This is a genomic window from Micromonospora sp. NBS 11-29 (genome assembly GCF_002140155.1).
Taxonomy (GTDB): Bacteria; Actinomycetota; Actinomycetes; order Mycobacteriales; family Micromonosporaceae; genus Micromonospora.
Map to the genome: position 1 here is coordinate 255 of NZ_NAPR01000021.1, position 57,671 is coordinate 57,925.

A 57,671-nucleotide genomic window follows, 5' to 3' on the forward strand; every position below is an offset into this window, starting at 1 on the left:
GTTCGGGGAAACGGCGTGATCAGCGGCGCTGGATGCGCCCACATCGGCGAACCGGCAAACCGACCCACCGCGTCGCGGAACGGGTGCCCGCCGACGAGAAGGGCGGGCAGGGTGAAGGAGGCTGAACCGCCCGGAATCACCACGGCCGACCCGCCCCGTCTCGTACCGTCGAGCCGGGACCGCCCCGCGCGTCCCCCGCCGTGGGGCGGACTCGGAAACGTGACGTGGCGTACGCCCGGTCCACGATCGGGACGGACCGGACGGGGTACAGGAGTGGGCATGGAGATCGGAATCATCGGGTCGGGGCACATCGGGGGCACCCTCACCCGTCGTCTGAGTTCACTCGGCCACGGCGTCGCGGTGACGAACTCCCGCGGCGCGGAGAGCCTGACCGACCTCGCCACCGAGGCGGGGGCGCGGGCGGCCGACCTGGAGGAGGCGGTCCAGGGCGCCGAGCTGGTGGTCATCGCGATCCCGCTCAAGGCGGTGCCGGAGCTGCCCGCGGCGCTCTTCGACGGCAAGCTGGTCGTCGACGCGAACAACTACTATCCGGAGCGCGACGGCGACATCCCGGAGCTGACGGATCGCAGCCTCAGCTCCAGCCGGTGGACCGCCGACCATCTCAAGGGTGCCCGGGTGGTAAAGGTGTTCAACACCATCCAGGCGGCGCATCTAATGGACGAGGGGAAGCCGGCCGGTACGCCGGGTCGGATCGGCCTGCCGGTGGCTGGCGACGACGAGGAGGCCAAGCGGATCGTCATGGGGCTGGTGGACGAACTGGGATTCGACCCGGTCGATGCCGGCACGCTGGACGAGAGCTGGCGGCAACAGCCGGACACCCCGGTGTACGGCACCGACCGCGACGCGGACGGCGTGCGGGAGGGGTTGGCCACGGCTCGGCCGTGACGAGGACGTGTGCGAAGGCAGCAAGAGGCCCCGCTGGTGGTGAGCCGGCGGGGCCTCTCCGTGTCCGGGGGATCAGGCGTCGGGATCCGGGGCGCAGATGAAGCGCGGCTCGGGGTCGTAGCGCCAACTGAACTTCTCCCGCTTGACCACCTTGCCGTCCTTCTTCATGACGCGGTAGGCGTCCTGCGCGAACCCCACGCTGCCGACCGCGGCGATGCAGTCGGGGCCGGGCTTGAGGTAGACGGTCTTCGGCTGGGTGATGTTGCGGCGCGGTCCGTACTCGGTCTTCACGCTGTCGTAGATCTTGGTGCTCCAGATCGACACGGTGATCGTGCTGCTCGTGTACGAGGTGTCGATGAGGACGCCGTACGGCGTGTTGTTGCGGAACTTGAAGTCGAGCTGCGGCCAGTAGATGGTCGACTCGATCACCGCCGGGTAGCGGCTGAAGTAGAACGAGTGTGGCTTGTGCTCGACGTCCTGAAGGCCGGCGTAGTAGGTGGCGTTGAACATCGTGGTGGTGAACTGCGAGACGCCGCCGCCCACACCCGGCACCAACTTGCCGCCCACGATCGTCGGCGCGTCCTGGTAGCCCTGGTCGTAGCCGCGCTCGCCGGTGTGGGCGTTCAGCGAGAACGTCTCTCCCGGCTTCACGAGCGTGCCGTCGACCTCCTTCGCCGCCTGGACGATGTTCTGGCTGCGCGGGGAGGAGAGGCCGCCGGTGAACTGGGTGGTGAAACTGGAGACCCGCTCCTTGATGCCCAGGCCGGCGAGCGCGGCCTCGGTCAGTTCCGGTGCGGCCGGCTTGAGTTCGGCGGTCACGGTGCGGCCGGTGGCGTTCGGCAGCACTGCGAGCAGGGCCGGGCCGAGCGCGGCGGCGTCGACCTGGCGGCCGGCCCGGCTGGGCACCACCTTCGGCTTGCCGCCGCTGATGGTGAGCCCAGCGTCGCGCGGTGCCACTTCGAGTTTCGTCAGCTTGTCGCCGAGCGCGGCACGCAGTCGCTTGACGTCGACGCGGGGGGTGACGGTGCCGGCGTCGTCGGTGGAGAAGCGCAGCGACCGGGCGATGGCGGCGGGCGGGATGGTGACGGAGCCACCGTCGGTGGTGAGCGTGACGGGCGCGGCGACGGCCGGTCGGGCCAGCTCGGCGACGAGTCGGTCCACCTCCGCACGGGTGGTCGCCGGCCACTTCTCGACCAGCGGCACGGTGATCGGGCGGGCGGCGAGCCAGCCTGCGGTGATCTCCTCCGTCGCGGCGGTGGTGTCCACGGTCAGCGCTGGCTTCGGGTAGACCGGCTTCGGGGTGGTGCCGGTCCAGATGATGGCCGGCATGGTCATCTCGCGGCCCTGGTCGCCCATCGCCGTGCGGAGCGCGGCTTCCAGTCGCGCCGGGTCGACCGTCACCACCGGATCGACGGTGCGGGAGCCGACCAGGCGGCTCACCGCGTGCGCGTCGGCGGCGGCCGCGGCTGCGACCGTGGCGTCGACGTCGATCGCCAACCCGAGGTCGGCCGGCTTCAGCTCGGCCTTCCGGGTGCCCACGGTCAGTGCGATCGGGGCGTTGAGCGTGGCGGCGCGGCGTTCGAGTTCGGCGCGGAGTGCCCGGGCCGCGTCGGCCTTGCTCCGCCCGCCGAGTTCGGTGCCGAGCACGGTGGTGCCGCGGGGCACGTCGCCGGCGTACGCGTAGGCGCCGACGCCGATCCCGGCGGCGAGCACGGCGGCGGTGATCCCGCCGGCCAGCAGCAGCCGGGTGCGCCGGGTTCGCGCCGGCTTCTCCGGACCCGTGGGCGGTGTGGCGACCGGCTCCAGCTCGACCCCGGGCCAGCTCACCGCGGCCACCTTGATGGTGGGTCGGTCGTCGGCGTCCGGCATCTTCTCGCCGTTCATCGTCACTGCAACCTCGATCGGAAGGACACGCACGGGGACCGCTTCCCCCGCGGGAGACACCTACGGTAACCAACGCTCGGGCCGGTCGGGAGCCTCCGGCCGGGCTGCGGCTCCGAGGGCGGAACCGGTGCCGGCGTACGGCGGTGGCTGGCTGGACCGGCGGCCCGGCCTGACCGGTCGGATGATCGGTGGTCCACCCTCAGCGGCCTGCCAGCTCCCCGTTATCGAACTGTGATGTTTGCCGGCTTTGGCTACCACAGGTGAAACCTCCCGGTGATCCTGTCGTAATGGCGCTGGTTTGCCCCGACCTCCTTGCCGTCGGGAAGTTAACCGTTGGTAACCACGACCGATCTTGATATCACCCGCCGTGTTACCCGTCAGTAGCAAGGGGGTTGTGAGGTGCGTCGCTTCGCGAGAGCATCCAATCCGCGACCGCGCGGACCGTCCGGCACGACGACACCCGCGCCGCACCGCAGCTTCCCGTCCCGCGTCGCGTCCCGCGTCCGGCGACGCACCCCCCGTCGAGGAGGACCTTGTGAGTGAATCGGAGAACCACCAGCCCGGTGGCGGCACCCGCTGGCGGCGCTTCGCCGCGATGATGGTGCCGGCGACGGTCGTGGCCGGCGGCATCGTGCTGGGCATGGCCAACGGCGCCATCGCGGCCTCGTTCGCCGTGTCGGGCCAGACCTTCAAGGTCGGCGCCACCAAGCTGGAGGGCACCGGTTTCAAGCAGTACGGCGGCCTCGCCGAGGAGAAGAACGGCACCCAGCACCCGGTGGCCGTCTCCGAGATCGCCGACGCCAAGCTCTACGACCTCTGCCAGTCGGTCAACGCCAGCATCCCGGGCGTACCGATCGTGCTCACCATCAACGCCGGTGGCGGCGGCAAGCCGGCGACCGCGACCAACCTGCTGATCGACATGGACTCGCTCGAGGGCGACGCCACGTTCGAGAACATCCAGATCGGCCGCGACGCCAACGAGCTCAACCCGAAGAAGGGCCAGCCGGGTTCCTTCGGGCAGAGCGCCGACACGGTGACCATCACGAAGCTCCAGCAGGTGGCCCGCTCCACCAGCGCCGGCGTCTTCACCCTCAACGGCCTGAAGCTGAAGGTCAACGTGGGCAAGGACGCCAAGGAATGCTTCTGATCTGACGTCGAGGCCCGCGGAGGGCGCCCTCCGCGNCAGGAGGAGTACGTGACAACCGCCGAAACGCAGCAGGCCCGGCCCGGTCGGCTCGGCCAGGCGTGGCGTGGCTTCCGCCGGTGGCGCCGGGCACGGCCGTTCTGGGGCGGTCTCCTCACCGCCCTGGCCGGCCTGGAGATCTTCGCCACCACGCAGATGAGCCTGAACGGCCTGACCTTCCAGATGGGGCCGACCGGCTTCCTGTCCTGGCTCATCCCGACCATCCTCGTGGCCTGCGGCATGCTGCTCTGGTTCAGCCCGGCCCAGCGCCTGTTCTACGCGGTGGTCGCCTCCATCACGGCGCTGTACTCGCTGATCGGCGTCAACCTCGGCGGCTTCTTCATCGGCCTGCTGCTGGGCATGGTCGGCGGCGCGCTCGGCTTCGCCTGGGTGCCCCGTACGCGACCGGACGCCCGCGCGACCACGGCGGACCCGGTCGTCGAGCCGGTACCGGAGCCGGTCGGTGAGCCGGAGCCGGCGCTGGTCGACGAGCTGCTGCCCCGGCAGCGGGAGGAGGACATCACGGGCGTCCTCACCGACACGCTGCCGGAACCGCGCAATCCGCTGCGGGAGTCGGCACCCACCGAGCCGGACGCGCCGCGCGGCCCGGGGCACCCGCCCCGGGCGTACACGATCCTGCTGGTCCTCGCGGTCTCCGCGGCCGGGCTGGTGGCGGTCCGGGACCAGCGGCCGGCGGTCGCCGCCCCGGCGGCCTGCCCGACCGCCTCGGCGCCGGCCCCGCGCCCGTCCACCTCGAAGACCGCCTCGGCGTCCCCGTCGGCCAGCCCGAGCACCACCGCCCCGGCCGAGCCGACCGAACCGACCCAGGACGCGGACGGCAACCTGCTGACCGACCTCGTCGACGGCATCACCGACCTGTTCACCGGCGGCGACGACGAGGAGAAGAAGGCGGAACCGTCGCCGTCGCCCTCGTCGGAGGCGCCCGCCCCCGCCCGTAGCGGGACCGCCACACCGGCGCCCAGCGGCAGCGCGAAGCCGTCCCCCACGGCGAAGCCGGACGCCGACTGCGGCGACGACGGCCCGGCCCCGACCAAGCCGAAGCCGGTCGAGGAGGGCAAGCCGCTGCCCAGGCTGGCCGCCGACCCCGACCAGCCGCTCGTCGCCGATCCGCCCTCCCGACTCACCGGCTCCAAGGTCACCATGACCGGGCTGCGCTTCGAGGGCGTCGTCGACCTGCCCACCCACAAGGGCACGCTGAAGTGCCTGAAGTTCACCATGAAGAGGGCGGTCACGGACGACTTCACGCTGCTGGCCAGCGGCCCGGCGGGTAAGAAGCAGCGGTACGTCACCAACCAGCTCACGGTCGAGGGCGACGTCGCGTTCTACGCCACCCGGTTCGTCGGGCACCTGCTCGGCATCAAGATCACGTTGACGCCGGACCTGCCCTTCCCGGACGGCATCCCGATCACGTCGCCGCTCCCGATCACCTTCGACGACCCGGTGATGGAGCTGGCGTACGAGAACTCGAAGTCGCTCACCGCGAAGCCGGTGCTCCGGGTCGACCTGGCCTGACCACGGCGCCGAGACGGCCGGGAGTCGGAGGTCCCTCCGGCTCCCGGCCGTCGCCGTCCTCAGATCCGCGCCAGCGCCCGGCGCAGCGGGTCGAGGCCCAGCGCGCCCAGGTCGAGCGCCTGGCGGTGGAACTCCTTCAGGTCGAAGTCGGCGCCCTTGCGGGCCTTCGCCTCCTCGCGTGCCTGCAACCAGATCCGCTCGCCCACCTTGTAGGAGGGGGCCTGCCCGGGCCAGCCCAGGTAGCGGTTCAGCTCGAAGCGCAGGGTCTCGTCCGGCACCCGGCAGTGCGCCCGCATGAACTCCCAGCCCAGCTCCGGCGTCCACCGCTCGCCCGGGTGGAAGCCGAATGGATTGTCCGCCGGGATCTCCAGCTCCAGGTGCATGCCGATGTCGACGATCACCCGGGCGGCCCGCAGTGCCTGACCGTCGAGCATGCCGAGCCGGTCACCCGGGTCGGCCAGGTAGCCCAGCTCGTCCATCAACCGCTCGGAGTAGAGCGCCCACCCCTCACCGTGCCCGGACACCCAGCAGAGCAACCGCTGCCACCGGTTGAGCAGGTCGGTCCGGACGGCGGTCTGCGCGACCTGGAGGTGGTGGCCCGGCACGCCCTCGTGGTAGACGGTGGTCACCTCGCGCCAGGTGGAGAACTCGGTGATGCCCGGCGGCACCGCCCACCACATCCGCCCCGGTCGGGAGAAGTCCTCGCTCGGGCCGGTGTAGTAGATGGCGCCGTCGCTGGTCGGCGCGAGGCGGCACTCGATCCGACGGACCTGCTCCGGGATGTCGAAGTGGGTGCCGTGCAACTCGCTGATCGCCCGGTCGGCGAGCGCCTGCATCCAGTCGCGGAACGCCTCCTTGCCCCGGACGGTCCGCGCGGGGTCGGCGTCGAGCGCGCGGACGGCCTCGTCGACGGTGGCACCCGGGCCGGCGATCTGCCCGGCGACGGTCCGCATCTCGGCCTCCAGGCGGGCCAACTCCGCGAAACCCCAGGCGTACGTCTCGTCCAGGTCGACCTTCGCGCCGAGGAAGTACTGGGAGGCCAGTTCGTACCGCTCCCGGCCGGCGGCCTGCTTCGGCCGCCCCACCGGCGCCAGCTCGGTGCGGAGGAACTGCCCGAACTCGGCGGTCGCCGCGGTCGCGGCGGCGGCGCCCCGACGCAGCTCGGCGCCGAGCGTGCCGTCCGCGTCCAGGCGCTCGACCAGGCCGTGGAAGAAGTTGTCGCCGTTCGGGTCGACCCAGCCGTCGCACTGCTTGGCCACCTCGACGAGCTGCGCCCGGGAACTCACCCGGCCGGCGGCGGCGGACTCGCGCAACGTGCGCTTGTAGCCCTCCAACGTCGACGCGAAGCGGTTGAGCCGGGCGGCCACATCGGCCTGCGCCTGCTCGCCGTCGGTCGGCATCAGGTCGAAGACCATCCGGACCTCGTGCAGCCCGCTCTCGATGACGCTGACCTCGCTGGTGGTCTCGCCGGTTTCGTAGCGGGCGAGTTCCAGACCGAGGCGTTCCTGCATCGCCTCCTTGGCGGTCCGCTCCGCCTCGGTCTCCGGCTCGGTCACGTCCAGCTCGCCGAGCGTGCGCCGGGTCAGGTCGGCGCGGGCCGCGTAGCCGTCGGGCGAGAGGTCGTCGAGCTGGTCGTCGTAGCCGGCGATGCCGACGTAGGTGGCACCGGTCGGGGTCAGCGGGGCCCATTCGGCCACGTAGCGGTTCGCGAGGTCATCGATTCGTCCCACGGGGCGACCCTACGTGACCGGGTGGCCCCGGTGTCGACCGTGTTTGTCGTGTTCAGGGCAGCAACTGGGCCGGATCGACGTCGATCGGGAACGGCAGGTCCAGCGTGAGCCGCTGGCCACCGACCACCTCCGCCGTGCGCACGTAGCCGCCGTCATGAAGGGTGAGGAACTCGATCCCGACGTGCCGGATCTGGCGGGCGATCTGGACCCGCATGAAGTACGGCACCCCGGCTTCGGCGCAGCGCCGAGGCTTGTCCACGAAGTCCTGACGGCGGCTGCCCGGCGACACGAACTCGACCGCCATGGTGCACAGCCGCACCGGGATCCAGCGGTCCTCCTGGTCGGTCTCGGGCAGCGTGTGCAGGACGGTGATGTCGGGCTGGATCCACCGGTCGGGGGTGAAGGTCAGGTTCACCTGCCCGAAGATGTAGTAGCCGGCCTCCTTCGCCGCGGGCTTGAGCAGATGGATCAGCTCACCTTCGGCGTAGCTGTTGGTGCCGGTCTCGGCGGGGGTCATGACCAGCCTTCCGTCGATGCACTCGTAGCGCGCATTCGGCAGCTCGCGCAACGGGAGGTAACGATCGGCGAGTCGGGTGGTCCACATGCCGTCGAAATCGACGAGCGGATCGAAACGCAGCGGTGCGGCCATCGACTTGTCACCTCCTCGACGGGTCAACGGCTCCACTGTAAGGCGGTTGCTGTGGTGGTCGACACGGCTGACCGGATCTCAGCCCCGGGCGCCCGTCCACTTCAGCAGGCGGTCGGCCGTCCAGGTGTTGACCACCCGGTTCGCCGGTACGCCGCAGAGGGCGGCCCGCTCGCAGCCGAAACGCTGCCAGTCGAGTTGCCCGGGGGCGTGCGCGTCGGTGTCGATCGCGAACCGGCAGCCGGCCTCCAGGGCCCGGCGGATCAGCCGCTTCGGCGGGTCCTGCCGCTCCGGCCGGGAGTTGATCTCGACAGCCACGTCGTGCTCCGCGCAGGCGGCGAAGACGGCGTCCGGGTCGAAGTCGCTCTCCTTGCGGGTACGCGCCCGGTGCCCCCGGTCACCCGGCCCGGTCACGCCCGCCGGGCGGGACGAGACCATCCGGCCGGTGCAGTGACCGAGGATGTCCAGGTGCGGGTTGGCGATCGCGGTCACCATTCGGCGGGTCATCTTCGCCCGGTCGTCGTTCAGGCCGCTGTGCACCGAGCCGACCACCACGTCCAGCCGGGCCAGCAGCTCGTCGGTCTGGTCGAGCGAGCCGTCGGCGAGGATGTCGACCTCGATGCCGGTGAGGATGCGGAAGCCCGTCGGCAGCGCCTCGTTGACGGCGGCGACGTGGTCGAGCTGGCGCCGCAGCCGGTCCGCGGTGAGGCCCCGGGCCACCTTGAGCCGCGGCGAGTGGTCGGTGAGCACCAGGTACTCGTGGCCCAGCTCGACCGCCGCCAGCGCCATCTCCTCGATCGGCGAGCCGCCGTCGGACCAGTCCGAGTGGGTGTGGCAGTCGCCGCGCAGCGCGTCCCGCAGCTTCGCCGCCTCCTCGCCCAGGTCGGTGCCCTCGGTGGCCAGCAGGCGACGCAGGTAGACCGGCTCCTCGCCGGCCAGCGACTCGGCCACGCAGCGGGCGGTCACGTCGCCGACACCGGCCAACTCGGTCAGCTTGCCGGTGCGCGCCCGCTCGGTCACCTCACCGGCCGGCAGCGCGCCCAGCGCGTCGGCCGCCGACCGGAACGCCCGGACCCGGTAGGTGGCCTCGTTCGCCCGTTCCAGCAGGAACGCGATCCGGCGCAGGTCGGCGATGGGATCCCGGGCAGTCATGCCCTGGAACCTACGCGCTCCCGACGCCCGTCGTGCGCCCCCGTGTCGCGAGTCGGTCAGCCGGCCGCGCCGGAACGACCCGGCGACGTCGGGCAGCCGTGCCGGCGCTGCCAGGTGGTGACCTCGGCGGCCGGGGACCGGTTGCCGCCCTTGCGCCACGAGTTCAGGTAGGGCGCCGGCCAGACCACGCCCCGGCGGATCCACCAGTCGTCCCTGCCGGTGCACTTCGGGGAGAGCCCGAAGTGCAGGTGGCACACGTTGTTCGCGTTGCCGGTGCGGCCCACCTCGCCGAGCTGCTGGCCGGCGCGGACGCGGACGCCGGCGTCGACACCGGCGGTGATCGCGCGCAGGTGGGAGCCGTAGTACCGCACGCCGTCGTCGCCGAGCAGCGAGACGGAGAGCCCGCCGTTGTACGGTCCGAGCGGCCCGCGCTTGTCGAACCGGTCCACCCGGCTCACCTCCAGGACCACGCCGTCGGTGACGGCCACCACCGGCTCTCCGCAGTTCGCGAACAGGTCGGTGCCCGGGTAACCACCGTGCGTCGGGTGGTAGTCGACGTTGCCGGCCCGGACCGGGAAGACGCGCCGTACCTCGGTGTGGGTGGGCGCCGGGGCGGATGCCGACGGCGTCGGGTCGGCCGGTTCGGTGGGCTGGGCCGCGGTCACCATCGGGCTCGGGTCCCGCCAGGCGTCGGCGGGGGGCGCGGCCGGCCGGCCGCACCCGGCGGCCAGCGCCGCGACGAGCAGCAGGACCGGGTACGCCGCACGCGCGCGGCGGCCGATCGATGGCGAGCGCATCCGGTCATCCTGGCAGACCACTACGGTAGGGACGAACGCCGAGACCGGGTCACACCATCCGGTGACTGTGCGTGATGTCGGGTGGTGGTCCGAGGGAAGGGGCCGGTAGTGGCGAACGGGTGGCAGGGTGGCCCCGACGGGCCCGGGCCGGGGGCGTTGCGTCCGCCGCCGCGTACCCCCTCCGGGCTCTTCCCGTCCGGCGGCCCGTTGCGGCCCAGCTACCGCGAGCCGCACCCGGTCGGCGGCGCCGGCGTCGCGCTCGGCGCGGTGGCCACGTTCGCCTGGCTGCTGCTGTTCGGGCTGGTCGGCCGCGATGTGCCCGGCTACGCCTGGTGGACGGTGCTCGCCGGTGGGGTGGCCTGGGCGGTCGCCGCGGTGCTGGTCCGGCTCGGCGACCGCGGCGTGGCGACCGGGGTGGCGATCGTCACCTCGGGCGGCTGGAGCATCGCCGCGGCGGTGGTCGCGGTGCGTTGGGCGCAGACCGGCGACTGGCCGCTCTGGTGACCTCAGGTGCCGGTTTCGCTGCGTAGCGAAGAGCATCTTGACGTACGCGCGGTGACGGGTCACGCTCGCGGTATGGCCTGGACCACACCGCCTCGGCTCGACCCCGAGCGGAGCCGACGTCGCCTGCAACTCCTCGCCGAGTTGGCCGGCGCCCGTGCGGTTCAACTGCGGGAACGCCCCCGACGGGCGCGCAGTGAACGCCTGCGCGAGCTGATCGCCACCCGCCGCCGCGTCGCCGGCTGACCGAACTTTCTCCAGGAACGGCCGGCCCCTTACGGGGCGTTGACCGGTCGCCCGCCGACCCGACCGGTTAACGTGCTTCGCGTGACGTGTCGGCGTGCTGCCGAGGCCAATTTGGGGGGACCGTGTCGTACTTCGCTGCTGCCGTGGCGCGCGTCGAGGGCGGCTGGACCGCCGACGAGGTGAGCCTGCGGGGCGTCACCGACATCGAGGAGGTCGCCGACCGGCTGCGCGACGTCGAGCCGGACGCCGACCTCTCCCTGCTCTTCGTCGAGGCGGACGACACGTACCTGGTGATCCTGCGCTTGGACGAGGGGGAGGACCTGCGGGTCTTCGGCTCCGACTCGGCGTACGCGGAGGAGTCCCGGCTGGGTGCGTTGCTGGTGGGCGACCTGAAGACCTCGGTCACCGGGCTGGAGGAGGTCGACGAGCCGCGCCCGTCCGGCGGCGACGACGAGACCGAGCAGCCGGCCGTGGACCCGGAGGCCGACCCGGTGGGCGACGCCGACCTCCTCGCCGACCTGGGCATTCCGGCGCAGAAGCTGCTCGCGCTCTGCGCCCACGAGGGCAACATGCCGGCCGACGTCACCGCCGAGATCTGCCAGGTGCTCGGCTGCGTGGACGAGGTCGAGGAGTTGCGTGAGGTCTGAGCCCGGCGAGGCCGTGACACCCGGCGCCGCCGAGCCGGCCGACGCCACCGACCCGGCGCTGGAGACGGTGGGACCGCCGCGACCCGGCCCCGGGGTCAACGCCGGACTGGCCGACCCGGGCCCGGTCGGTCGCCGGCAGCGGCACGAGCTGTGGATGCGGCGGGCGCTGGAGGTCGCGGTGACCGGCCCGGACGAGGCGTCGACCGACGCCGACGACGTGCCGGTCGGCGCGGTGCTCTACGGCCCCGACGGCGCCGAGTTGGCGATCGGGCGCAACGAGCGGGAGCTGACCGGCGACCCGACCGCGCACGCCGAGGTGCTGGCGCTGCGCCGGGCCGCGCAGCGGCTGGGCCGGTGGCGGCTGGACGGCTGCACGCTGGTGGTGACGTTGGAGCCGTGCGTCATGTGCGCCGGGGCGATCGCGCTGGCCCGGGTGCCGACCGTGGTGTTCGGGGCCTGGGAGCCGAAGACCGGCGCGGTCGGGTCGCTCTGGGACGTGCTGCGCGACCGCCGCCTCCCGCACCGCCCCGAAGTCTACGGCGGCGTCCTCGAACTGGAGAGCGCAACGTTGCTCCGCGCGTTCTTCCGGTAAGGAGGGGCCCCCTCTTAACGCATCCGGTAGAGGAGGGGCCCCTTGTTAACACGCCGCCGCCCCCGGCACCGGGCGGTGGCGGGGGCGGACGGTGCAGACGCGTCAGTCAGGCGGTGATGGTGTCGAGGGCGATCTCGACCATCTGCCCGAAGGTCTGCTCACGCTCCTGCGACGTGGTCTTCTCACCGGTCTTGATGTGGTCGCTGACGGTCAGGATGGTCAGCGCACGGGCCTTGAACCGGGCCGCGATCGTGTAGAGCGCCGCCGACTCCATCTCCACCGCCAGCACGCCGTAGTCGGCGAGCGTGTCGTACAGGTCCGGCCGGTCGGTGTAGAAGGCGTCCGCGGCCAGGATCGGGCCGACCCGCATGCTGATGCCGCGCCGCTCGGCCACCTCGACCGAGGTACGCAGCAGCCCGAAGTCGGCGACCGGGGCGTAGTCGATCAGCCCGTCGAAGCGCATCCGGTTCATGTTCGAGTCGGTGGACGAGCCGATCGCCGCCACCACGTCCCGCAGTCGCAGGTCCTCGGTGAGGGCGCCGCAGGAACCGACCCGGATCAGCGACTTCACGCCGTACTCATTGATCAGTTCGTGGGCGTAGATGGAGGCCGACGGCATGCCCATGCCGGAGCCCTGGACGGAGACGTCCACGCCGTTCCACCGGCCGGTGAAGCCCAACATGCCGCGCACCGTCGTGTAGCAGCGGGCCTCCTCCAGGTAGGTCTCCGCGATCCACTTGGCCCGCAGCGGGTCGCCCGGCATCAGGACCCGCTCGGCGATCTCTCCCGGCTCAGCGCCGATGTGCGTACTCATGGCAAAGATCCTGCCAGGCCGGCCGGCGGGATACCGGTTCGGCGTCCGGACGGCCGGTCCTGTACCCTCGTCGGCGGTGGCGTGTCCGAGTGGCCTAAGGAGCACGCCTCGAAAGCGTGTGAGGGTTTACGCCCTCCGCGGGTTCAAATCCCGCCGCCACCGCTCGTGAACAGCGAGAACGCCCGGTCGATCCGCGAGGATCGCACCGGGCGTTCTCCGTTTCAGGAGTCGGCGCAGCGGCCGAACTCGGTCACCTCGAAACAGTCCGGAATCAAGAGGTTGTGGGCCCACTGGACGGCTCCCAGCAGCGTTCCGTAGCCGAACACCACGAGCGTGGCGGTCACCGGCAACAACGCGTAGACGCCGGTCGGAGCGGTGTCCGGGCCCACCGTCAAGATGACCAGCACCACCCAGAACGCCAGGGGCATCACCGATACGACGATGCCGAGGACGCCCATCCGGTGCAGTTGGCGTCGTCGCGTCCGATCGTTCATCAGGCTGCCGAGGAGCCGGACGTCTCGCGTGACGACAGCTGGCGAGAGCACTATCGAGACGAAGAGAAGTGTCGAGACCCAGGCCCGGCGGTGCGGCCCCCGGCCGGCCCGCCGCACCTGCTCGATCCGCCTGGTGGTGCTGCTGAGCCGGTGCCAGGACCCGGCAACCAGCCAGGGCGTCAGCGCGGGGACCAGGATGAGCGCCACGGTGAACAGCTCGTCCTCGAAGGTCGGGATCCACTGGTTCGGCACGACGTTGTCGAGGAACGGCACGAGGAGCGCCGCGAGCAACGGCAGCGCCGCCACCCCCGGGACGATCCGGCCTTCGACCGGCCGGCCCCGGTCGCCGCGGGCGACGTACGGCGGAATGCGCTGGAAGTGTTCTGCGGGATGCGGCGCGTTACGTTGCCGATCGCAGGTGTACAGCCACCAGGTCCGCAGGAGGAAGGCGGCGAAGAACCAGACGGACAGGGCGATCAGGTACGCGTCGCCGTCCGCGAAGCGGACGTACCCGAAGGCGATGCCCAGCAGGAGCAGGGGTGGCCCGGCCAGGATGAGCAGATCGATCGGCCACTCCCTCGGTGGGCGGGCCCGCAGGCTGCCGAACACGGCCCGTTCCCGCGTGTAGGCCCCCACCGACTTGTCGACGAACCAGCCTGCGGCCGTGTCCCGTACGCCCCACTCGGTCTGGTCGGCGAGGCACAGGAGTTGCCGCTTCAGGCGGAAGGCCGGCACGAGCATCCGGGTGACCAGGTAGGCGACGAGGATCACCGTGGCCAGGAGGAAGATCCCCGTCGGGATCTTCATCTCCATGGTCTTCTCGGCGACGTCGACGGACGTGGCGGGGCTGCCGCTGAGGGTCTTCGCGATCAGGTGAAGGGCCTCGCGCGTCAGGCGTTCCTCCTCCGGCTTCACCGGGTCGACGTCCGGCAACCACACGATCTTGGCGAACAGTTCCTCGAAGACGTTCGACTTCACCACGAGGATCTGCGCGCACACGAGCGCGAGCACCACGTAGACGAGCGCGGCGACCAGGTGGCGGGGGAGGCGGAGCGACCGGCGGTAGAGGCCGCACAGGTCACGATCCCGGCGCATGGCGTCGTCGAGGGTGCCCAGGGCTTCCCGGGCGTTGAAACGACGTTCCAACGCGCCGAGGCTGCGGTCGATGTGCCGGCTGAGGTAGAAGCGGGTCAGCAGCGTCGGCCGGGGAAGCGGCAGGGACCACCACACGCACGGCCGGCTCCGGGTCAACACCGCCGGCCGCAGCGTCGCCGCGCCGACGCGGGCGCGGTCGTAACTGCGCAGCAGACCGGCGATCGAGGCGGGGTCGTCGGCCGTCTCGTCCGGAGCCACGGCGGCCTCCCTCAACACGATCGACGACCGGCGACGCGGTGGCCGCATGACCGGCGGGCGAGTACCCGGCCTGCCCGCCGGCAAACCGGTGCGGGAGTCCGCCGTCAGCAGGGGCCGTAGCCCTCGTCGAAGAGGCGGCGGGCCCAGTCCGCGTACCCGGCGATGATCTTCCGGACGGTGACGCCGTCGTGCAGGAACAGGTACGCGCGGTCGCCGTCGCGGGCGAGCAGCCCGGCGAAGCGGTGGCTGCCGGGCGGCGCCGGCAGCGGGCTGACCCCGGGGTACGCGGCGCGTACCGCGGTGACCGGGGTGCCGGCGCTGATCCCCTCCGGTGTGCTCATCGGGTCGTCGAGCCAGAGCAGGACGAGCCGGTCGTCGACGAAGATCGGGCTGACCGAGCCGTGGCCGGCCAGCGTCGGCCCGCAGGCCTCCTCGTCGGTACGCAGCAGGCCGCGCCGGGTCAGGTCCTCCTCGGTCGCGCCGAACTCCGCGTTGCGCAGGCCGCTCAGGCTGACCACCTCGGCGGCGCCGACCGGCCGGGCCGGTATGTCCGGCCCCTGTGGACGGACGCCGCTCCCGGCGACGGAAGCGGCAGTGAGCAGTGCGGCGATAAAGCCGAATTGTCGTAATTTCATGCGATCCCCCAGTCCCCAACGGGACCGGGGCGAAGAGGTTGCTGGTGCGGGCCGGATTGGCGCGATTCCCATTCCTCGGCCAACTCGTCCCAGTAGTCGGCGGACAGCCCGCGCCGGCCGTGCGCCAGCCAACCGGCCGTGTCGCGCTCCAGGTGCAGGCCCAGCTCGGCGAACGGGTCGAGCCACGCACCCGGCTCGACACCCAGCCGGGCCAACGCGGTGTTGATCGGCCATTCGGTGCGAGGCCGGTCCAGCGCGCCGTCGTAGCGCGGCCCCCAGCTCACCTCGCCGCCCAACCAGACCACCGCCGCCTGATGGCCCAGCCCGCCCGCGAACTCCGCCTCCAGGTACGCCACCGGACCGCCCCTCGACCAGCGGGCCAGCAGCTCCGCCAGCGGCGGCGAGAGGACCAGCTCGAACGGACGCTCGGCGCACGGCTCGTCGGCGGCGAAGTCCGGCAGGCCGCCGGTCAGCTCCTCGACGAGCTGCGGGGTGACCGGCAGCAGCGCGAAGTCCTGGCGGAGCGCGGCGAGCACCGCGTGGTCCAGGTCGGCGGTCTGCTCGCGCAGCAGCTCGACGTCGGCGACCACGGCGCTGAGCTGGTAACTCATCCGGTCCTCTCGGCATCCACCGGCTGTGGCGGGAACATCACACCACAGCCGGTGGATGAGGGCGTGGCGAAGCACGCGCATCACCGAGGATCAGGGGGCCGGACCGCGACGGCCGGCCCCCTGCCGGTCAGGTCGTCACCACGCGGACATGTCGGGGAGCTGGTCGATCGAGATGGTCCTCGGGTTGGCCATCGCGGTACGCCACAGCCCGGCCACGTCCTTGCCGCTGCCGTTCCAGTCCCGCGACGCCCAGACCACGTAGTACGGCCACGCCGGGTCGGAGTTGGGGTTGAGCGGGCTGAACGTCTCCGCCACGCCGGTGGTCTTGGCTCCGCTGACCGCCTTCGTGGTGGCGAAGTCGCTGCTGCTCTGGAAGTAGTCCGAGGTGACCAGGTCGACGTAGCCGTCACCCGGGTACCAGGACGCCAGCGAGGTGCCCTGGCCGCTGGCCATCCCGTTGAACACCCAGACGATGTTGTGCGCGCCGGCGAGCTGCGCCCGCTGGTAGATCAGCCGCCAGAGCTGCTTGTACGCGTCCTGGCCCTTCTTCGCCCACCACATGTAGTTGTTGTTCGCCTCGTGCAACGGGCGGAACAGCACCGGCACGCCGGCGTCGCCCATCTTCTTCAACTCCCGCACCACCAGGTCGATGTCCTGGTAGAGCTTCGACGACGGGTTGGACAGGTCGGGCTGGAAGTCGCACGGCGCGGAGTAGTTGCCGCCGCGCGGGCAGTACCAGTGCCACTGGAACGCCACGATGCCCTTGCGCGCCTTCGCCCAGTCGATGACCTGCTGGGTCTGGATGCTGCCCCGGGTGTACTCCATGAAGTCGAACGCCACGATCGCCGGGTAGCGGCCGGTCAACTGCTGCACCTTGTCCGCGTCCGGCAGGTCGGTCTGGCCGCTGACGTAGGTGTGCGTGCGCAGGTAGCAGATCAGGTTGCGGGCCTTCGAGTTCGCCTGCGGGTCGGCCGGGGCCTGGCCGCAGTCCGGGCCCGGCGGGGTGGGCGGCTTCACCGCGTACACCTCGAACTCGTAGAGCGAGTAACCCCAGGCGGTGCCGCGCGCGGTGCCGGACATCCGCACGTACCGGCCGCTCGCGCCGGCCGGCGTCACGTCGTCGGTGCCGCCGTCGCCCGTCGTGGTGCTGAACACCGGGGTCCAGGTGGTGCCGTCCGTCGAGGTCTGGATCTGGTACGCCTTGCCGTAGGCGGCCTCCCAGCGCAGCCGCACCGTGTTGATCGGGTACGTGGCGCCCAGGTCGACCTGGAACCACTGCGGGTCGGCGTAGAGGCTGGACCAGCGGGTGCCGCCGTTGCCGTCAACCGCCTGGGCGGCGGCGTTCGGGCTCTCCGTCGACGAGGCGGTGACCGGCCGGTTCAACGCCAGGTTGCCGGTGGGGGTGGTGGTCGGGTTCGGGTCCACCGTAGGGCTCGGGCTCGGGCTTGCGGTCGGGCTCGGCGTCGGGCTCCCGGTCGGGCTGGGCGGCGTGGTGTCGCCGCAGCTCGCGCCGTTGAGCGTGAACGCGGTGGGAGTCGGGTTCGACCCGGTGTAGGTGACGTTGAAGCCGAAGCCGACCGTGCCGCCGGCCGGGATGCTCGCGTTGTAGGAGACATTGGTGGCGGTGGCGTTCGCGCCGGACTGCGTCTTCGTCGCGTTCCAGATGTCGCCGATCACCTGGTTGCCGGAGAACGTCCAGCCCAGCGTCCAGCCGGTGACGGCGGCGCCGGTGTTGGTGATCGTGACGTTGGTGGTGGCACCGCCGCCCCAGACGTTGGTGACCTGCCAGGTGACCGAGCAGGCGCCGGCGGCGGCCTGGGCGGGTGGTGTGGTGACGACGAGGGCGGTGGCCAGGGCGGTGACGGCTGCCGCCGCCCCGGCCAGGCACGCCCGCGTGCGGGTGCGTTGGATCATGAGGAACTCCCGTACGGGTGGTGGTTGCGGGGAGCCCTCGCCGCCCGGACGGGTCGGACCACGGCTGCCCTTCCGGCGGCCGACCCGGCGAGGTTGTTTCAGAATGGTCCACTTAACCGGTTAACTATGTCAAGCCATGGATCCTCCTTGATGTGCAGACAGACTCAATGAACCGGTCAAGAACCCGTCCTTGGTCGACAACGACAACATGCGAGATCAGGCGACCGCAGAGACGAGGAAGGGCCGGCCCACTGGGCCGGCCCTGTCGTTCGTGCTGCTCGAGCGAGCGGAGGATACGAGATTCGAACTCGTGAGGGTGTAAACCCAACACGCTTTCCAAGCGTGCGCCCTAGGCCTCTAGGCGAATCCTCCGCGAGCCAGGATACAGGTCCCACGGCGACGGGCCACCCCACCCTCCCGGAAGATCCACACGGCTTCGGGTAGGCTTGGCGGCACCTCCCGTGCGGCGGTACCTCGTGAACCTCCCCAGGGCCGGAAGGCAGCAAGGATAAGCGAGCTCTGCCGGGTGCACGGGAGGCCTTTCTTTTCTCCCCTGCCGCCGGTTCGGCGAGGTGGAGGTGTCCCGGCCCCTCCGATGCCGCAACGTCGGCGAGCTGGAGTGGATCAAGGCACCTGGATCAAGGCGCGATGCGGGCCGAGTCACGGGGTGGTGGGTGGTCACCGGGGGCCGACCGGCGCAGAATGGCTCGGTCGAGAGGAGGCGGGACGGGTGGCACTGGCCCTTTACCGCAAGTACCGGCCCCGTACGTTCGCCGAGGTCATCGGCCAGGAACACGTCACCGAGCCGTTGTCGCAGGCGCTGCGCAGCGGCCGGCTGAACCACGCGTACCTCTTCTCCGGCCCCCGTGGCTGCGGCAAGACGTCCAGCGCCCGGATCCTGGCCCGCTCGCTCAACTGCGAGCAGGGGCCGACGCCCGAGCCGTGCGGGCAGTGCGAGTCGTGCCGGTCGTTGGCCACCGACGGCGCCGGCTCGATCGACGTCATCGAGATCGACGCGGCCAGCCACGGTGGTGTCGACGACGCCCGCGAGCTGCGCGAGAAGGCGTTCTTCGCGCCGGCCCACAGCCGTTTCAAGATCTACGTCATCGACGAGGCGCACATGGTCTCGTCGGCCGGCTTCAACGCCCTGCTCAAGCTGGTCGAGGAGCCCCCGGAGTACGTCAAGTTCATCTTCGCCACCACCGAGCCGGAGAAGGTCCTCGGCACGATCAAGTCGCGGACCCACCACTACCCGTTCCGGCTGATCCCGCCGAAGGTGCTCAGGCCCTACCTGGAGCAGCTGACCGAGGCCGAGGGCGTCAAGGTCGAGCCGGCGGTCTTCCCGCTGGTGGTGCGCGCCGGTGGCGGCAGCGCCCGGGACAGCCTCTCCGTGCTCGACCAGCTCATCGCCGGNACTCCGCGCTGATCGACGAGATGTGCGACGCGCTGGCCGCCGGGGACGGCGCGGCCGCGTACGCGACGGTCGACCGGGTCGCGGAGGCCGGGCACGACCCGCGTCGCTTCGCCTCCGACCTGCTGGAACGGCTGCGTGACCTGATCGTGCTCCAGCAGGTGCCGGACGCCGCCGCCAAGGGCCTCATCGACGGCCCGGCCGATCAGATCGAGCGGATGGCCGCCCAGGCCCAGCGGCTCGGCCCGGCCACGCTGTCCCGCTGCGCCGACATCGTGCACAACGGCCTGGTGGAGATGCGCGGCACCACCGCGCCCCGGCTGCTGCTGGAGCTGATCTGCGCCCGGATGCTCCTGCCCGGCATCGACGACGCGTCCGGCGCCCTGCTCCAGCGCCTGGAGCGGATGGAACGCCGGCTCACCCTGGGCGGCACCGAGCCGCCCACCACCCAGACCCAGGAGGTACGCCCGGCCGCTCCCGCCCCGGGCGCGGCTGCCGCCGCGGTCCACCCGGACACCGCCGGCACGCCGGCGGCTGCCGGTGCCCCGACCGGCGCGGCCGCCGCCCGCGCCGCTGCCGCCGCGGCAGCGGGCTCCCGCGGTGCCGCGACCGGTCCCCGTCCCGCCCCGGCCGGTGCGGCCGCCGGATCCGGCCCGGCCGTCATGGCGTCCGGCCCGCGTTCCGCCTCGGCGGTGACGGAACCGACCGCCGCCTCGAACGACGGAATGCGCCCCGGCGCGGACACCGGATCTCGTTCGGGCCCGGAAACCGGGGCTCATCGCGGTCCGGACAGTGCGGTCCCCCCCGCCCCGGACGCTGGGACCCGCCCCGGCGCCCAGAACGGTCTCCCCGGGTCGACGGCCTCCGAGCGGGTCGCCGTCGACCCGACGGCTCCCGGCCCGGTCGCTGCCTCGCCGGCTTCCGGCCCGGCCGCCGCGCCCGCCCGTCGCCCGGTACCGCCGTCCGCGGTGATGCCCGACCCGGCCACGCCCGAGCCGCCCCGCCCGGGGGCGGGCAACCCCGGCGCGCTCGACGCGGTCGCGGTGCGCCGGGTCTGGCCCGAGGTGGTCGGCAAGGTGAACCGGAGCAACAAGCGGATCGCCGCCCTGATGCGTGATGCGGTGGTGCGGGACCTGGACGGTGACACGCTGGTGCTGACCGTGAAGTCGACGGTGCTGGCGAAGATGATGGCGGACCACGCGGCCGTGCTGACCGACGCGCTCTACGAGGAGTTCGGCGGTCGCTGGCAGATCCGCTGCGAGGTGGCCGGCGAGCGCGGCGCCGCCTCGCTCGGTGGGCCGTCCCGCCCGTCCGGAGCGGGCCGCGCGCAGGCCGACGCCGCACCGGTCCGCAGCCCGTCCGACAGCGCCCCGGCCCGTTCGGCGGTCGCCCCGACGGGGCAGGCGTCCGGCACCGCGCCCGGTCGCCCGGACCCCGGAGCGGCGGGCACCGCTCACGGCCGTCCGGACTTCGATGCGACCGACGCGGGTCGCGTCAGCCCGGATGCGGGCACGGCTGACGCCGGTTACGGACGCTCGTTCTCCGGTGCGGCCGGCACCGTTCACGCACGCGCCGACGGCGGGGCCTCGGATCTCTCCCACTCGGCCGCGGTCGACGCCGGGCCGGCGGACTCGGGTGGCGTCGGGCCCTCGACATCCACGGCGTCCGGCGGGACCCAGGGACAGCCAGCGTCCACCCCAGCCATCGGGAACCGAGGAGCCGGGGTACAGGCGAGCCGGGCCGGGGGCGATGCCGGCTCACCCGGCGGCGCCTCCCGGCCGGCATCGGCCGGTCCGGTCGCGCCAGCCGACGAGGAGGACTGGCCGGAGCCGGTCCGGCCCGGTGGCGCGGCGGCCGGTTCGGCCTCGGCGGCGAGCACCGGCGACGGGGAGGACTGGCCGGCGGCGGCACGTCCGGGCGGGGGCACGGCGACCGCGACCGCGGCTGTGGTCGTACCCGCGCCGGCCGCGCCCGCGACGGTGCCGGCTGCGGCCGGTGGGCCTCCGAGGTCGGCGGCGGGTGGGCCGAAGAACAGCGCGATCGCGGCGGCGCGTGCGGCTGCGGCGGCGGCCGCGGCGGGCGGTGGTCCCGGCAAGGGGCCGCGTGCGGCCCAGTCGGCGCGGCAGACGGCGGACGCCGAGTGGGCCGGCGAGCCGCCCTACGACCCGGATTTCGACGGGCCGCTCCGGCCCGGTCAGCGGCCGGCGACGCCGGCGACTCCCGCCTACGAGGGCTTCGACCCGGGCGATGAGCCGTTGGACGAGGTCGTCGACGAGCGGACCGCCCGGCAGTCCAGCGAGGAGCAGGCGGTGGCGTTGCTGCGTGAGGCGTTCGGGGCCGAGAAGATCAACGAGGTGGACGCGCGCTGAGCGCGGGTCGACCGCGATTCAGCGGCGCCGTCGCCCGACTAGGCTGGGCGCGGCCGAGCAGACGAGTGGAAGAAGGAGCGGTCCGTGCGCCCAGGTGGACAGCCGAACATGCAGCAGATGCTGAAGCAGGCGCAGAAGATGCAGCAGCAGATCGCCAAGGCCCAGGCCGAGCTGGCCGAGGCGGAGCTGACCGGCACCGCGGGCGGCGGACTGGTCACCGCCACCGTCGCCGGCAGCGGTGAGCTGAAGGCGATCAAGATCGACCCGAAGGCGGTCGACCCGGAGGACGTGGAGACGCTGGAGGACCTGGTCGTCGCGGCCGTGCACAACGCCGCCGAGGCGGCTCGGGAGCTGACCGAGAAGAAGATGGGCCCGGTCGCGGGCGGCATGGGCGGCCTCGGCCTGCCCGGGTTCTGAGCCGGCAGATGTACGAGGGTGCCATCCAGGATCTGATCGACGAGCTGGGCCGGCTGCCGGGCGTGGGCCCGAAGAGCGCCCAGCGGATCGCGTTCCACGTCCTGTCGGCCGATCCGGCCGACGTGAACCGGCTGGCCGGCGCGCTGCGCAAGGTCAAGGACCTGGTCCGGTTCTGCACGACCTGTTACAACGTGGCCGAGTCGGAGCAGTGCCGGATCTGCCGCGACCCACGGCGTACCGACGAGGTGCTCTGTGTGGTCGAGGAGCCGAAGGACGTGGTGGCGATCGAGCGGACCGGCGAGTTCCGCGGGCGCTACCACGTGCTCGGCGGCGCGATCAATCCGCTGGAGGGCATCGGCCCCGACAACCTGCGGATCCGTGAGCTGATGACCCGTCTCGGCAGCGGTACGGTCCGCGAGCTGATCCTGGCCACCGACCCGAACACCGAGGGCGAGGCGACGGCGACCTATCTGGCGCTGCTGGTCAAGCCGATGGGGATCGCGGTGACCCGGCTGGCCAGCGGCCTGCCGGTCGGCGGTGACCTGGAGTACGCCGACGAGATCACGCTCGGCCGCGCGTTCGAGGGTCGCCGGGCGGTCTGAGGCATCCGGCCTCGAGGGTGACCGTTTCCGCCACCCTCGGGGCCGGTCGGTCCCGCACCGACGACCGTTCACGAGGAAGCCTCGTAAGGTGTCGGCTTGATAGCGATTGCCCCTCGCCCGTTCCTCTTCTGTGTGACATGCCATAACCTCCCGCTGACGGACTGAGTCACAGCTCGGGCGTGTACACATGCGCATGACAGAGGTGAGAGATGCAGGCGAGCAGGCTGAAAACGGCCGTGGCCCTCGCGGCCGTGGCCGCCCTGGCGGTCGGTGCGTCCGGCTGCGCCAAGAGCGACCGCGACGAGGACGGTGGTGGGGACGCCAAGACCGGCGGCACCTTCGTCTTCGCCGGAGCCGGGGACCCGAAGAACTTCGACCCGATCTTCAACGACGACGGTGAGTCGTTCCGGCCGATCCGCCAGATGTACGACACCCTCGTGCAGAACAAGCCCGGCACCGCCGAGCTGCAGGGTGCCCTGGCGGAGAGCTGGGAGCACGACCCGGAGGGCAAGGTCTGGACCTTCAAGCTCCGCAAGGGCGTGAAGTTCCACGATGGCACCGACTTCAACGCCGCCGCGGTCTGCTTCAACTTCGACCGCTGGTTCAACATGAAGGGCGCCGCCGCCCAGTCGCAGATGATCTACTACTCGGACGTCTTCGGCGGCTTCGCCAAGAACGAGGCCGAGGGTGTCGGCGACCCGGTCTACAACAAGTGCGAGGCGAAGGACGACGGCACCGCCGTCGTCACGATGAACCAGTACAAGGGTGCCTTCCCGGGTGCCTTCGCATTGACCGCGCTCTCCATCGCCAGCCCCGACGCGCTGAAGAAGTACGACGCCGACGCGGTCAAGCAGAACGGTGACTCGTTCGAGTACAGCGCGTTCGCCAACGAGCACCCGGTCGGCACCGGCCCGTTCAAGTTCGTCGGCTGGGACAAGGCCAAGGGTGAGATCACCCTGGATCGGAACCCCGACTACTGGGGCGAGAAGGCCAAGGTCGACAAGCTCGTCATCAAGATCATCAAGGACGAGAACACCCGCAAGCAGGAGCTGCGGGCGGGCACCGTCCAGGGCATCGACTTCCCGGCTCCGGCCGACCGCAAGGCGCTGTCGGGCGAGGGGTACCAGGTCCTCGACCGTCCGGCCTTCAACATCCTCTACCTCGGCTTCAACCAGAAGAACCCGAAGCTGAAGGACCTGAAGGTGCGGCAGGCGATCGCGTACGCGCTCAACCGCCAGCAGCTCGTCCAGACCAAGGGCCCGGGTGGCACCAAGGTCGCCGACGAGTTCATGCCGGACACCGTGCTCGGCTACGCGCAGGATGTGCAGAAGTACGAGTACAGCGTGGACAAGGCCAAGCAGCTGCTCAAGGAGGCGGGCGCGGAGAACCTGACGCTCAACTTCTACTACCCCACCGACGTCTCCCGGCCGTACATGCCGAACCCGCAGGAGATCTTCACCGTCCTCGCCAACGACCTGCAGGCCGTGGGCATCAAGGTCAACGGTGTGGCCCGCCCGTGGAACGGTGGCTACAAGGACGACGTGCAGCAGTTCGGCAAGCACGACCTGCACCTGCTCGGCTGGACCGGTGACTACAACGACCCGGGCAACTTCGTCGGCACGTTCTTCGGCCGGGGCAAGGTCGAGTTCGGCGACCAGGCCATGACCGAGATGTTCGAGGCCATCGGCAAGGCCGACAGCACGGTCGACGAGGCCGGCAAGAAGACCGCCTGGGAGCAGGTCAACCGCGACATCGCCGCCAAGTGGCTGCCGGCCGTGCCGGTCTGGCACGCCCCGCCGGCCATCGTGGTCACCAAGGACGTCAAGGGTCTCGTCGCCAGCCCGCTGACCGACGAGCGGTTCAACACCGTCAGCGTCGGCTGACGCGTCACCCACCGCTGACGCCCCACGCGGAATCGGCCCGGGCCGGGCTCTCTCTCCCGGCCCGGNGTGTGTGAGAGATGTTGCGAGTCATAGTCCGCCGCCTGCTGCAGCTGGTGGTGACCCTGATAGGGCTGTCCGCGCTGGTCTTCGTCTGGCTGCGGAACCTCCCCGGCGGCCCGGTGGAGGCGCTGCTCGGTGAGCGGGCCACGCCGGAGCGGCGTGCCCTGCTGACCAAGGCCCTCGGCTACGACCAGCCGATCCTGGTGCAGTACGCCAAGTTCATGCAGCGGCTGCTGACCGGCGACTTCGGCAACTCGATCCGAAGCGGCGACCCGGTCACCGAGGTCATCGGCCGGGCCTTCCCGGCCACCGTCGAACTCGCCGCCGCCGCGATGATCATCGCGATCGGCCTGGGCGTGCCGCTCGGCTACCTCGCCGCCCGCCACCGTGGCCGGCTGCTCGACAACCTGAGCATCGGCGGCACCCTGCTCGGCATCTCCATCCCGATCTTCTTCCTCGGCTATCTGCTCAAGGACGTCTTCACCCAGAACATGCACTGGTTCCCGCCGTCCGGCCGGATCAGCACCGGGGTGGACAACACCGACGTCACCGGCTTCTTCGTGCTGGACGGGCTGCTCACCCGGGAGTTCGACGCCACCGGCGACGCGCTGTGGCACCTGATCCTGCCGGCGATCACCCTGGCCACCATCCCGCTCGCGGTCATCGTCCGGATCACCCGGGCCAGCGTGCTCGACGTGCTCAACGAGGACTACGTCCGCACCGCCGAGGCGAAGGGCCTGCGTCACAAGACCATCCGGGGCCGGCACATCCTGCGCAACGGCCTGCTGCCGGTGGTCACCACCATCGGCCTGCAGACCGGCGCGTTGCTCTCCGGCGCGGTGCTCACCGAGCGGGTCTACAACTGGGGCGGCCTCGGCACGTTGATCTACGACTCGATCAGCGGCGGCCGCGACTACCCGGTGCTCCAGGCGCTGATCCTGCTGGCCGCGCTGGTCTTCGTGTTGGTCAACCTTCTGGTCGACCTCTCCTACGCCTTCATCGACCCGAGGGTGCGTGTGCGATGAGCGATCCGATCATCCAGCCCATGGTGGGCCCCCAGCGTGAGAGCGTGGATCCCTCGTCGGTCACGGAGAAGCGCGAGGGCACCCTGCCCCGCGGCATCGACCGGCTCGGCGAGCGCAAACGCGCCCGGTTGGAGCAGTTGGCCCAGGCCACCGCCGACCAGGGCGGCGTGAGCCTGGTCCGGGACGCACTGCGTCGGCTGCGCCGCAACCCGACCGCGATGGTCGGCGCGGGCATCGTGGCGCTCTTCGTCCTGGTCGCGATCTTCGCACCGCTGCTCGCGCCGCACGACCCCGCGCAGCGCTTCGACGAGCTGACGAAGAACCTGACCGTTGACAGCATCCCCGGGGCCAGCAGCGAGTTCCCGCTCGGCTCCGACCCGCTCGGCCGGGACTTCCTCTCCCGGATGATCCACGGCAGCCGCCAGACGCTCTTCGTCGGCGTGCTCGCCACGCTGATCGGACTGATCCTGGGCGTCCTGGTGGGCGCGCTCGCCGGCGCGTTCGGCGGCTGGGTCGACAACATCCTGATGCGCTTCACCGACGTGATGCTGGCCCTGCCGGCCCTGCTGCTGGCGATCAGCCTGGTCGCCCTGGCCAGCCGGTCCAGCCAGTGGACGGTCATCTTCGCGGTGGCCATCGTCAACGTACCGATCTTCGCCCGGCTGCTGCGCGGTTCGATGCTCGCCCAACGGGAGAGCGACCATGTGCTGGCCGCCCGCGCGCTCGGCGTCAAGCGGGGGGCGATCGTGCTGCGGCACATGCTGCCCAACGCCATGACGGCGGTGATCGTGCAGGCCACGCTGACGCTCTCCACCGCGATCCTGGAGGCCGCGTCGCTGTCCTTCCTCGGCCTCGGTGACCCCGACATCAACCGCGCCGAGTGGGGCCTGATGCTCGGCGTGGACGGTCAGCGGTACTTCGAGGTCCGGCCGGAGCTGGCCTACTTCCCGGCCCTCGCGATCATCGTGGTCGCGCTCGGCTTCACGCTGCTGGGCGAGGGCATGCGCGAGGCGATCGACCCGAAGAGCCGGCGGTGACGGCGATGTGCACGACCAAGGACCAGCACGGTGAGGACGTGACCCGATGAGCCTGCTCGACGTACGCGACCTGAGCGTCGTGTTCCAGCGCCGCGGTGAGCGACCGTTCACCGCCGTCGACAAGGTCAGCTTCAGCGTGGAGCCGGGACAGACGGTCGGCCTGGTCGGTGAGTCCGGCTGCGGCAAGAGCGTCACCAGCCTGGCGATCATGGGGTTGCTGCCGCGGCGCGGCAACAAGGTCACCGGCGAGGTGAACTTCGACGGCGCCGACCTGTTGAAGCTGCGTCCGGAGGACCTGCGGGACCGACGCGGCCGGGACATCGGCATGATCTTCCAGGACCCGCTCTCCTCGTTGAACCCGGTCATCCCGATCGGCACCCAGGTGGCCGAGGTGCTCGAACGGCATCGCGGGATGGACCGGAAGGTCGCGTTGAAGGAGGCCCGGGAGCTGCTCGACGCGGTCGGCATCCCGGACCCGACGCGGCGGTTGAAGGAATACCCGCACCAGATCTCCGGCGGGATGCGGCAACGCGCTCTGATCGCCATCGCGCNACCATCCAGGCGCAGATCCTCACCCTGCTCAAGCAGCTCGTGGACGAGACCGGCACCGCGCTGATCATGATCACGCACGACCTGGGCGTGGTGGCCGGGCTCTGCGACACGGTGAACGTGCTCTACGGCGGCAAGATCGTGGAGCGGGCGGAGCGGCACGAGCTGTTCGCCCGGCCCCGGCACCCGTACACGCACGGGCTGCTCAGCTCCGTGCCGAGGCTCGACTCGCCCCGGGGCGAGCGGCTGCACGCCATCCGTGGCTCGGTGGCCGACAACATCCCGTGGACCGAGGGCTGCGCGTTCGCCCCCCGGTGCGACAACGTGGTGGACGCCTGCCTGGACGGGACGCCGCCGCTGGAACCCACCGCGAACGGCGGCGACCTGCGCTGCAACAACCCCGTTTCCGAGGAGGTGGCGGTCCCGTGACCGAGTCGACCGAGCGGACCGGACCACTCGTCGAACTGCGCGACGTCAAGGTCCACTTTCCGATCAAGAGCGGCGTGCTCTTCGACCGGACCATCGGGCACGTCTACGCCGTCGACGGCGTCTCGCTCAGCATCAACCGGGGTGAGACGTACGGGCTGGTGGGTGAGTCCGGCTGCGGCAAGTCCACCCTGGGCCGGGGCCTGCTGCGGTTGGTCGAGCCGACCGACGGCGAGATCGTCTTCGACGGCACCGACCTGCGTGCGCTCAAGGACGAGCCGATGCGCCGGATCCGCCGCCGCATCCAGATGATCTTCCAGGATCCGCTGTCCAGCCTCGACCCCCGGCAGTCGGTCGAGTCGCTGCTGGTCGAGGGCCTCAAGGCACACGACCTGGCGAAGGACAAGGCGGCCGTCGGCAAGCGGCTCCGGGAGGCGCTCGCCGCGGTCGGGCTGCCCGCCTCGGCACTGAGCAAGTATCCGCACGAGTTCTCCGGCGGCCAGCGCCAGCGCATCGGCATCGCCCGCGCGCTGGTGCTCGAACCGGACCTGATCGTCGCCGACGAACCGGTGTCCGCGCTGGACGTGTCGATCCAGGCCCAGGTGCTCAACCTGCTCGACGAGTTGCAGGAGGAGCGCGGCCTCACGTACCTGATCATCGCGCACGACCTGGCGGTGGTCCGGCACATCGCCGACACGGTCGGGGTGATGTACCTCGGCGGTCTGGTGGAGGAGGCGTCCAGCGACGACCTCTACCGGGAGCCGATGCACCCGTACACGAAGGCGCTCATGTCGGCGGTGCCGGTGCCCGACCCGCAGGTCGAGGACCGTCGGGAGCGGATCCTGCTCGCCGGCGACCTGCCGTCACCGGCGAACCCGCCGGCCGGTTGCCGGTTCCACACCCGCTGCCCGTGGGCCCAGCCCACCCGCTGCGCCGACGAGCGGCCCGCGCTGCGCGAGGTGCTCGACGGGCACCGGGTCGCCTGCCACTACGCCGAGGACATCGCCGCCGGCCGGATCCGGCCGCACGAGGTGGAACCGGAGCTGGTCCGGCCGAGCGACGGCACGGCGCCGGGCGACACCGGCGAACTCATCCCGACCCCGTGAACCGAGGACGCGTCGGCCCCACCCGGGGCCGACGCGTCCGGCGGATCAGCCCTCGGGGCGGTTGAGCAGGCCCACCGCGACCGTGTGCACGGCCTCCACCGCGGCCGGCTCGGCCAGCGGCGCGCTGCCGCCGGTCACCGCGTACCACTCGTCGGCGTCCCTGTACTGCACCCGCAGCGTGACCCGGCCGTCGGCGTGCTCGGTGCGCAGCGTCAGGTCACCGGTCACCACGCCGACCTCGTCGGTCATCACCCCGCCGGGACCGGCGGTGATGTCGGCGGTCCGGGTCGCCGGGCCGGTCGACGCGTCCGGCGCACCGGGTGCCGCACCGGCGGGCGCTGCCGGCGCCGCGTCCGCGGACATGCCCGCCCCGGAGACGTCGGCGGGCGCCGGCTGCCGGCCGTCCGCGGTCATCCCCGCCGAGGCCGCACCGGCCGGGGTGGGGTCAGCTTCCGCGGCGTCCTCGCCGGTGGCGTCCGGCGTCCGGTCCGGGGCCGGTGCGCCGTCCGCCCCGGTCACGGCTTGCTCGCCCATGTGCAGCCCTCCAGCATGTCGGTGAGGGCGGCCTTCTCGGCAGTGGTCACCGTCAGCCGCCAGTGGTGCTTGACCGTCACCCAGTCCGCCGCGTACTGGCACCAGTACGACCGGTTCGCGGGCTTCCACTGGGACGGGTCCTGGTCACCCTTTGCCCGGTTCGAGCGTGCGGAAACCGCGATGAGCTGCGGCCGGGTCAGATCGTTGGCGAAGTCGCCGCGCTTCGAGTCGTCCCACTCGTCCGCGCCGGAGCGCCAGGCGTTGGCCAGCGGCACGGTGTGGTCGATGTCCACGTCCGACGGGTCGGTCAGCGCCACCGAGTCGTAGACGCTCTCCCACCGCCCGCCGACCACGTTGCAGCCGGAGAGCTTGATGCCCTCACCGTCGCGCTGCAACACGCTGTCGCGGACGTCGCAGTTCTTGCCGGTGTCCCGCCAGTGCGGGAAACGGGACCGGCTGTAGCCCTTCATCGACCCGGCGGCGGCCACGGTCAGCTGGCCGAGCTGCTGGTTCACGTTCCCAGCCGCGCTCGGCGGCGCGTCCGGCTCGGTGACCGAGGGGTCACAGCCGGCCGCGCCGAGGGCGAGCACCGCGGTGAGCGCGGCGGTCAGCCCGGCTCGGGCTCCTGATCTCGTACGCACAGACGACACCTCTCCAGCTTGCGGGCTCGGGGCGAGTCCGCACAGTACCCGGCGGCGGTTTCTCTGATTCGTGGCGTCGACCGCGGCGCTACGGGCAGAGTGGACAACCGTGACCGCACCCGCTCCCGTCGCGCTGCGTACCGGCTCCGCCGCCGGCCGCGGCACCCTGCTCGCCGCGATCCTCGCCTCCGGCATGGTGTTCCTGGACAGCACCGTGGTCAATGTGGCGCTGCCGCGCCTCGGCGCCGAACTGGACGCCACCGTCGCCGGTCTCCAGTGGACCGTGAACGGCTACCTGCTGATGCTGGCCGCGTTCGTACTGCTCGGTGGCGCGCTGGGCGACCGGTTCGGCCGGCGCCGGGTCTTCCTGCTCGGGGTGGTCTGGTTCGCGGTGGCGTCGCTGCTCTGCGGGCTCGCCCAGGGCACCGGCTGGCTGATCGCCGCCCGGTTCCTCCAGGGCGCGGGCGGGGCGCTGCTCACCCCCGGCTCGCTCTCCGTGCTCCNTCCGGAGTGTCCACCGCGCTCGGGCCGCTGGTCGGCGGCTGGCTGATCGACACGCTCTCCTGGCGGTGGATCTTCTTCGTCAACCTGCCGCTGGCCGTGGGCGTGGTGCTCGCCGCGATGCGCTGGGTGCCGGAGAGCCGGGACGAGGCGGTCTCGCGTACCGGAGGAGGTCGTGGATTCGACGTGGTCGGCGCGGTGCTCGGCGCGCTGGCGCTCGGCGGCGTCACGTACGCGCTCATCGACGCCCCGGCGCAGGGCGCCTCCCCGGCGGTGCTGGGCGCGGCGGTGGTCGGCGTCGTCGCCGTGGCCGTGTTCGTGCTGGTCGAACGGCGGCGCGGGGACACCGCGATGCTGCCCACCGGGCTTTTCTCCAGCCGACTCTTCGCCGTGCTCAACGTCTTCACCGTGGTGGTGTACGCGGCGCTGGGCGGGTTCACCTTCTTCCTCGCCGTCTACCTGCAGAACGTGGTGGGCTGGTCGGCGCTGCTCACCGGCCTGGCCACGGTGCCGATGACGCTGCTGCTGCTGGTCGGCTCGCCCCGGGCGGGCGCGCTGTCGGCCCGGATCGGCCCGCGGCTGCCGCTCACCGTCGGCCCGGTCATCGCCGCGATCGGCCTGCTGCTGCTGCGCCGGGTCGGCCCGGGCGCCTCCTACTGGACGGACGTGCTGCCGGGCGTGGCGCTGTTCGGCGCCGGCCTCACGCTGGTGGTCGCGCCGCTGACCACGTCCGTGCTGGGTGCGGTGTCGGACCGGTTCGCCGGGGTGGCGAGCGGTTTCAACAACGCCGCGTCCAGGGCCGGTGGCCTGCTCGCGGTGGCCGCGCTGCCGCTGCTGGTCGGGCTCTCCGGCACCGGGTACGAGCAGAAGGGCGCGCTGGCCGACGCGTACCGGGGCGCGCTGCTGTGGTGCGCGTGCCTGCTGCTGGCCGGCGCCCTGCTCGCCGCCCTCCTCATCCACCGCCCGAGGGTGAAAGGCGGGGGCCCTTCTTAACGCTTTCGGTAGAGGAGGGGCCCCCTATTAACACACCGCAGGGCTCGCGCCGAGGGTGCGTGTTAAGCGGGGCCCCTTCCTATGCAAAAAGCGTTAAGAAGGGGCCCCGCCTTACACACCTCAGGTGCGGGTGCGGTTGACGGCGCTGGTGACCGCCTTGATCGAGGCGGTGACGATGTTGGCGTCCGTGCCGACGCCCCACACCGTGCGGCCGTCCACCTCGCACTCCACGTACGCGGCGGCCTGCGCGTCGCCGCCGGAGGAGAGGGCGTGCTCGTGGTAGTCGAGCACCCGTACCGCCACGCCCAGCGACTGCAACGCGTTGACGTACGCGTCGATGGGGCCGTTGCCGACGGCGGTGAGTGGCCGGATCTCGCCGCCGAAGCCGACCCGGGCGTCGATCTCGACCTTGCCGTCGACGGTGCCGATGGTGTAGCCGGCCAGCGTGACGGCCGGGTCCACCTGGTGGTCGACCAGGTAGTTGCGGGCGAAGATCTCCCACATGGCGCCCGGCTCGACCTCGCCACCGTCGTGGTCGGTGACGGCCTGCACCACGCCGGAGAACTCGATCTGGAGGCGGCGCGGCAGGTCGAGCTGGTGCTCGGACTTCATGATGTACGCGACGCCGCCCTTGCCGGACTGCGAGTTGACCCGGATGACTGCCTCGTAGGTGCGGCCCAGGTCCTTGGGGTCGATCGGCAGGTAGGGCACGGCCCAGGTGAACTCGTCGACCGGCACACCGGCCGCCGCCGCGTCGGTGTGCAGCGCGTCGAAGCCCTTCTTGATCGCGTCCTGGTGGGAGCCGGAGAACGCGGTGTAGACCAGGTCGCCCGCGTACGGGTGGCGCTCGTGCACCGGGAGCTGGTTGCAGTACTCGACCGCGCGCTTGACCTCGTCGATGTTCGAGAAGTCGATCATCGGGTCGATGCCCTGGGAGAAGAGGTTCAGGCCGAGCGTGACCAGGTCGACGTTGCCGGTGCGCTCGCCGTTGCCGAACAGGCAGCCCTCGATCCGGTCGGCGCCGGCCAGCAGGCCCAGTTCGGCGGCGGCCACGCCGGTGCCCCGGTCGTTGTGCGGGTGCAGGCTGAGCGACAGGCTGTCCCGTCGGGGCAGGTGCCGGTGCATCCACTCGATCGAGTCGGCGTAGACGTTCGGCATCGCCATCTCGACGGTGGCCGGCAGGTTGACGATCAGCTTCCGGTCCGGGGTGGGGTCGACCACCTCGATCACCGCGGAGCAGACCTCCAGCGCGTACTCCAGCTCGGTGCCCGTGTACGACTCCGGCGAGTACTCGTAGTGGATGTCGGTGTCCGGGGTGTGGATCTCGGCGTACTTCTGGCAGAGCCGGGCGCCCTGGGTGGCGATGTCGGTGATGCCGTCGCGGTCCAGGCCGAAGACCACCCGGCGCTGGAGCGTGGAGGTCGAGTTGTAGAAGTGCACGATGGCTCGGTGGGCGCCGCGCAGCGACTCGAAGGTCCGCTCGATCAGGTGCTCCCGGCACTGGGTCAGCACCTGGATGGTGACGTCCTCGGGGATCAGGTCCTGCTCGATGAGCTGCCGCACGAAGTCGTAGTCGGTCTGGCTGGCCGACGGGAAGCCGACCTCGATCTCCTTGTAGCCCATCTGCACCAGGAGCTGGAACATCCGGCGCTTGCGCTCCGGCGACATCGGGTCGATGAGCGCCTGGTTGCCGTCACGGAGGTCCACCGCGCACCAGCGGGGCGCGGCCTCGACGCGGCGGGTGGGCCAGGTGCGGTCGGGCAGCTCGACCTGGAACTGCCGGTCGTACGGGAGGTAACGGTGCACCGGCATGCGGCTGGGACGCTGCTGGGCGAACGGATCGGTGACAGGTTGAGCCATTTCGGAGTGCTCCCTGGAACATGTGGCGTCAGCAGATCGGAAGGTGTCGGCGGGGTGCCGGGCGACGGTGCGCGGCGGTGCCGAGGAGGGGTTCGGATGTGCTGGACGGCGCGAATCAACTCCGCGACGAGGTGCCGGCCGGTCAGGCCTCGTCGCGGCAGCCAAGGAGGAGGAGCGCCTGCCACATGATGACGTCACACTACGTGGTGGGACGGGCGGTGGGAAGGCCGGTCCGGACTATGGGACCCGGTTCACCCGTCAGCGCAGCAGCAGTGCGGCCAGGGGGCGTCGGCGGCGCAGGCCGGTCTCCCGGGCGTACAGGTCCGCGGGGAGCGTGGCCGGGTCGCCGAGCCGGCCGATCGCGGCCACCACCAGCGGACGGACGTCGCCGGGCAGGTCCAGTTCGGTGGCGAGGCGGGCCCGGTCGAGGCGGGTGAGCTGACGGACGTGCAGACCGAGCGCGGTGGCCTGCACGGTGAGGTGGGCGACCGCCTGGCCCAGGTCGTACGCGCTGCGTTCCGGCTCGCCACCGGCGTGCGCGGCGAGCAGCAGGACGGCGGCGTGCCGGGCCCAGCCCTGGTCGCCCTCGGGCAGGCCGACCATGATGCGCTTCCAGGTCTCGTCCTGTCGGTGCCCGACCGCGAACCGCCATGGTTGGGCGTTGCCGGCCGAGGGGGCCCAGCGGGCCGCCTCCAGCAGTGCGGCCACCTCCTCGGCGGTCAGCTCCGCGTCGGGGTCGAACGCGCGCGGGCTCCAGCGGAAGGCGAGCAGCGGGGTCAGATCGGTCATGGGTATATCGTCCCCCGATGCCGGTTTTGTCGGTGAAGTGGGGCGGCAATAATGTGGTCAAGGGCACCCGTAACGGGCAGAGGGTTATGACGGTTCGGGCGTGGGCGCGTCCCGTCCCACCGGCTCACCCTCGGTCACCGCGCCGGCCAGCTCGACCGTCGCCGGTGCCCGGCCGGGCTCCCCGACCAGCATGAGGGTGCCGAAGGCGGCGCGGACCGCCACCGGGGTGCCGTCCTCCCGGAAGCAGTAGACCCCCACGTCCAAGGGCGCGTTCAGCGAGGCCGAGGTCGAGTCGACCGCGTAGCACCGGCCGGTGACACCGGGCAGCGCCGAGGCGGGGGAGACCGCGAGTGGCGCCCGCCGGTCGGTGAGCACCTCCAGCCAGTCGGTGAACGGGTGCTGCACCCGGGGATCCAGCCGGCGGGGCACCGCGTCGTCCGCGTCGCCGAGACGTACGCAGCCGGCCGGCTGCGTCCAGCCGGCCGAGGGCAGCGCGCACTGGAAGAGCCCGTCCGAGGTGGCGGCGAGCGAGACGTCCACCGTGCCGTCCCGCCCCCAGCCGGGCACGTCGACCCGCCAGCTTCCGTCGTTCGCGCTGGTCACCGCGACCGGGCGGGCGGTGCCCCGGCCGGGCGCGAAGGTGTACGTGGCGGTGAGGTGCCGATCCTGCGCGGCGGCGGCCAGCCCGGCCAGCTCGTCCCGGGCGGCGTCGACCTGCACCGGCACCGGATCGTCGGTGCCGGTCGGGGACACACCCGTCGGGCCGTCGGCGCAGGCGGCCAGCATCGCCGGCAGGGTGAGCGCGAGTACGCCGGCCAGCCGCCGGGCCGCGCGTCGATGAGCGTGCACCAGGCCATTCTGCGCTGCCGTGGCGGCTCCGGTCAGCCCGCCGTACGGTTGTACTGGTTGGCGTGCCGCCTGCTCCGCCGGGCCGGTGAGCCGTCCCACCTCGGGCCGGATGGTGGGATCACCCGACCCGGCCGCGCGGGCCGCCCGATACCCTGAGGAGGTCTGACACGCGCGCCGCCGGACCACCGACCCGGCGGCGTCGGCACGCTCAGGGTCATCGCTGGGAGGGGAGCGCACCGTCGTGGCACTCGTGGTGCAGAAGTACGGCGGGTCCTCCGTCGCCAACGCCGAGCGGATCAAGCGGGTGGCCGAACGCATCGTGGGGGCCCGCAAGGCGGGCGACGACGTGGTCGTGGTGGTCTCCGCCATGGGCGACACCACCGACGAGCTGCTCGACCTGGCCAACCAGGTCAGTCCGCTGCCGCCCGGCCGCGAGCTGGACATGCTCCTCACCGCCGGAGAGCGGATCTCCATGGCGCTGCTCGCCATGGCCATCCACAACCAGGGGTACGAAGCTCGCTCGTTCACCGGTTCGCAGGCCGGCGTGATCACCACCTCGGTGCACGGCCGGGCGCGGATCATCGACGTGACCCCGGGGCGGCTCAAGGGCGCGCTGGACGAGGGCGCGGTGGTCATCGTCGCCGGCTTCCAGGGCGTCTCGCAGGACACCAAGGACGTCACCACGCTCGGCCGGGGCGGCTCGGACACCACCGCCGTGGCGCTCGCCGCCGCGCTCCACGCGGACGTCTGCGAGATCTACACCGACGTGGACGGCATCTTCACCGCCGACCCGCGGATCGTGCCCAACGCCCGGCACATCAGGCAGATCACCTACGAGGAGACGTTGGAGCTGGCCGCCTGCGGCGCGAAGGTGCTGCACCTGCGCAGCGTCGAGTACGCCCGGCGCGCGGGGTTGCCGATCCACGTCCGTTCGTCATACTCGACCAACACCGGCACGATGGTCACCGGATCGATGGAGGACCTTGCTGTGGAACAGGCACTGATCACCGGCGTCGCCCACGACCGCAGCGAAGCGAAGATCACCATTGTCGGGGTGCCCGACGAGCCGGGCGCCGCCGCCCGGATCTTCGACACCGTCGCCGGCGCCGAGATCAACATCGACATGATCGTGCAGAACGTGTCGACCGAGGGCACCGGCCGCACCGACATCTCGTTCACGCTGCCGAAGGCCGACGGCCCGACCGCGATGGCCGCGCTCAACAAGATCCAGGAAGCGGTCAAGTTCAAGGGCCTGCTCTACGACGACCACGTCGGCAAGGTCTCCCTGATCGGCGCCGGGATGCGCTCCCACCCGGGCGTCGCCGCCGGCTTCTTCGCCGCGCTCGGCACCGCCGGCGTCAACATCGAAATGATCTCCACCTCCGAGATCCGGGTCTCCGTGGTCTGCCGCGACACCGACCTGGACAAGGCGGTCAAGGCCATCCACGACGCCTTCGAGCTGGGTGGTGACACCGAAGCCGTCGTCTACGCCGGCACCGGGCGGTAACGCCGATGGCGTCGCTGCCCACCCTCGCCGTGGTCGGGGCGACCGGTGCCGTGGGCACCGTGATGTGCCAGATCCTCTCCTCCCGTCGCAACGTGTGGGGCGAGATCCGGCTGATCGCCTCCGAGCGCTCGGTCGGCCGGCGGGTGCCGTGCCGGGGCGAGGAGCTGACCGTCCGGGCCCTCACCGCCGACGCGTTCGACGGCGTCGACGTGGCGATGTTCGACGTGCCGGACGCCGTCTCGGCCGAGTGGGCACCGGTCGCGGTGGCGCGCGGCGCGGTGGTGGTGGACAACTCCGGCGCGTTCCGGATGGACCGGGACGTCCCGCTGGTGGTGCCCGAGATCAACCCCGATCAGGTACGCGACCGGCCGAGGGGGATCATCGCCAACGCCAACTGCACCACCCTGGCGATGATCGTGGCGATCGCCCCACTGCACCGGGAGTACGGCCTGCGTGAGCTGGTGCTCGCCTCCTACCAGGCGGTCTCCGGGGCGGGGCAGGCCGGCGTGGACACGCTGCACCTCCAGCTCGGCAAGGTCGCCGGGGACCGCATGCTCGGCTCCCGCGCCGGTGACGTGCGCCAGGCGGTCGGCGACGAGTTGGGCCCGTTCCCGGCGCCGCTGGCGCTCAACGTGGTGCCCTGGGCGGGTTCGCTGGCCGACGGCGGCTGGTCCTCCGAGGAGTTGAAGCTGCGCAACGAGTCGCGCAAGATCCTCGGGCTGCCCGACCTCAAGGTCTCCGCCACCTGCGTACGGGTGCCGGTGGTGACCGGGCACTCGGTCGCCGTGCACGCGGTCTTCGCCACCGAGGTGGCCGCCGAGGGCGCCCGCGAGGTGCTGCGCAACGCCCCAGGCGTGATCCTGGTCGACGACCCGGCCGCCGGGGAGTTCCCGATGCCGATCGACGCGGCCGGCACCGACCCGTCCTGGGTCGGCCGGATCCGTCGCGCGGTCGACGACCCTCGCGCCCTCGACCTCTTCGTGACCGGCGACAACCTCCGCAAGGGCGCCGCCCTGAACACCGCCCAGATCGCCGAACTCCTGGCCAAGGAACTGACCCGCTGACCCACCCCGTCCCCCAGCCGCGTCGATCTTGCACTTGCCGCCCCGGCAAACCGTGCATATGCCGCATCACATGGGCCGAAAGTGCAAGATCAACGGGCGGGGGCGGGTTGGGCGGCGGAGAGGTGGACGCCGTCTCGGCCGTGGCGCTTCACCGCGTAGAGGGCCTGGTCGGCTCGGTGCAGGGTGCGTTCGGGGGACTCGCCGGGGCGGGGCAGGGCGATGCCGACGCTGATCGTCCGGCCTAGGCGGCGGGCCGCCTCGGTCAGCCGCTCGGCGATCCCGACCGCCTCCTCCGGACGGCTCACCTCGATCACCGCGACGAACTCGTCACCGCCGGTCCGGTACAGCTCGTCGCCCTGCCGCAGCGCGCCCTCCAGCGCCCGGGCCAGCCCCACCAGCAGGCGGTCGCCGGCCTGGTGGCCGTACGTGTCGTTGACGGTCTTGAATCCGTCGACGTCGATCGCCAACAGCGCGGTACGCCCCGGCGTCACCCGGGCGATCCGCTGCCCGAACGGGCCGGTGTGCCGTAGCCCGGTGAGCGGGTCCGAGCTGGCCTGCTCGCGCAGCCGCGCCAGCGTACGCAGCCGGTCGAGGCAGGTCCACGCCTGCCCGGCCAGCAACTCGATCAGGTTGACCGTGGTGGGGTCGGGTCGCAGCAGCCGTTCGTCGGCGACCAGCAGCACGCCACCGTCGGACGGCGTACCGACCGGCACCGCCACCAGCGTGCGCGCCCCGGCCCGGGTCAGCGGCAGGTACTCCTCGGTCGGCGGATGCCCCGCCTCGCCCAGCGTGTACGCCGAGCCGTACCGGTGGGCGCGGTCGATCATCCGGGCCAGCGCGCCCGGACCAGCGTCGGCCAGCTCGGCCCGGATCCGGGCCTCCAGTTCTCCCGGCGTGACGGTGGGCGCGCCCAGCCGCGGCCCACGCGGGCCGGTGAGCACCACCACGGCGGCGGAGAGCTCCGACACGTCGAGGGCCGCGACGATGGCGGCGGTCATCAGGTCCCAGTCGGTCGGGGCGGCGGTGAACGTGGCGGCGTGCCGGAGCAGCTTCTCGCTGCGGCTCTCGGCCGGCGGCCCGCCGAGCGCGGCGATCCGGGCGCCGAGCCGGTCGGCCAGCCGCTCGGCGGTCTCCCGCCACCGGCCGAGCGCGACCGGGTCGCTCCACTGGAGGTCGAGCACGCCGATCGGGTGGCCGGCCGGGTCGCGTACCGGCACGCAGAGTTCCACGGTGACGTCCGGCCGGACCGGCAGGTAGTCGGGGTCGGCGGTGACGTCGGGCACGGCGGCGGTCTCGCCGGAGGCGTAGACCCGCCGGACGACCGACGGTTCCGGCCGGTGCCGGGCCGGCGGGGCGCCGTCGGCCGTCGCCGGCACATGGGAGAAGACCTGCCAGGCGCCGGTGGCCGCGACGCACCGGAGGCGGTCGTGGACCCGCAGCAGGACCGTGGCGGTGGCCGGGGTGTGCCGGGCGAGCGCGGCGACGGTCGACTGGCACGCCTCGGGCACGGTCGACGCCGTGGGAAGGCGCACCGTGACGTCGCGCAGAACTCGCTCGTGATCCACGTCGTTCCTGCTCGCAGGGGGTCGGGGCGCGATCAAGAGTACTCAGCGCGGCCGGCCACGACCTTCGTACACATGTGCTATCCACAGGCTGTGGACACCGCCTGTGGGCTGCGCGGCACCGGCCGGCGGCGCTAGCGTGAAGGTCCCGGGCCCGAGGAGGCGCCGATGCTCATCGCCCAGCTCAGCGATCCGCATGTGACCACCGGTCCGCTCGCCGCCGAGCCGGCCGCCGGGCTGCACCGGGCGCTCGGCACGGTGCTCGCCCTGCGCCCCCGGCCGGAGTGCGTCGTGATCACCGGTGATCTCACCGGCAACGGCCGGCCGGACGAATACCTCGCCCTCCGCGAGATCGTCGGCCGGTTCCCGTTGCCGGTCCACCTGGCCATCGGCAACCACGACGACCGCGAGTCGCTGCTCGACACGTTCGGCGGCACCCCCCACCTGGCCGGTGGGTTCTCGGCGCACTACCACGTCGACCACCCGGACGCCACGCTGGTCGTGCTCGACTCGCTCACCCCGGGCGGTTCCGGCGGGCGGCTCGGTGACGAGCAGCTCGACTGGCTCGACGGGGTGCTCGCCGGCCGGCCGGAAGCGCCCGCCGTCGTGTGCCTGCACCATCCGCCGGTCGCGGTGGGCCTTCCGGCCGCCGACGCGATCGGGCTCGCCGACGCCGACGCGCTCGCCGCCGTCCTCGGCCGGCACCCCCATGTCGTACGCGTCGCCGCGGGTCACCTGCACCGCGCGGTGACCAGCGCGTTCGCCGGCACCGTGTTGACCGTCGCGCCGAGCACCTGGGTGCAGGCGAGCCTGACCTTGACCGAGGACGAGCAGGTCGGGTGGGTCGCCGAGCCGACCGCGTTCCTGCTGCACCGGGTGGCCGACGGCGGCTGCGTCACCCACACCGTCCAGGTCAGCCACGCCGCCGGGAAGACCTGCGGGTTCTGACGGCGGCACCGGTGCGGCTCCTCTGGTACGTCGCCTACGGGTCGAACCTGCACGCCGCACGGCTCGACTGGTACCTGCGCGGGGGACGCCCACCCGGCGGGCTGCGCACGTACCCCGGTTGTCGGGACTGCCGACCGCCGCACCGGACGGTGGCGGTGTCGATCCCCGGCGGGGTCTACTTCGCCGGCGAGTCGCGGGCCTGGACCGGCGGCATGGCCTTCTACGACCCGGGGTTGCCCGGTCGGGCGGCGGCCCGCGGCTACCTGGTCACGGTCGAGCAGTTCGCGGACATCGCGGCCCAGGAGATGTACCGTCCGCCCGGCGCGGACCTGGCCGGCATCCTCGCAGCGGCCGGGAGCGGCCGGGCCACGCTCGGGCCGGGCCGCTACGAGACGCTGCTGCGGGTCGGTGAGCGCGACGGCCTGCCGATGCTCACGTTCACCGCGCCGCACCGGGCGGTCGAGGTGCCCTGGGCCCGGCCGGCGCCGGTCTATCTGGCCATGCTGGCGCGCGGGCTACGGGAGGCGCACGGCTGGGACGTCCCGCGAACCGTCGACTATCTGGCGGGCCGGCCCGGCGTCGCCGGACGGTGGAGCCGGGCGGCGCTCCGGGCGCTCGTCGCCGCCGCCCATGGTGGGCCCGCAGAACCGCCCTCCGGCGCTCGGGTCGAGTTCGGACAGTCCTCCCGAAATGCCGGACCGTCGGGCACGATTGGCCGTTCGGCCGTCGATGGATAGCCCGGCGGGAGTTTTTCCGAGGTAGAAGGTTGCCAGGGCAATGTTTTCCGCGTGACATGAGCGTCGACGTCGGCTCCCTGGTCCCTGGGGGCCGACGTCCTCCTGATCCGACCTCGCACGCTTGCGCCGTGCGGTAATTCACCTGACCGCCATGTCGGACTCGTCGGTCAGACCGGTACGGGTCGTTCGGCCCATCCAGGATTCCTCACGCCACCCAGGTCGACCCGCGGGCCGGTGGATGAGAAGCTACCCCCGACGGGGCGGCGTTCCCCCGAGTGCCGCCTTCCGCGATCGACCCCTGTCACGGCACGGATCAGGGTCGCCGGGCGAACCATCGTCCGGACAACCACGCGCCGGTTTCTCACGAGGAGTTCCATGTCCGTCCCCGGGATGCGCCGCCGGGCCGCCGTCGGCCTGGCCGCACTCGCCGCGACCGCCTTCACCGCGGTCACCGTCACCCCCGACCAAGCCGAGGCCCGTCCGAAGCCGATCGACGTCCAGCTGCTCGCGATCAACGACTTCCACGGCAACCTGGAGCCGCCGACCGGCTCCAGCGGCACCATCGACGGTCAGCCGGCCGGTGGCGCGGAATACCTGGCCAGCCACCTGAAGGCCATGCGTGCGGCGGCCCAGCAGCAGGGCAAGGGCACCGTCACGGTCGCCGCGGGTGACCTGATCGGCGCCTCGCCGCTGCTCTCCGCCGCGTTCCACGACGAGCCCACCATCGAGGAGATGAACCTCGCCGGGCTGGAGTTCGCCAGCGTCGGCAACCACGAGTTCGACGAGGGCGCGACCGAGCTGCTGCGCATGCAGCGCGGCGGCTGCCACCCGGTCGACGGTTGCGCCGACGGCACGCCGTTCAAGGGCGCGAAGTTCACCTACCTCTCGGCGAACGCGTTCAAGACCTCGACCGGCCTGCCGCTGATGCAGCCGTTCGGCATCAAGATCGTCAAGGGCGTGCCGATCGGCTTCATCGGGATGACCCTGGAGGGCACCCCGAACATCGTCAGCCAGCAGGGCGTCGCCGGGCTGCGCTTCACCGACGAGGCCGACACCGCCAACAAGTACGCCAAGATCCTGAAGCTGCTCGGCGTCAAGAGCATCGTCGTGCTGCTGCACGAGGGTGGCGTGCAGAACGGCGGCGGCATCAACGACTGCACCGGCTTCAGCGGCCCGATCGTCGACATCGCCAACCGGATGGACCCGTCCATCGACGCGATCGTCAGCGGGCACAGCCACGCCGCGTACAACTGCAACATCAACGGCAAGCTCGTCACCAGCGCCAGCTCGTTCGGCCGCCTGGTCACCGACATCAACCTGAAGATCGACCCGCGGACCCGGGACGTGGTCAGCGCGTCGGCCAACAACGTCGTGGTCACCCGGACCGTCGAGAAGGACCCGGCCTCGACCGAGCTGATCAACCGGTACAAGACCGCGCTCGGCCCGGTGGCCGACCGGGTGGTCGGCGAGACCACCGAGGCGATCACCAAGACCCAGGAGAACCTGTACCAGACCGGGGTCGACGCCAACGGCAAGCCGACGTACCAGACCGGTGAGTCGCCGCTGGGCAACCTGATCGCCGACGCGCAGCTCGCCGCGACCGACAACGAGCAGAACGCCGTCGCCGCGTTCATGAACCCCGGCGGGGTACGCGCCGACGTCGACGCCGGCCCGGTCACCTACGCCGAGGCGTTCACCGTGCAGCCGTTCGCCAACAACCTGGTCACGCTGGACCTGACCGGCGCGCAGCTCTACTGCATGCTGGAGCAGCAGTTCACCGTGGCCCGGGTGCTCTACGCGTCGTCGACCGTGCACTACGTCGTCGACGTCAACGGCACCACCGCGCCGGTCGGCACGCCGTGCGCCGGCACCCGGGTGGTCCGGGGCAGCCTCACCATCAACGGCACCCCGGTGACCGACACCGCGACCTACCGGGTCACGGTGAACAACTTCCTCTCCGGCGGTGGCGACGGCTTCAGTGTCCTGCCCGGCGGCACCAACGCGGTGACCGGTCAGATCGACCTGGACGCCTTCACCGCGTACCTGACCGCGAAGTCGCCGGTGTCCGCGCCGGCGCTGGACCGGATCCAGACCACCGCGGAGGTCCCCGCCGCCTGACGGCGAAGCATTGAGGACGGGCCCCGGAGCGTTGCTCCGGGGCCCGTTCGCGTCATCCCGGCCGGGACCACGCCCGGCACCCGGTCTGCCATGCTGGCCCGGTGACCACGACCTGGCGTCATCTGCCCGCCCCGGCCCGCGAGATCGCCCTGACCGCCACCGATGCGGTCGCCGCCGCCCGGGCGCGGGACGCCGACGCGTACGCGCCGGCCGTGGAACGGCTCGCCGCCGCCGACCGGGCCGGGCTGGTGCTCGGCGGCGTGGTCCGGCTGCTGCTGGAGGAGGGACACCCGGACGGGCTGGACGGCGACGACGTACGCCAGGTGTTGGTGCACTGCGCCCGGTCGGCCGCGACGTGGTGGCCGGAGGTCGACCCGCATGTGCTGCTGGTGCTGCTGGCCGGCGCGCTCGGCGTCTACGACCCGGGCGACGACGAGAGCCCGCCGGAGCCGGCGGCGGTCGCCCGGCACGCCCCGCTGCTCGTCGCCGACCTGCTGGCGGTCACCGGGCGTCCGTTCGCCGACTACCTGAGCGCGGCGTTCGCCGAGGTCGCCCGCACCGAGCTGCACGACTGACCGGCCGGGCGGCTCACGGGCTCGCGGCGGCGTCTCCGGTCACGGGCTGGCGGCCAGGAAGACGAACGCGGCGAGCAGCACCAGGTGCACCCCGCCCTGGAGCACGGTCGCCCGCCCCGGCACCACGGTGAGCACGCCGGTCACCGCGGTCAGCGCGAGCAGCGCCATCTGCGTGCCACCCAGGCCCAGCAGCAGCGGGCCGTCCAGCCAGATCGAGGCGACCGCGATGGCCGGGATGGTCAGGCCGATGCTGGCCATGGCCGAGCCGAGCGCGAGGTTCAGGCTGATCTGCACCCGGTCCCGCCGGGCCGCCCGCGCGGCGGCCAGCGTCTCCGGCGCCAGCACCAGCAGGGCGATGACCACACCGACGAACGCCTGCGGCAGGTTGGCCGCCTGCACGGCGGTCTCGATCGCCGGGGAGATCGTCTTCGCGTCGCCGACCACCGCCACCAGCGCCACGATCAGCAGCGCCAAACTGGCCAGCGCGGTACGCGTGGACGGCGGTTCGGCGTGCCCGTCGCCGTCCCGATCCTCCGCCATGATGCTGCCCTCCTGGGTGACCGGGAGGAAGTAGTCACGGTGCCGGCCGGTCTGCACCATCACGAACAGCAGGTAGAGCGCGAGCGAGGCGACCGCCGCGAAGGCGAGCTGGGCGGGGGAGAACTCCGGACCGGGCCGGGCGGTGGTGAACGTCGGCACCACCAGGCTGAGCGTGGCGAGCGTGGCCACGGTGGCCAGCGCCCCGCCGGTGCCCTCCGGGTTGAACACCGCCACCTGGCGGCGCAACGCACCGAGCAGCAGGGCCAGGCCGAGGATGCCGTTACAGGTGATCATCACGGCGGCGAAGACGGTGTCCCGCGCCAGCGCCTGCGTCTTGTCACCGCCGCTGATCATCAGGGTGACGATCAGACCGACCTCGATCACGGTGACCGCGACCGCCAGCACCAGCGATCCGAACGGCTCACCCACCTTGTGCGCCACCACCTCGGCGTGGTGGACGGCCGCCAGCACGGCGACCGCGAGCAGCGCGGCCACCACGAAGATGAGCACGCCGGGCAGCTCCCGCCCCCAGGTGACCACGAGCAGGAGTACGGCGACGAGCGGGACGACGGTGGTCCAATCGGTCAGGCGGGATCGGATCATCGCTGGCATGCGTCAACCATGCCAGGTGATTCGATCAACCGCCCCTGACCGGTCACCTCGGCGCGAGTTTCACCCGGCCTGCTCGACGACCGAGTCGCCTCGGGTCGGGCCGGTAGCTGATCGCCGACGACTGGCAGACCCCGGACCCACCGGATCGGACAGCAGGCCGGGCAGATCGCCGAGGGTGGCGATCGTGGGCCCGCCCCAGCCCGGATCGGTGTCCTTGTGCTCCGTGGTCCGGAGCACGGTCATGCCGACCGTCGCCGCACCGGCCAGCTCGCCGTCCGCGCCGTCCCCCACATAGACGCACTCCGCCGGCGCGGCACCCAGCCGATCCGTGGCCGTACGGTAGATCGCCGGGTCGGGCTTCGCCAGCCCGACGTCGCAGGAGAAGACCACGACGTCGAAGCGGGGGGCGAGCGGACTCCGCGGCCATGCCTCGGCGGTCTCGGAGGTCGCGTTGCTGATGAGGGCGAGCGGGTGCCCGGCGGCGCGCATCACGTCGAGCACCTCCAGGGTGGCGGCCGAGACGCCGTCCAACGCCCGGCGGGCCAGGGCGCGACGGTGTGCGGCGGCCCGGGTCACCTGCTCGTCGGTCGGTGTGCCGCCGAGACGCCCGGCGAGGATGCGGACGGTCTGCTCCACGTCCCACCGGACCAGCCGGTCACGCCACGTCGAGTGGTAGGCGGCCACCAGCGCGGCCGGATCGACCCCCACCACGAGCGCCATCTCCCCGACCACCCGGTCACGCTCCTCGTCCGCCCCATCAAGCAGGGTGTGGAGGAGATCGAAGATCACCGGGCGCGACATGCCGGGAGCCTACTGGGCGGTCTGCTGAGGGTCGCTCCGGTCCGGTGCAGTCGGCTCGGTTGATGTACTCCACAGCCGTACTTCCCCGGCTGATCGGAGCACATCACGGGCGGCAGCGGTCACCGCACAGTCGCAGGTGCGGCAGATCGGGCAGCGGCCGTCGGGCCCCGGCCGGTGATCGCGCAAAATCCATCGGGCGGTGAGGATCAGCCGGTTGCAGATCTGGGCCAGGGAGAGGAACGGCGCCGTCATCCTCACCCCACCCCGAGAGCGGCGGCGAGATGGATCAGCATCGTCGGCGCGGTGGGATCGTGCACGACCTGAGCGAGTACGTCCCGACCCGCCGGACGGTGCCGGAGTTCAGCCGGCGCGACCCGGTGAGCCTCCATCAGCGCCCGGCCGGCGCTGATCGCATCGTCGGCGTGGAGGTGGGCGCGGGCGACATCGAGCAGGTGCGCGGCGCGGTGCTCAGCGGGCAACCACTGCCAGCCGTCGCGCCGGACCGCCGTGTCGTGCCAGGCCACCGCGTCGACGGTGTCGCCCAGTTCCACGGCTGCGGCGCTGCGGGCCAGGTCGACGGCGGTGGGTCCGAAGCCGGTGCGATGGTGGTCGTGGCCGTCGTCGACGCGGGCGGCCAGTGTCGCGGCCTCGTCGAGCAGGTCGGCTGCGGTGCGCGTGTCGCCGTGACGGGCGGCGGCCAGGGCAGCCTGAATGAGCAGCGTGCCACAGAGAGACAGCTCCGGGGGCAGGCCGAACTCGACCACCGGCGGGGCGATCCGGTACGCGGCAGCCAGCATGACCGACTTCGCCACCCGGGTCTGCCCATGGGCGCGGAGCACCTGACCGAGCTGCACCGCTGCGGCGGCCACCAGGGTCCGGTCGCCGGTAGCGGCGTTCATCGCCCGGTCGACGGCCAACCACGCCACGTCCGGGTCGCCGAGCTTGACCAGCAGGGACGCGGTGATCCGGTACGCCTCCACCAGCGGCATCCGACCCGCCGCCGGCTCACCGGCGAAGGTACGTTCGGCGTCGGCCAACAGACTCGGCAGCAGTTCGGTCACCTGCGGATACCGGGCGTGCTGAAACGCCATCCACGCGTGCGCGACCTTCTGGGCCATCTGGTCGACCGGCAACACCGGCCGACGAACCGCGCACCTGCCGAGCGGAATGTCGTACCGGGACAGCGCCACCCGGACACGCTCCATGCCCTCGCCACGATCGGCGACCTCGGCGCGCTGACTGTCCCGTCCCAGCAGTACCGCCGTGTCGATGCGCAGAACGGCGGCGATGTCCTGGAGAGTCGACACCTTGTCCAGGGACCGGACGCCCCGCTCGACCTTGTCCACCCAGCTCTTCGACTTGCCCAACCGGTCAGCGAACACCTGCTGGGAGAGCTTCCGCCGCACCCGCCAGTACGCCACCCGACGCCCGACCGGCAACAGGTCAACGCTGTCCACGACGCCACCGCCGATCCGGTACCGCCCGTGTCGTCTCCTCGGCCGGGAGCCGGTCCGCCTCGGCCTGCGCGAGGATCCGCTGTCGTGCCGCTTCCCGTTCCGCCTGCTGGATCTGCTCGCCCTTGGATTGGTCCGGAACGTCGCCGCTCATTCCCGCCTCCACCGTTAGAGGGGGCGCGGCGACATTGCTCTCGGGAGGACCGACGCCGCCGCGCCCGGCTAGCGACGCGACCAAGCCCGGTCGTCGCACCGGACCGCACTGACCACGTCCGGTATCTACTCTTGTGATCCCACGACTACGCTCGGAAGTGGCTCGATGCTTTCAGGACCTTTCACGGGGGCTCCGATGGATGACCTCGGCGCACAACTGAGGCAGGCTCGTACTGAGGCAGGCGTGACGCTCGCCTCCATCGCGGCCCGTACCAGCTACTCGGCTTCGCACCTGAGCAACGTCGAGTCGGGACGCCGGACCGCGACGCCGGACATCGTGCTCGCCTACGCGCGAGCGTTGGGAGACCCGGACGTGAGACGCAGGCACCTTCTCCAAGCCGCCACCATCGGCCCGATCGCCGCCAACGAGCTGATCCGATCCGGCTTCACCGCCGCTCTAGCCGGCCGACGGGACAGCGAAGACCGCTGGCGCGACCGGGTCGAGCAGTACGGCCGCGACTACATGGAGATCGGCGCGGACAGCCTTCAGACCAGGCTTGCCAGCGACCTCGTCGTCCTGCAACAGCAACTCGACTCCCCGACCATGTGGGCGACCGCCGCCCGCGCACTCACCACCTACGGCAAGACCACCAAGGACCCGACCGAGGCGATCGGCTGGTACGACACCGCCCGGATTGCCGCCGACCGCTCCGGCGACCTCGCTGTCCGGGTCTGGGTACGCGGCCGGGCCGCCATCGCCCTGGCCTACGAAGGCGCGGCTCTACCCGTCGCTAAGCGGTACGCCGACGAGGCCATCGCCCTGTCCGACCGTCCTTCGCTCGGCCGCCTCCAGGCGCTGATGGCCCGCGCACACGTCGCCGCCGGACGAGGCGACATCGGCGGAGCCATCACGGCCGACGAGGACGCACGACGGATCTTCGACCAGACCGCCTCCCCAGACGGTGAAATCTCCGATGCCGCCGTACCCGCCTGGCGTATGGCCACCTTCCGGTCGATGCTCTACGCCCGACTTGGCATGGTCGGCCCCGGCGAGCAGGCCCAGACCGACGCCGACCGACTCCGACCGCCCTCACTGACCCGGTTCGCCACCCACATCGAGCTGCACCGAGCCCTCATGATGGCCAAGTCAGGGGACCGATCCGGGGGACTTGCCTATGCCCGACGAGCATGGGCAACTCTGCCAGCAGACCGCCGATCACAAACTCTCGGACTGGTGCTGCAAGAAGTGGAGAGAGCGGCACGCAAGCCAGCCTGACACCCGCTGCGGAAAAGTGGCCTGACGTAGTAGCGATAGTGATCGAGAACCGTACCGCGTGGTCATTGCTGTCGAGAGCCGTTCCGCCGGCCGCCCTGCGGCAGCCAGCCGTATGCACTTGCGCCTGCGCGTTGGCAGGATCGGATGCAGATGGATACGGCGGCTAGCCGACGGAAAACCTGGCGACGGGCAGGTAGTCAACCATGTGATCACGAAGAACACGAGCGGGAGTACCACCTGGGTTCGGACACTGGAGAGGATGTCTGCATCGCCTGTGGTGCCACCTGGGCCCGCGGCTAGCGCTACCAGTCATTAACTACAGGTAGGGTCCAGTCGGCCGGCCTCGTCGTCGCGCCGGCCACGCGTTGTCACCTAGGTAGACGTCGGTCACCAGCGGTCGTCGTTGGTCGCTCGCGATCGGCCTCCGACCGCTTAGACCTGTTCCTCGTTGGATCTCGGGGAGCCGGCGCGCCTCGTGCCGCTCTGACTCATACATTAAGCGCGACTGCGAGCGCCTCTCCAATAACTCGCCCAAGGAGGGGTGGCACAGCGTTGCCGATCTGCTTCGCTACCTGATTGCGGGTATTTGGAGCGAAGAGAAAAGAGTCGTCAAACGACTGGAGTCGAGCACCCTCGCGCGGCGTAAGTGCTCGATGCTGAGTCGGATGAATACATTTATTCGACGCCGGGTGGACGAAGTTCACGGTGATAGTCGGTGATGGTTCGTCTGCCTCTAGTCGCGAATAGCAGCTCGAGAACCCGCTGGTGATAAGGTGCGTGGGAATGTACGAGATATTCGGCCCGGCGTGTCGAATAATTTCCATCATCTTCTCGGTGTGGCGAGTTGAGGCATGCCACGTCAACTCAAACGCATCGACTCGACGCTCCTTTTGGTAAACCGTTCTCGCCGGCGCTACGTATTGAGTCGCTGTTTCGCCGCTCTCGACCGGTGGAAGGTCATCAATCGCATCTGCAACGGTAAGTGCTGGCGGCAGCGGCGCAGCGCCTTGGTCAAGCAGCGTGGGCTCGGAGGGAATCAACATCCGAGAAGAATCTTTAAAGCCAATCGTGCGGAAGCGGCCTGCATGAGTTGGCTTCGGCCAACGAAACTGTATGCCAGGCTGAGTGCCGATCAGGATTAACCGCTCGCGCTTCTGGGGAACGCCGAAGTGGGCTGCGTTGAGAATCTTCCAATCTGTCTGGTAGTTGAGCCTGCCAAAGGTATCCTCGACTGCCTCTAGGTCGAGTCCGTTGTTATGGGTCGCCAAGCCTACGACGTTCTCAAATACGAATGCGAGCGGCCGCCAATAGCCAACGTGCGCAGCAAATTCTTCGAATAGATTATTGCGCGGGTCATCGAAGTTGGCGGACCGGTTGGGGCGGATTGAGGAGAAGCCCTGGCAAGGTGGTCCGCCAATGATGACGTCGATATCGCCGCGCCGTAATCCCAATCGCTTCGCAATTTCGGGCCGCGACGTCTTGCGAATATCCCCAGGGATTCCTAACGCCTTAGGNGTAATGGCCTGAATTCTCGAATCCCTTTGAGAACCCGCCGGTTCCACAGAAAAGGTCCATGACCTTCAAGCGCATAGAACGCCCCTCCATGACAGTCGCTGATCCGGTGGAGACTATAGTCTCGTAGTCACCGCATGTTCAATCACCTAGGTTCGTGCGCGTGCCGGCTGATCATGTACCTCCGCCCAACCTAGCGGCTGCGACCGCGCGGGCGGTCGCAGAACTGAGGCGAGCGGCAAGCCTGACGATGGAGGACCTCGCGGACCTGGCGGGTCTCCACCGGACTAGTGTCGGGTTGGTTGAGCGCGGCGAGCGGTCTCTTACGATCGACTCCGCCGCAAGGCTCGCGGGCGCCCTTGGGATGCGGCTCAGCGACCTAGTTGCCCACGCTGAGCGCTCACTAGCGGCTCGGGAGTCAGGCGGTGTCGTCACTGCACAGGCTGGCGCGACAATCGTGGAACGCAGGCCGAAGCGGATTGTTGATCCGAGACTAGTCGGTCGCGAGGCGGAGCTGCGCCACGTCACCGGCCTGGGCGTCGACGCGATTCTCTCTGCCATTGAATCGACGTACGAGACGCTCGATCTGATTGACGATGAACTAATTAGTAGGAGTTCGCCGCCTATCTCGGGCCTGGTGGAGCTGGCAAACCTCTCGTCGATGATCGGCAACTTGCTAGGTGCAGGGGTTGCTGCTGGGTCTGCTGGCGCGTATGTGAGAAACCGACCGCACTCCTTTCCTGATCTTGTTCCCCAGCGAACGGGGCTTCCCGACCTCGAAGTTAAGACTGCCTTGGAGTCTAACTCGCCAAAAGGGCACTTGCCGAAACCGGGCACATATCTCACTTTTAGGTACGTGCTGGGGCGGAGGGACGGAACATTTAGTCGCGGCCGTGAGGGTCGAGGCGATACTGTGTGGGTCTGGGAGGTCAGGGCAGGAGTCTTGACCGAGTCAGATTTTGCGATAAGTAACACGCCTGGCGACTCTGGCAAAACTGCGGTGATCAGGGGGCCATCCTTTCAAAGCATGGCACGCGTGTTTTACGATCCTCGATTTCTCCCATACGCCCGACGTTCAGGACCATACGGTGACGATCCGCTGCGGTTGTGAGGCTGCGGCCCTAAATAGGGAGCCACAGGGCCCTGACTCGCCGCGCTGAGGCGTGACGTGGCATCCCGTCTGACGGCGGCCCACCCTCCACGGCTTCGGGCCGCCGCCGGGGTCTATCGGCGACCCACGGTCCGTGAGTGGTGGCGGTGGGAGCCATCCCGCCTTCGCGGCGGCCATCTCGGAGCCGGAGCGCCCCCGGAGGCGCAGTAACCTACACCCCGCCACCTGCCGACGGACCCGGCATGCGCTCCCCACGCCGCGCGGCCCGCTGGCCGCTCGGCCCGGCCGGCCTCCGGCCCACCACCCCACCGGGCAGCGGCCTGTCGTCGTCCCGGCGGCCGGCAGCTTGCTTCGCGGCTATTTCAGTCGCCTAGGCGCAAGGGACCGTCCGCGGTAGGTCTTCCGCTTCGCTCGTCAGCGGTCGGGCGAAGGCGCTCCCACTGCGGGTCGTAACAAACTAGCCCGCGATCTGCCGCTATGTGCGCGGCCTCGGTCGACACCTCCTCGCACATGCTGTACCGCACGGTGAAGTAGACGAACGGCCCCGACGCCTCGTCCATCAGGGGACCAGCGGACCAAGGGCTTACGTCGTACTCGTCGTCAGGCATGTCAACCCACCGCTCAAGCAATGCAAGGACGTAGGCGCGGATCGCCGGGGTCGGTGGCAGTTCCTCACCCTCCATGTACTCGGCGTAGAGCTGGTTATAGACCTCGCCAGCAGCACCGTCGTCGGCCGGCAGATCTCCCTCCCAGACCGCCAAGTCGTAACTCATGTAGGCAGTCTGCACGCCCTGCCCGATGCGGCGGTAGGCACGGGCGCTGACGTCTCCGCTTTACAAGCTTTGTGCGTACCATCCACTGGCGTCCGTGAGCGGCTGCACCCTCGCGTCATCTTGCAGGTGCTCCGGCACGCCGAGGTGTCGGTCACGATGGAGATCTACTCGCAGGTGTCCTCGGCGCCACCCGCGACGCCCTCAAGCGCCTGGGGAGAGCCTGCGGTGACCGCCACTGCGGTAAGGAAACACTTGAGGGCACATCCATGGATCGGATGTGCCCTCATACCTCTGGTCGGGGTGGCCGGATTCGAACCGACGACCTCTTCGTCCCGAACGAAGCGCGCTACCAAGCTGCGCCACACCCCGAGGCGTGCCGACAAATAGTAGCCCACCCGCCTCCGTGGTCAAACTCGGTACCCCCTGCTGCTGGATCTTGGTGCGGGGCCGATCCCCGGAGGGCGGCCCCGCACCAGGATCAGCGGGAGATCAGCGTCAGGATGCTTGCCTCCGGTCGGCAGGCGAAGCGGACCGGGGCGGTGGGGTGGGTGCCGAGACCGGCGGAGACGTGCAGCCACGAGTCCGAGCCGGGCCAGCGGTGCAGGCCGCGCGCCATCGACCGGGGGAGCCCGCAGTTGGTCACCAGCGCGCCGTATCCGGGCACGCAGACCTGGCCTCCGTGGGTGTGCCCGGCCAGCAGCAGTCCGAAGCCGTCGGCGGCCATCCGGTCCAGCAGCGCCGGTTCCGGGGAGTGGGTCAGGGCGATGGACAGTGCGGCGCTGGCGTCGACCGGCCCGGCCACCAGGTCGTAGTCGTCGCGCTCGACGTGCGGGTCGTCCACGCCCGCCAACTCGACCTCGCGCCCGCCGGCCTTGATCGTGGTCCGCGCGTTGTTCAGGTCCGCCCAGCCTGCGCCGGTGAGGATGCCGCGCAGTTCCTCGTACGGCAGGGGCGCGCCCTCGACGTACTCCCGGTTCGGCAGGAAGTAGGTGAACGGGTTCTTCAGGACCGGGCCGGTGTAGTCGTTCGAGCCGAAGACGAAGGCGCCGGGCAGGTCGAGCAGCGGTTGGAGGGCCCGCAGCACGCCGGGCACCGCCTCCGGGTCGGCCATGTTGTCGCCGGTCACCACCACGAGGTCCGGGTCGAGCGCGGCCAGCGAGGCCACCCAGTCCTGCTTGCGCCGCTGGCCGGGCATCATGTGCAGGTCCGACAGGTGGAGCAGGCGCAGCGGTTCGGCGTCGGTCGGGAGCACCGGCACGTCGTACCGCCGGAGGGTGAACAGGTTGCGCTCGACGAGCGACGCGTACGCCAGGGTGGCCGCGCCGGCGGCGGCGGTTCCGGCCGCGAGCCGGAATAGTGTGCGCTTTCGCATGCCCTTCAGGGTAGTTTCACCTTCCATGAGCACGCTGAAGGACCGCCTCACCGCCGACATGCGCACCGCCCTCAAGGCTCGCGACGCGCTGACCACCTCCACGCTGCGGATGGCCCTCGCGGCCGTCGGCAACGCCGAGGTCGCCGGCCGGGAGAAGCGCGAACTCAGCGACGACGAGGTGCTCGCGGTGCTGACCAAGGAGGCGAAGAAGCGGCGCGAGGCGGCCGCGGCCTTTGCCGACGCCGGGCGGGCCGACCAGGCCGGCAAGGAGACCGCCGAGGGCGAGGTGCTGGAGCGCTACCTGCCGAAGCAGCTCTCCGACGAGGAGCTGGCGGGGCTGGTCTCGGGGGCGCTCGCCGCGGGCGGTTTCACCGGCAAGGCGCAGATGGGCCCGGCCATGAAGGCGGCCCAGGCCGCGGTGGCGGGCCGGGCCGAGGGGGGCCGGGTCGCCGCCGAGGTACGCCGTCAGCTCGGCCTCTGATCCTTCTCGACGAACGCGACGGGCGGGCACCCATCGGGGTGCCCGCCNGGCGTCCGCCCCGGCCCGGCGGGTTGCCCGGGCCGCCCGCCCCGGCGGAGTTGCCCGGTTTCGGTGCGCCCTGGCCGGAGCTGACCTCAATCAGGACCACGCCGCCCTTGATGGTGCGTCCGTCCGGGCTGGTGCCGGCCGCGGTGCCGGCGGGGCACTCCGATGGCACCTTGTTGCTGGAGACCGTCGGTTCGAAGCCGGCCCCGCGCAGCCGCGACTTGGCGGTGTCGATGGATTCGCACTTCACCCCGGGGATCGAGCGCTGGTCGCCCATGACGATCTTGCCGCTCGGCGGGGTGAAGTTCTTCCGCTCCTTGCCCTTCATGGCGTCCCGCAGCGTCTCGTAGACGGCCGGGTTGATGCCGGTGGGCTCGTTGTGGCCCATCTGCTGGGTGGTCTGTGCCCAGTCCGGGTCGGCCATGATGCCGGCCACCGCGTACTGCTTGGTCATCGCGACCAGGGCGGAGGTCTTCTCGCCGTCGGTGGTGCCGGACTTGCCGGCCACGGGCGCCTTGACGATGCCGTGGACGTTGCCAGCGGTGGGGACGCCGCACTTGGAGGTGGAGGAGCGGTCGCCGAGCGGGCAGCGGGCGGCGTCCACGGCGGCGCGCGCCACCTCGACGCTGATCCGCTGCTCGCAGTGCGGGTTGGCGATGTCGAGCTTCTCGCCGTCCGGCCCGCGGATCTCCTGCACCGGGATCGGCTCGCAGTACTTCCCGTCGGCGGCCAACGTGGCGTACGCGTTGGCCAGCTCCAGCGGGGTGGTCTGGGAGACGCCGAGGCTGAACGCGCCCCAACTGTGCGCGTTGGCCGCGAGCTTGGCGTCCTCCGAGGAGCGGAAGCCGATGCCCAGCTTCTGTGCCGCCTTCACCACGTTCTCCGCGCCCACCCGCTGCTGGAGGTCGATGAAGAACGTGTTCACCGAGAAGCCGAAGCCGCTCCACATGGTGTGCATGCCGGCCATCGCGGGGTTGGCGTTCTTCGGGCAGTATTTGTTCGTGCCCGGGCACGCGGCCGGCGAGTTGAACTCGACCGGATAGTCGGACTTGAACTCATTCGCGGCATTGATCGAGTAGCTGAGCGGGTAGCCCTTCTCCAGCGCGGCCACCACCGTGAAGATCTTGAAGGTCGAGCCGGCCTGGTAGCCGGAGATGCCCGGGCCGCCGGTGACCAGCGGGTTCACCGTGTTGGGGTAGTTGCCCCGGATCTTCTTCTTGGCCTTCTTCGGGTCGCTGGCGAGCTTGTTCTGCGGCTTGTTCGGATCATCGATCTTGAAGTTCCGGTTGACCGCCACGGCCCGGACCCGACCGGTGCCCGGCTCGACCACGGCCACCATCCGGGCCGCCTTGCTGCTCTCGCTCAGGTGGTTGCGGACGGCCTTGTCGGCGGCCTTCTGCGCCTGCACGTCGAGGCTGGTGACGATGGTGTAGCCGCCGCTCTTCAACCGCCGCTCGCGGTCGTACGAGGTGCCGCCGAACGTCTCCTGCTGGAGCCACCAGCGGTAGAAGTAGTCGCAGAAGAAGCCCCAGGAGCGGGTGTTGCTCTGCACGCAGCCGTTCGGGGTGCGCTTGTCCGGGACCTTGAGCTTGATCTTCTTGGCGGCGTCCGCCTCGGCCTGGGTGATCGCGCCGATCTGCACCATGTTCTGGATGACGTAGTCGCGCCGGCCGACCGCCTCCGGGTAACCGTCCTTGGTGGTCGGGTCGAACGAGGTCGGCGCCTTCACCAGGCCGGCGAGCATCGCCGACTCCTGGATGTCGAGCTTGGCCGGCGGTTTGTTGAAGTAGACCTGGCTGGCGGCGTAGACGCCGTACGCGCCGTTGCCGAACGCGGCGATGTTCAGGTAGCGCTCCAGGATCTCGTCCTTGGAGAGCTCCTTGTCGATCTGGAGCGCGAGGCTCATCTCGCGCAGCTTGCGGGCGCTGGTGTCCTCGGTGGCGGCGACGACGTCGGCCGGGTGGGTGGCCGAGTAGGAGATGGCCAGCCGGACGTACTGCATGGTGAGCGTCGACGCGCCCTGCCGGGAGGAGCCGGCGGACTGGTTGTTGACGAACGCCCGGGCCACCCCGTTGAGGTCGACGCCGTTGTGCTTGTAGAAGTCGTGGTCCTCGGCCGCGATGATGGCCTTGCGCATGTACGGCGAGATGTCCTTGAGCTTGACGTCCTTGCGGTTCTCGTCGTACATCGTGGCCAGCGGCGTCTTGCCGTCGGACGCGAGCAGGTAGGTGATCTGCGGGGCGCGGGCCACCGTCAGCTCCTTGGGCAACGCGCCGAATGTCTCGGAGCCCGCCTTGGCGGCCAGTCCGGACATCGCCACCGCGGGGAAGGCCGCCGCGGCGACGACCACGCCGGCCAGCAGGCCACAGATCAGCAGCGATGCGGCGTTGGTAAAGATGTTGTGGTCACGTTTCCGCATCCAGGTCACCTCGACAGGGTACGCGAGCAGGGATCGGCGGGCGCGCGGGGAACTTTCCCCATTTCCATCCCGCGCCGGCCTCGTTGTGCTAAACGCACGAGCCCTGGTACCGGGTTGCGCTAGATCCGCAAAGGCTCCGCCGAACTCCGGTGGCGACATGGCGTTTTTCAGTACCGGGGCGGGGTAGACGGCGGGCGAACGCCCGGGAAGCCGGGACTGTCCGGAATGATGGATTTCGCCGACAACGTTGCGTAATCGTCCGACTACCCAGCATGATGGTGTCGGTGATCGCAGTCACGCGTCGTTCGTGCCGCCCTGGGGAGGCCGGCCGGACGACCGGGGGGAAGTTTCGAGGCTGCGCGCGAAGTCGGTAGGTACTGCAAGGGGGGACGTGTACAGATGGGCATGATCACTGACTGGCCGTCGCTGGCGGCGTGTCAGAACGGGGACCCGGACGCGTTGTTCGTACAGGGCGCCGAACAGAACGTGGCGAAGAGGATCTGCCGGAGCTGCCCAGTTCGGTACGAGTGCCTGGCCGACGCGCTCGACAACCGGATCGAGTTCGGCGTGTGGGGCGGCATGACCGAACGCGAACGCCGCGCACTGCTGCGTCGCCATCCACAGGTGACCAGCTGGCGCAAGATGTTCGAGGCGGCCATGCGCAAGAACGCCAAGGAGAAGGCCGGCAAGGACAAGATCCTGGTCACCACCGCCACCTGACCGTCGGGCCCGGCCGGCGGCGGTCACCGCCGGCCGATCGCCTCGCCGATCGTCCGCAGCCCGTCGACGTCGTGCACGTCGGCGGGCTGCGCCGTCACCGACACCGTCGGCACCGCCGGGAACGCCTCGGTGAACCGGGCCGCCACCCGCTGCTCGCGTACCGCCTGCTGGGCCAGCGTGGCGTGCGCGCGCAGCACCTCGACGGTGCCCTCGTGCCCGCCCTCGGCCGCCAGCCGCCGGGCGGCGGCCAGGCTGCGCTCTGCGGACAACTCCGGCGCCGCCGGCCGGTGCACCCGGTTGAGCACCAGCCCGGCGAGCGGCATCCGCTCGGCACGCAGCCGGCCCGCGAAGTAGGCGGCCTCCCGGACCGCGTCCGGCTCCGGCGCCGCGACCAGCAGGAACGCCGTCTCCCGGGCCTGGAGGATCCGGTACGTCTGCTCGGCCCGCTGCCGGAACCCGCCGAACATCGAGTCGAGCGCGGCGACGAAGCCGGACAGGTCGGTGAGCAACTGCGCGCCGATCACCTTCTGCACCACCTTGGAGAACATCCCGAAGCTCGCCGTGACCAGGCTGAACATGCTCCGCCCGCCGCTGCGGGCCGGGGCGAGCAGGAGTCGCAGCATCCGGCCGTCGAGGAACCGGGACAGGCGGGCCGGCGCGTCGAGGAAGTCGAGCGCGGAGCGGGACGGCGGGGTGTCCACCACGATCAGGTCCCACTCGCCCCGGGCGTGCAACTGGCCCAGCTTCTCCATCGCCATGTATTCCTGCGTGCCGGCGAAGGTGGAGCTCATGGCCTGGTAGAAGGGGTTGGCGAAGATCTCCGCCGCCTTGGCCGGGTCGGTGTGCTGGAGCACCACGTCGTCGAACGTGCGCTTCATGTCGAGCATCATGGCGTGCAGCTCGCCGCCGCTTTCCTCCACGTCGATGCCCTTGACCTGGCGGGGCGTGTTGTCCAGCTCGGTCAGCCCGAGCGACTGGGCCAGCCGGCGGGCCGGGTCGATGGTGAGCACCACCGTGCGTCGGCCGTGCCGCTCGGCCGCGCGCAGCGCCAACGCCGCTGCGGTGGTCGTCTTGCCCACGCCGCCGGCCCCGCAGCAGACCACGATCCGCACGCCGGGGTCGGCGAGGATCTGGTCCACGTCCAGCGGAGGCGCCGCGTCTTCGGAAGGCACCAATCGAGCGTATCGGTCCCGAGGGTCAC

General features: G+C 71.1%; 47 protein-coding genes, 3 tRNA genes, 1 other RNA gene and 3 pseudogenes. 28 read left to right on the top strand and 26 right to left on the bottom strand.

Translation table 11 applies throughout. From position 1 onward, the window contains the following. Window positions 1-279: 279 nt before the first annotated feature. Window positions 280-906, top strand: coding sequence for an NADPH-dependent F420 reductase (locus B1205_RS23190; RefSeq protein WP_089157538.1), 627 nt, complete (start codon window positions 280-282; stop codon window positions 904-906). A gap of 72 nt (window positions 907-978) precedes the next feature. Here the strand turns inward: B1205_RS23190 and B1205_RS23195 are convergent, their stop codons facing one another. Beyond that, on the bottom strand, window positions 979-2,790 hold the full coding sequence (locus B1205_RS23195; protein WP_176308757.1) for a VanW family protein: 1,812 nt from the start codon (window positions 2,788-2,790) through the stop codon (window positions 979-981). Window positions 2,791-3,385: 595 nt separating this feature from the next. Between B1205_RS23195 and B1205_RS23200 the strand changes: the two genes are divergently transcribed. Together B1205_RS23200 and B1205_RS23205 are read left to right on the top strand one after the other, a co-directional pair. Further along, on the top strand, window positions 3,386-3,937 hold the full coding sequence (locus tag B1205_RS23200) for a DUF6230 family protein (protein WP_089157636.1): 552 nt from the start codon (window positions 3,386-3,388) through the stop codon (window positions 3,935-3,937). 48 nt (window positions 3,938-3,985) lie between these two features. Next, window positions 3,986-5,506 carry a DUF6114 domain-containing protein gene (locus tag B1205_RS23205; protein ID WP_089157540.1) on the top strand — a complete coding sequence of 507 codons (1,521 nt, stop codon included), beginning with the start codon at window positions 3,986-3,988 and terminating at the stop codon, window positions 5,504-5,506. A 59-nt stretch (window positions 5,507-5,565) separates the two neighbouring features. On the opposite strand, the gene B1205_RS23210 is transcribed toward B1205_RS23205, so the two are convergent. The 4 genes from B1205_RS23210 to B1205_RS23225 are packed head-to-tail and all read right to left on the bottom strand — an operon-like array spanning window position 5,566 to window position 9,831. Then, a complete protein-coding gene (locus B1205_RS23210; RefSeq protein WP_089157541.1) occupies window positions 5,566-7,236 on the bottom strand; it encodes a DUF885 domain-containing protein in 1,671 nt (556 codons plus the stop codon). Between the two features lie 52 nt (window positions 7,237-7,288). After that, window positions 7,289-7,912 (bottom strand): Uma2 family endonuclease, encoded by a 624-nt coding sequence (locus tag B1205_RS23215; RefSeq protein WP_140158130.1) that lies wholly within the window; start codon window positions 7,910-7,912, stop codon window positions 7,289-7,291. Between the two features lie 51 nt (window positions 7,913-7,963). Further along, window positions 7,964-9,034, bottom strand: a complete 1,071-nt coding sequence (locus tag B1205_RS23220) for a PHP domain-containing protein (RefSeq protein ID WP_089157543.1) — start codon at window positions 9,032-9,034, stop codon at window positions 7,964-7,966. 56 nt (window positions 9,035-9,090) lie between these two features. Beyond that, on the bottom strand, window positions 9,091-9,831 hold the full coding sequence (locus B1205_RS23225; RefSeq protein WP_089157544.1) for a M23 family metallopeptidase: 741 nt from the start codon (window positions 9,829-9,831) through the stop codon (window positions 9,091-9,093). A 108-nt stretch (window positions 9,832-9,939) separates the two neighbouring features. On the opposite strand from B1205_RS23225, the gene B1205_RS23230 reads away from it, so the two are divergent. The 4 genes from B1205_RS23230 to B1205_RS23240 all read left to right on the top strand — a co-directional run bounded on the left by B1205_RS23230 (window position 9,940) and on the right by B1205_RS23240 (window position 11,817). Further along, on the top strand, window positions 9,940-10,335 hold the full coding sequence (locus B1205_RS23230) for a hypothetical protein (RefSeq protein WP_441338547.1): 396 nt from the start codon (window positions 9,940-9,942) through the stop codon (window positions 10,333-10,335). Window positions 10,336-10,407: 72 nt separating this feature from the next. Next, window positions 10,408-10,578: a hypothetical protein gene (locus tag B1205_RS30015; RefSeq protein WP_176308758.1), complete on the top strand. Its 171-nt coding sequence runs from the start codon at window positions 10,408-10,410 to the stop codon at window positions 10,576-10,578. Window positions 10,579-10,700: 122 nt separating this feature from the next. Continuing rightward, entirely contained in the window at window positions 10,701-11,225 is a 525-nt protein-coding gene (locus tag B1205_RS23235; protein WP_089157545.1) for a tRNA adenosine deaminase-associated protein, read from the top strand. A 67-nt stretch (window positions 11,226-11,292) separates the two neighbouring features. Beyond that, complete coding sequence (locus B1205_RS23240) at window positions 11,293-11,817, top strand: nucleoside deaminase (protein WP_369597313.1); 525 nt, start codon at window positions 11,293-11,295, stop codon at window positions 11,815-11,817. 106 nt (window positions 11,818-11,923) lie between these two features. Here the strand turns inward: B1205_RS23240 and deoD are convergent, their stop codons facing one another. Then, window positions 11,924-12,631 carry a purine-nucleoside phosphorylase gene (gene deoD, locus B1205_RS23245; protein ID WP_089157547.1) on the bottom strand — a complete coding sequence of 236 codons (708 nt, stop codon included), beginning with the start codon at window positions 12,629-12,631 and terminating at the stop codon, window positions 11,924-11,926. 75 nt (window positions 12,632-12,706) lie between these two features. On the opposite strand from deoD, the gene B1205_RS23250 reads away from it, so the two are divergent. Further along, window positions 12,707-12,793, top strand: a tRNA-Ser gene (locus tag B1205_RS23250). Between the two features lie 59 nt (window positions 12,794-12,852). Here B1205_RS23250 and B1205_RS23255 read toward each other — a convergent pair. The 5 genes from B1205_RS23255 to B1205_RS23275 form a co-directional block, all read right to left on the bottom strand. Next, entirely contained in the window at window positions 12,853-14,478 is a 1,626-nt protein-coding gene (locus B1205_RS23255) for a hypothetical protein (RefSeq protein WP_089157548.1), read from the bottom strand. A 104-nt stretch (window positions 14,479-14,582) separates the two neighbouring features. Continuing rightward, complete coding sequence (locus B1205_RS23260; RefSeq protein ID WP_089157549.1) at window positions 14,583-15,113, bottom strand: hypothetical protein; 531 nt, start codon at window positions 15,111-15,113, stop codon at window positions 14,583-14,585. Beyond that, a complete protein-coding gene (locus B1205_RS23265) occupies window positions 15,110-15,724 on the bottom strand; it encodes a hypothetical protein (RefSeq protein WP_089157550.1) in 615 nt (204 codons plus the stop codon). The genes B1205_RS23260 and B1205_RS23265 overlap by 4 nt, the downstream gene beginning before the upstream one ends. A gap of 135 nt (window positions 15,725-15,859) precedes the next feature. Further along, entirely contained in the window at window positions 15,860-17,638 is a 1,779-nt protein-coding gene (locus B1205_RS23270) for a glycosyl hydrolase (RefSeq protein WP_089157551.1), read from the bottom strand. Window positions 17,639-17,925: 287 nt separating this feature from the next. Continuing rightward, window positions 17,926-18,010, bottom strand: a tRNA-Ser gene (locus B1205_RS23275). Between the two features lie 81 nt (window positions 18,011-18,091). Here B1205_RS23275 and ffs point away from each other — a divergent pair. The 9 genes and pseudogenes from ffs to B1205_RS23320 all read left to right on the top strand — a co-directional run bounded on the left by ffs (window position 18,092) and on the right by B1205_RS23320 (window position 28,523). After that, an RNA gene (gene ffs / locus B1205_RS23280) (signal recognition particle sRNA small type) lies at window positions 18,092-18,181 on the top strand. 187 nt (window positions 18,182-18,368) lie between these two features. Then, window positions 18,369-21,418: pseudogene (locus B1205_RS23285) on the top strand (DNA polymerase III subunit gamma and tau). A gap of 108 nt (window positions 21,419-21,526) precedes the next feature. Next, window positions 21,527-21,835 (top strand): YbaB/EbfC family nucleoid-associated protein, encoded by a 309-nt coding sequence (locus B1205_RS23290; protein ID WP_217809865.1) that lies wholly within the window; start codon window positions 21,527-21,529, stop codon window positions 21,833-21,835. Window positions 21,836-21,843: 8 nt separating this feature from the next. Continuing rightward, window positions 21,844-22,437, top strand: coding sequence for a recombination mediator RecR (recR, locus tag B1205_RS23295; protein WP_089157553.1), 594 nt, complete (start codon window positions 21,844-21,846; stop codon window positions 22,435-22,437). 209 nt (window positions 22,438-22,646) lie between these two features. Continuing rightward, window positions 22,647-24,320, top strand: a complete 1,674-nt coding sequence (locus B1205_RS23300; RefSeq protein ID WP_089157554.1) for an ABC transporter substrate-binding protein — start codon at window positions 22,647-22,649, stop codon at window positions 24,318-24,320. A gap of 77 nt (window positions 24,321-24,397) precedes the next feature. Beyond that, on the top strand, window positions 24,398-25,405 hold the full coding sequence (locus B1205_RS23305; RefSeq protein WP_089157555.1) for an ABC transporter permease: 1,008 nt from the start codon (window positions 24,398-24,400) through the stop codon (window positions 25,403-25,405). After that, window positions 25,402-26,442: an ABC transporter permease gene (locus tag B1205_RS23310; protein WP_254910147.1), complete on the top strand. Its 1,041-nt coding sequence runs from the start codon at window positions 25,402-25,404 to the stop codon at window positions 26,440-26,442. The genes B1205_RS23305 and B1205_RS23310 overlap by 4 nt, the downstream gene beginning before the upstream one ends. 46 nt (window positions 26,443-26,488) lie before the next feature. Continuing rightward, window positions 26,489-27,420 (top strand): annotated as a pseudogene (locus B1205_RS23315) (ABC transporter ATP-binding protein). Continuing rightward, window positions 27,417-28,523 carry an ABC transporter ATP-binding protein gene (locus B1205_RS23320; protein WP_089157556.1) on the top strand — a complete coding sequence of 369 codons (1,107 nt, stop codon included), beginning with the start codon at window positions 27,417-27,419 and terminating at the stop codon, window positions 28,521-28,523. Before B1205_RS23315 ends, B1205_RS23320 begins: the two are co-directional and overlap by 4 nt. A gap of 45 nt (window positions 28,524-28,568) precedes the next feature. Here the strand turns inward: B1205_RS23320 and B1205_RS23325 are convergent, their stop codons facing one another. Continuing rightward, on the bottom strand, window positions 28,569-29,057 hold the full coding sequence (locus tag B1205_RS23325; RefSeq protein WP_089157557.1) for a hypothetical protein: 489 nt from the start codon (window positions 29,055-29,057) through the stop codon (window positions 28,569-28,571). After that, on the bottom strand, window positions 29,039-29,698 hold the full coding sequence (locus B1205_RS23330; RefSeq protein ID WP_089157558.1) for an HNH endonuclease family protein: 660 nt from the start codon (window positions 29,696-29,698) through the stop codon (window positions 29,039-29,041). The genes B1205_RS23325 and B1205_RS23330 overlap by 19 nt, the downstream gene beginning before the upstream one ends. A 109-nt stretch (window positions 29,699-29,807) precedes the next feature. Between B1205_RS23330 and B1205_RS23335 the strand changes: the two are divergent. Next, window positions 29,808-31,192 (top strand): annotated as a pseudogene (locus tag B1205_RS23335) (MFS transporter). Between the two features lie 120 nt (window positions 31,193-31,312). Here B1205_RS23335 and leuA read toward each other — a convergent pair. From leuA to B1205_RS23350, 3 genes are all read right to left on the bottom strand, one after another. After that, entirely contained in the window at window positions 31,313-33,052 is a 1,740-nt protein-coding gene (gene leuA, locus B1205_RS23340; RefSeq protein WP_089157559.1) for a 2-isopropylmalate synthase, read from the bottom strand. Between the two features lie 258 nt (window positions 33,053-33,310). Further along, entirely contained in the window at window positions 33,311-33,841 is a 531-nt protein-coding gene (locus B1205_RS23345) for a nitroreductase family protein (RefSeq protein ID WP_089157560.1), read from the bottom strand. 84 nt (window positions 33,842-33,925) lie between these two features. Further along, window positions 33,926-34,690 (bottom strand): hypothetical protein, encoded by a 765-nt coding sequence (locus B1205_RS23350; RefSeq protein WP_254910148.1) that lies wholly within the window; start codon window positions 34,688-34,690, stop codon window positions 33,926-33,928. A 241-nt stretch (window positions 34,691-34,931) separates the two neighbouring features. Between B1205_RS23350 and B1205_RS23355 the strand changes: the two genes are divergently transcribed. Both B1205_RS23355 and B1205_RS23360 read left to right on the top strand, forming a co-directional pair. Further along, window positions 34,932-36,197, top strand: a complete 1,266-nt coding sequence (locus tag B1205_RS23355) for an aspartate kinase (RefSeq protein WP_089157561.1) — start codon at window positions 34,932-34,934, stop codon at window positions 36,195-36,197. A gap of 5 nt (window positions 36,198-36,202) precedes the next feature. Continuing rightward, window positions 36,203-37,261 (top strand): aspartate-semialdehyde dehydrogenase, encoded by a 1,059-nt coding sequence (locus B1205_RS23360; RefSeq protein ID WP_089157562.1) that lies wholly within the window; start codon window positions 36,203-36,205, stop codon window positions 37,259-37,261. Between the two features lie 89 nt (window positions 37,262-37,350). Here the strand turns inward: B1205_RS23360 and B1205_RS23365 are convergent, their stop codons facing one another. Then, window positions 37,351-38,826: a GGDEF domain-containing protein gene (locus B1205_RS23365; RefSeq protein WP_089157563.1), complete on the bottom strand. Its 1,476-nt coding sequence runs from the start codon at window positions 38,824-38,826 to the stop codon at window positions 37,351-37,353. A 165-nt stretch (window positions 38,827-38,991) separates the two neighbouring features. On the opposite strand from B1205_RS23365, the gene B1205_RS23370 reads away from it, so the two are divergent. The 4 genes from B1205_RS23370 to B1205_RS23385 all read left to right on the top strand — a co-directional run bounded on the left by B1205_RS23370 (window position 38,992) and on the right by B1205_RS23385 (window position 43,201). Next, window positions 38,992-39,771: a phosphodiesterase gene (locus B1205_RS23370; RefSeq protein WP_089157564.1), complete on the top strand. Its 780-nt coding sequence runs from the start codon at window positions 38,992-38,994 to the stop codon at window positions 39,769-39,771. Window positions 39,772-39,782: 11 nt separating this feature from the next. Next, the gene (locus tag B1205_RS23375; protein WP_254910149.1) at window positions 39,783-40,508 is read left to right on the top strand and encodes a histone deacetylase; all 726 of its coding nucleotides are present in this window, start codon (window positions 39,783-39,785) and stop codon (window positions 40,506-40,508) included. A gap of 375 nt (window positions 40,509-40,883) precedes the next feature. After that, window positions 40,884-42,626: a bifunctional metallophosphatase/5'-nucleotidase gene (locus B1205_RS23380; RefSeq protein WP_089157565.1), complete on the top strand. Its 1,743-nt coding sequence runs from the start codon at window positions 40,884-40,886 to the stop codon at window positions 42,624-42,626. Between the two features lie 101 nt (window positions 42,627-42,727). Then, window positions 42,728-43,201: a hypothetical protein gene (locus B1205_RS23385; protein ID WP_089157566.1), complete on the top strand. Its 474-nt coding sequence runs from the start codon at window positions 42,728-42,730 to the stop codon at window positions 43,199-43,201. Between the two features lie 39 nt (window positions 43,202-43,240). On the opposite strand, the gene B1205_RS23390 is transcribed toward B1205_RS23385, so the two are convergent. The 3 genes from B1205_RS23390 to B1205_RS23405 form a co-directional block, all read right to left on the bottom strand. Beyond that, window positions 43,241-44,344, bottom strand: a complete 1,104-nt coding sequence (locus B1205_RS23390; RefSeq protein WP_089157567.1) for a calcium:proton antiporter — start codon at window positions 44,342-44,344, stop codon at window positions 43,241-43,243. A gap of 69 nt (window positions 44,345-44,413) precedes the next feature. Next, a complete protein-coding gene (locus B1205_RS23395; RefSeq protein WP_089157568.1) occupies window positions 44,414-45,154 on the bottom strand; it encodes an HAD family hydrolase in 741 nt (246 codons plus the stop codon). Between the two features lie 254 nt (window positions 45,155-45,408). Continuing rightward, on the bottom strand, window positions 45,409-46,611 hold the full coding sequence (locus B1205_RS23405; RefSeq protein ID WP_254910150.1) for a helix-turn-helix domain-containing protein: 1,203 nt from the start codon (window positions 46,609-46,611) through the stop codon (window positions 45,409-45,411). 346 nt (window positions 46,612-46,957) lie between these two features. Between B1205_RS23405 and B1205_RS23410 the strand changes: the two genes are divergently transcribed. Further along, window positions 46,958-48,037 (top strand): helix-turn-helix domain-containing protein, encoded by a 1,080-nt coding sequence (locus tag B1205_RS23410; RefSeq protein ID WP_089157569.1) that lies wholly within the window; start codon window positions 46,958-46,960, stop codon window positions 48,035-48,037. Window positions 48,038-48,525: 488 nt separating this feature from the next. On the opposite strand, the gene B1205_RS23415 is transcribed toward B1205_RS23410, so the two are convergent. Further along, the gene (locus tag B1205_RS23415; protein WP_217809863.1) at window positions 48,526-49,599 is read right to left on the bottom strand and encodes a DNA cytosine methyltransferase; all 1,074 of its coding nucleotides are present in this window, start codon (window positions 49,597-49,599) and stop codon (window positions 48,526-48,528) included. 113 nt (window positions 49,600-49,712) lie between these two features. On the opposite strand from B1205_RS23415, the gene B1205_RS23420 reads away from it, so the two are divergent. Next, window positions 49,713-50,660, top strand: coding sequence for a helix-turn-helix domain-containing protein (locus B1205_RS23420; RefSeq protein ID WP_254910151.1), 948 nt, complete (start codon window positions 49,713-49,715; stop codon window positions 50,658-50,660). A gap of 362 nt (window positions 50,661-51,022) precedes the next feature. Here the strand turns inward: B1205_RS23420 and B1205_RS23425 are convergent, their stop codons facing one another. The 3 genes from B1205_RS23425 to B1205_RS23435 form a co-directional block, all read right to left on the bottom strand. Further along, the gene (locus tag B1205_RS23425) at window positions 51,023-51,433 is read right to left on the bottom strand and encodes a hypothetical protein (protein WP_089157642.1); all 411 of its coding nucleotides are present in this window, start codon (window positions 51,431-51,433) and stop codon (window positions 51,023-51,025) included. 292 nt (window positions 51,434-51,725) lie between these two features. After that, window positions 51,726-51,802 (bottom strand) — tRNA-Pro (locus B1205_RS23430). 109 nt (window positions 51,803-51,911) lie between these two features. Then, window positions 51,912-52,805, bottom strand: coding sequence for a metallophosphoesterase (locus B1205_RS23435; RefSeq protein ID WP_089157571.1), 894 nt, complete (start codon window positions 52,803-52,805; stop codon window positions 51,912-51,914). 25 nt (window positions 52,806-52,830) lie between these two features. Here B1205_RS23435 and B1205_RS23440 point away from each other — a divergent pair, with 25 nt between their 5' ends. After that, window positions 52,831-53,286, top strand: coding sequence for a GatB/YqeY domain-containing protein (locus tag B1205_RS23440; protein WP_089157572.1), 456 nt, complete (start codon window positions 52,831-52,833; stop codon window positions 53,284-53,286). Here B1205_RS23440 and B1205_RS23445 read toward each other — a convergent pair. Further along, a complete protein-coding gene (locus tag B1205_RS23445) occupies window positions 53,174-55,750 on the bottom strand; it encodes a transglycosylase domain-containing protein (protein WP_089157643.1) in 2,577 nt (858 codons plus the stop codon). The genes B1205_RS23440 and B1205_RS23445 overlap by 113 nt on opposite strands. 399 nt (window positions 55,751-56,149) lie before the next feature. On the opposite strand from B1205_RS23445, the gene B1205_RS23450 reads away from it, so the two are divergent. Further along, entirely contained in the window at window positions 56,150-56,470 is a 321-nt protein-coding gene (locus B1205_RS23450; RefSeq protein ID WP_089157573.1) for a WhiB family transcriptional regulator, read from the top strand. A gap of 23 nt (window positions 56,471-56,493) precedes the next feature. On the opposite strand, the gene B1205_RS23455 is transcribed toward B1205_RS23450, so the two are convergent. Beyond that, on the bottom strand, window positions 56,494-57,645 hold the full coding sequence (locus B1205_RS23455) for an ArsA family ATPase (protein ID WP_176308760.1): 1,152 nt from the start codon (window positions 57,643-57,645) through the stop codon (window positions 56,494-56,496). Window positions 57,646-57,671: the final 26 nt, after the last annotated feature.

Bases quoted from the DNA above. Each gene is read 5' to 3' on its own strand.
- B1205_RS23190 (WP_089157538.1), top strand. From the start codon at position 280: ATGGAGATCGGAATCATCGGGTCGGGGCACATCGGGGGCACCCTCACC.
- B1205_RS23195 (WP_176308757.1), bottom strand. From the start codon at position 2,790: ATGAACGGCGAGAAGATGCCGGACGCCGACGACCGACCCACCATCAAG.
- B1205_RS23200 (WP_089157636.1), top strand. From the start codon at position 3,386: ATGATGGTGCCGGCGACGGTCGTGGCCGGCGGCATCGTGCTGGGCATG.
- B1205_RS23220 (WP_089157543.1), bottom strand. From the start codon at position 9,034: ATGACTGCCCGGGATCCCATCGCCGACCTGCGCCGGATCGCGTTCCTG.
- B1205_RS23225 (WP_089157544.1), bottom strand. From the start codon at position 9,831: ATGCGCTCGCCATCGATCGGCCGCCGCGCGCGTGCGGCGTACCCGGTC.
- B1205_RS30015 (WP_176308758.1), top strand. From the start codon at position 10,408: ATGGCCTGGACCACACCGCCTCGGCTCGACCCCGAGCGGAGCCGACGT.
- deoD (WP_089157547.1), bottom strand. From the start codon at position 12,631: ATGAGTACGCACATCGGCGCTGAGCCGGGAGAGATCGCCGAGCGGGTC.
- B1205_RS23260 (WP_089157549.1), bottom strand. From the start codon at position 15,113: ATGAAATTACGACAATTCGGCTTTATCGCCGCACTGCTCACTGCCGCT.
- B1205_RS23265 (WP_089157550.1), bottom strand. From the start codon at position 15,724: ATGAGTTACCAGCTCAGCGCCGTGGTCGCCGACGTCGAGCTGCTGCGC.
- B1205_RS23270 (WP_089157551.1), bottom strand. From the start codon at position 17,638: ATGATCCAACGCACCCGCACGCGGGCGTGCCTGGCCGGGGCGGCGGCA.
- B1205_RS23290 (WP_217809865.1), top strand. From the start codon at position 21,527: ATGCAGCAGATGCTGAAGCAGGCGCAGAAGATGCAGCAGCAGATCGCC.
- recR (WP_089157553.1), top strand. From the start codon at position 21,844: ATGTACGAGGGTGCCATCCAGGATCTGATCGACGAGCTGGGCCGGCTG.
- B1205_RS23300 (WP_089157554.1), top strand. From the start codon at position 22,647: ATGCAGGCGAGCAGGCTGAAAACGGCCGTGGCCCTCGCGGCCGTGGCC.
- B1205_RS23305 (WP_089157555.1), top strand. From the start codon at position 24,398: ATGTTGCGAGTCATAGTCCGCCGCCTGCTGCAGCTGGTGGTGACCCTG.
- B1205_RS23310 (WP_254910147.1), top strand. From the start codon at position 25,402: ATGAGCGATCCGATCATCCAGCCCATGGTGGGCCCCCAGCGTGAGAGC.
- B1205_RS23325 (WP_089157557.1), bottom strand. From the start codon at position 29,057: ATGGGCGAGCAAGCCGTGACCGGGGCGGACGGCGCACCGGCCCCGGAC.
- leuA (WP_089157559.1), bottom strand. From the start codon at position 33,052: ATGGCTCAACCTGTCACCGATCCGTTCGCCCAGCAGCGTCCCAGCCGC.
- B1205_RS23345 (WP_089157560.1), bottom strand. From the start codon at position 33,841: ATGACCGATCTGACCCCGCTGCTCGCCTTCCGCTGGAGCCCGCGCGCG.
- B1205_RS23360 (WP_089157562.1), top strand. From the start codon at position 36,203: ATGGCGTCGCTGCCCACCCTCGCCGTGGTCGGGGCGACCGGTGCCGTG.
- B1205_RS23370 (WP_089157564.1), top strand. From the start codon at position 38,992: ATGCTCATCGCCCAGCTCAGCGATCCGCATGTGACCACCGGTCCGCTC.
- B1205_RS23380 (WP_089157565.1), top strand. From the start codon at position 40,884: ATGTCCGTCCCCGGGATGCGCCGCCGGGCCGCCGTCGGCCTGGCCGCA.
- B1205_RS23390 (WP_089157567.1), bottom strand. From the start codon at position 44,344: ATGATCCGATCCCGCCTGACCGATTGGACCACCGTCGTCCCGCTCGTC.
- B1205_RS23395 (WP_089157568.1), bottom strand. From the start codon at position 45,154: ATGTCGCGCCCGGTGATCTTCGATCTCCTCCACACCCTGCTTGATGGG.
- B1205_RS23410 (WP_089157569.1), top strand. From the start codon at position 46,958: ATGGATGACCTCGGCGCACAACTGAGGCAGGCTCGTACTGAGGCAGGC.
- B1205_RS23425 (WP_089157642.1), bottom strand. From the start codon at position 51,433: ATGAGTTACGACTTGGCGGTCTGGGAGGGAGATCTGCCGGCCGACGAC.
- B1205_RS23435 (WP_089157571.1), bottom strand. From the start codon at position 52,805: ATGCGAAAGCGCACACTATTCCGGCTCGCGGCCGGAACCGCCGCCGCC.
- B1205_RS23440 (WP_089157572.1), top strand. From the start codon at position 52,831: ATGAGCACGCTGAAGGACCGCCTCACCGCCGACATGCGCACCGCCCTC.
- B1205_RS23450 (WP_089157573.1), top strand. From the start codon at position 56,150: ATGGGCATGATCACTGACTGGCCGTCGCTGGCGGCGTGTCAGAACGGG.